Origin of the sequence: Micromonospora sp. NPDC048930, assembly GCF_043197935.1 — a bacterium.
Taxonomy (GTDB): Bacteria; Actinomycetota; Actinomycetes; order Mycobacteriales; family Micromonosporaceae; genus Micromonospora.
Genome location: NZ_JBICUB010000004.1, coordinates 424,375 through 480,567, shown reverse-complemented (window position 1 = coordinate 480,567; position 56,193 = coordinate 424,375). Strand labels below are relative to the sequence as shown.

The following is a 56,193-nucleotide window of genomic DNA, read 5'->3' as shown; positions in this document are numbered from 1 at the left end:
AGCAGTTCGCTGATTCGCCCCGCGCGGTGTTCGCGGGGTCCGTGGTCTACGGATGCCGACTCCCGAGTGGATCCCGCGGGGTCACGGTCCGTGGTGGTCGCCCTGTCGGGTGTGGCCCGCCGTGCCCGGCTCCGGGCGGTCAGGCTTGCTCCCTGCGTTGTGCGTGCGTTGTCCGGTTGTCGCATCGCGTTGCCTCGATGGGTGGAACGTCATGGAGGTCTCCGGGCTCCGGAGACGTCCATGACGTTCCACTGACCGCGCCCGGGCGCTGGCCTGAGCGTGCCGAGTGGGTGGTGTGTCCGGTTTGTGGGTGTGGTTGGCGGCATCCGCAGGCCGGAATGGTGGGCGGCCGGGGGTCGTTGAACACGGGTGAACGGCCGAGGAAGACCGCCCCGCGCGGCGGGGTGCAGGGCCCGGAATGATGCTGGGTCGCCGGTCGTTACACATGGTCCCGGCGCCGCGAAGAGGCCAAGCCCCGCGAGCCGGATCCCCCCAAGACTTTCCCCCTTTTTCGAGCGCCTGACGGTGCTTGCGCACACCGCGAAGCCGACCCCCATCGGCGCGTGTGTGCGCCAACCCCCGAACGGAGCTTTCCCATGAACACGATCTTCCGTAAGAGCGTTCTTGGTGTTGCTGGCCTGGCCTTCACCGGTGGTGTGTTCGCCGGTCCGATCGCCGCTCACGCCGACGCCCGCCCCGTCGAGGGCAAGCCCGTCGCGGTGGCCGTGCAGGCTGACAAGCCGGACGCCAGCAAGCTGATCCCGCATGGTGTGCAGGGCGCGCAGTCGCGGATCGACCTGAACGACGAGCAGGTCGCGAATGTGAAGGCGATCATCGCCGCGACGAAGAAGGCGGGTCTGCCGGAGCGGGCCGCGGTGATCTCGATCGCCACCAGCCTGCAGGAGTCGAAGCTGGAGAACCTGGGCCACCTCGGCGACAAGAACGACCATGACTCGCTGGGCCTGTTCCAGCAGCGGCCGTCCTCGGGTTGGGGTTCGCCGGAGCAGATCACTGACCCGGAGTACGCGACCCTGGCGTTTCTGAAGGGTCTGAAGCAGGTCGACGGGTGGCAGGACATGCCGCTGACCGAGGCCGCCCAGACCGTGCAGGTCTCGGCGTACCCGGACGCTTACGCCCAGTGGGAGCAGCAGGCCGCCGACATCGTCGCCCAGCACTGGAACAGCTGACCCACCCACAGCACACGAAAGCCGCTGGCCGGCACCCCGAGACAGGGGTGCCGGCCAGCGGCGTATCCGCCCGAGTCAACGACGACGAAGGCTCGTCACTCAAGAGTGACGAGCCTTCGCGCGGATATCTGGTGGGCGATACTGGGTTTGAACCAGTGACCTCTTCCGTGTCAAGGAAGCGCGCTCCCACTGCGCCAATCGCCCGAGCGACCGCCGGGTCGGAACACCGGCCACGGTCCCCCGCGAGGGGCGGATCGCGAGCGGACGACGGGATTCGAACCCGCGACCCTCACCTTGGCAAGGTGATGCGCTACCAGCTGCGCTACGTCCGCGTTGTCGCCGGCTCGCGTCGGCGACGGGGAGAACTGTACCCGATGACAAGATCGTCGGTCGAACCGACCCACGGGCTGTCCGCCCGCCCCGGCAACCACCTGCGGTTGGGCCGGTGACCGGCTGGGTACTGACTTCCATCGACAGCACACCACGTCCCCTGAAGGAGGCTGTCGTGGGAATCGGTACCAGCATCTTCCTGATCGCGGTCGGCGCCATCCTCACCTTCGCGCTGAACGCCCACATCGGCGGGGTCAGCCTGGACGTCGTCGGCTGGATCCTGATGGCGGCCGGCGTACTCGGCCTGATCATGACCACGCTGGTCTGGGGCCGCCGCCGCGAGGTGGTCACCACCACCGAACCGACGGAGTACCGGCGGGTCGAGGAGCGACGGGACGTCGCCCCGCCGCTCTGATCCGGCAGTGCCCGGGGCCGACGGAGCTGATCGGTCCCGCCGGTACGGGAACGGGGGTGCCGTCGGGCGCCCCCGTTCCCGTACCGGTCAGCGGCGCATCAGTTCGTTGAGCGCGCCGTAGTCGACGCCGTCGGCCAGCGCGCCGTACGTGCCGGCGCCGAACGCCTCCTCGGCGGCCCGGCGGGCCACCGCGTACGCGGCCTCGGCAACCGCGGAGCCGAGGCTGACCCGGGCCACCCCGAGCTTCGCCAGCTCCGGCACCGACGGGGCGCCCGGTCCGGCCAGGACGTTGAGCGGGGCCGGGATCGCCTCGACCAGGGCGTTCACCGTCTCCGGGTCGACCGTGCCGGGCACGAACACCCCGTCGGCCCCGGCCGCCAGGTACGCCTCGGCCCGCGCCACCGTCTCGCCGATCCCGCCGACGCCCCGCAGGAACGTGTCGACGCGGGCATTGACGTACAGCGGGATGCCGGCCCGGTCCGCGGCGGACCTGACGGCGGCCAGGCGGGCGCACTGCTCCTCGACCGGGCGCAGCGGCGTCTCCCCGCCGTGCCGGGCGTCCTCGACGTTCACACCGACGGCGCCCGCCGCGAGCACCGCGGCGACCGTGGTGGCGACCTCGTCGGCGGTGTCGCCGTACCCGGACTCGATGTCGGCGGTGACCGGCAGCGGCACCGCCGCGGCGACCCGCCGGACCAGGTCGACGGCGGCCTCGCGGCCGAGCGCGTCCCCGTCCGGGGCGCCGAGGCTCCAGGCGACGCCCGCGCTGGTGGTGGCGACGGCGCGGGCGCCGGCGGCGGCGACGATCCGGGCGCTCGCCGCGTCCCAGGCGTTGACCAGGACCAGCGGCTCGCCGGGGACGTGCAGGGAACGGAAGTGCAGGGCTCGGGTGTGGTGATCGTTCACCCGGCCAGTCTGGGACGGCGCGGCCCGCCGCCGTATTGTTTCAGTCCCAGATGAAACGAAGGGGGCGGCGTGGTCGCGATCGGGCTGTCGGCGGGTGCCGTGGCGCGGGTCCGCTTCGCGCTCTCCTGCCTGTGGGAGGTGATCGCCGGGGTGCGGGTGCTGCGCGATCCGGGCCAGCACGCCATCCACCTGCCCTGGGCCAACCGGGTACGACCGCGGCTGGCCGGGGCGGGCCTGCTCGACCCGGACGCCGGGCTGCTCTGGCAGCTCGTCCCGCCCGCGCCGGGGTACCTGGCCGACTTCCTCACCCCGCCGCCGGTCGGCCTGACCCCCGACCTCGGGCAGGAGCTGGCCGCCCTGCGCGCCACCCCGCCCGACACGGTCCGCGCCCACCTGGACCTCTATCCCGGTCCCCGGCCGTCGGCGCTGGCCGCCCTGTACGCCGACCCCGAGGCCGGACTGCGCCGGCTCGCCGGGGAGATCGAGACGTACTGGCGGCTGGCCCTGGCCGGCGACTGGCCACGGATCCGGGCGGTGCTCGACGCGGAGGTGTTCCACCGGGCCCGGCGGCTGGCCGAGGACGGCGCGGCCGGGCTGCTCAACGACCTGCACGAGCGGGTCCGGTGGGAAGGCGACGCGCTGCTGATCAACCAACGGCACTGCGCGGCCCCGGACGTGCCGGACGGCGCCGGGCTGGTCCTGGTGCCCTCGGTCTTCGTCTGGCCGTCGGTGCTGAGCATCGCGGCCGGGGACGTGTCGCAGCTGGCGTACCCGGCCCGGGGCGCCGGGGCGCTGTGGGAGTGCCCGACGACCGCGCCGGACGCTCTGGGTGCGGTGCTCGGCCGGGGCCGGGCGCGGCTGCTGGCCGAACTGGACGCGCCCCGCTCGACCACCGAGCTGGCCCGCCGGACCGGCCTGTCCCCCGCCGGGGTGTCGCAGCACCTCACCACGCTGCGGGCGGCCGGGCTGGTGGTGACCCACCGGCAGGGCCGGTCGCTGCTGAGCAGCCGGACGGCCGTCGCGGAGGCGCTGCTCAGCGCCTCGGCGTGAGCCGCCGACGGGTGGGAGAAACAGAATGGCTCGTCACCGGTGTCCGGTGACGAGCCGTCTGCTCATCGGTACTGGTGGGCGATACTGGGTTTGAACCAGTGACCTCTTCCGTGTCAAGGAAGCGCGCTCCCACTGCGCCAATCGCCCTCGTCTACTGCCGAGGTGGAGACGGGATTTGAACCCGTGTACACGGCTTTGCAGGCCGTTGCCTCGCCTCTCGGCCACTCCACCGAGGTTGCCCCCGACATGCGTGGCGGCATCTCCGAGCGGACGACGGGACTCGAACCCGCGACCCTCACCTTGGCAAGGTGATGCGCTACCAACTGCGCTACGTCCGCGTGCCCCCGGTGTTTCCCGGTGACGGATGAGAACTTTAGCCGAGCCCGGGAAGGGTTGCCAAATCGGGGTGCCTTCCGGGCGCGTCCGGGTGACCCATGACCCGCCTCCCAGAGCTTCCTAGGAGCCTGGGCGGATGGTCCGCGCCCGATCGCGGGCCGGTGGGCTGGGAAAACGCCCGCGACCCGCCGGTCGGGCAACTGTCCGGGATCCGACTGTAGCCCGCCCGACCGACCGCATCGGTAACTCCTCGTGGTCACTCGGATGGGCTACGGTAACGGGCGTGACGAGACGCGCCGCCGAGATCCGCCTGGATGCCCTGCTTCGCACGGCCTGTGACGTGATCGCGGAACGGGGACTCGCCAACACCCGCACGGCCGACGTGGCGGAGGCCGCCGGGGTCAGCCAGGCCCTGGTCTTCTACCACTTCGCCACCAAGGACCGGATGCTCGCGCAGGCCTTCGCGTACGCCGTCGAGCAGGACCTGGCCAAGCTCGACGCGGTGGTCCGCTCCTCGGCCCCGCCGCTGGCGAAGCTGCGCCGGATGCTCCGGCTCTACGCCCCGACCGGCCGGAGCACCTCCTGGTCCATGTGGATCGACGGCTGGGCCGAGTCGCTCCGGACCCCGGAGCTGGAGAAGGTCTCCCGCCGGCTCGACCTGCGCTGGCGGCAGGACCTCGCCGCGGTGATCGCCGACGGGGTGGCCGAGGGGACCTTCGACTGCCCCGACCCGGCGGGCGCGGCGTGGCGGATCAGCGCGGTGATGGACGGCCTCGCGGTGCAGCTCGCGGTGCACGAGCGGGTGATCACCCGGCGGCAGATCGCCGAGTGGATCCGGCTGGTGGCCGCCCGGGAGCTGGGCCTGGAGCCGGCCGCGCTGGACTGATCCGGACCGGAAGGGCGGTTCTCAGCCCGCGTACCCCTCGGTGGTGGCCGCCCGGCGACGGCGCTGGCGCTCCCGCAGCCGGTCCCGGGCCGGCGGGTGGACGTTGGCCAGTTCGAGGTCGCCACCGTAGTGGGCGAGCACCCGGTGGTCCATGACCCGCCGCCACAGCGGCGGCACCAGGGCGGTGACCACCATGCTGGCGTAGCCGGCGGGCAGCTGCGGCGAGGAGTCGAAGCTGCGCAGCGTCTGGTAGCGGCGCAGCGGGTTGGCGTGGTGGTCGCTGTGCCGCTGGAGCTGGAAGAGGAAGACGTTGGTGACGATCCGATCGCTGTTCCAGCTGTGCCGCGGGTCGACCTTCTCGTAGCGGCCGGCGGCGGTGCGCTGCCGGGCCAGCCCGTAGTGCTCCAGGTAGTTGACCACCTCGAGCAGGGAGAAGCCGACCACGGCCTGGAGCGCGAGGAAGACCAGCACGCCGGGGCCGAAGGCGACCGCGAGGACCGCGTAGAGCAGCACGGTCATCGCCCAGGCGTTCAGCACGTCGTTGCGCCAGGTCCACGGGGTACGGCCGCGCAGCCGGAACCGCCCGGTCTCCAGCCGCCACGCCGAGCGCAGGCTGCCCCAGACCGTACGCGGCCAGAAGGCCCAGAAGCTCTCCCCCAGCCGGGAACTGGCCGGGTCCTCCGGGGTGGCGACGCGGGTGTGGTGCCCCCGGTTGTGCTCGACGTAGAAGTGCCCGTACGCGGTCGGCGCGAGCGCGATCTTGGACAGCCAGCGCTCCGCCGTCTCGCGCTTGTGGCCCAGTTCGTGGGCGGTGTTGATGGCGATACCGTCGACCACTCCGACGGTGGCGACCAGACCGGCGGCGGCCACCCAGGACAGGTCGTTCCCGGCCCACACCGCGCAGCAGAGCACCAGGGCCGCGTACTGGGCGGGCAGCCAGAGGTAGGTGAGCCAGCGGTAGTAGCCGTCCGCCTGGAGCGCGGGCACCACCTCCTCCGGCGGGTTCTCCCGGTTGTCCCCGATGAGCAGGTCGACCACCGGGATCACGCCGAAGACCACCACCGGGGTGAGCCACCAGGCCCAGGTGGCGCCGGTGGCGTGCCAGACCGCCCAGGCGATGAAGGGCAGCACGGGGACGAGCAGGGCGAGCGGCCAGAGCGGTTTGCGGGTGTCCCGCCAGGGTGTCGTGTCGGTACGCATCGTCAGCCTCCGATCCGTTGACTCGTGTCCCGACTGTGGCAGCCGTCACCCGGTTTTACAAGAGGAGACCTTTTGTAAAGTGCCTCGAGGCTCGGACAGACCACGGGGCCGGGAGGTCGCCCTCCCGGCCCCGATCGGCGCGGTACCCCCTACCGCCACCGCTTCCGGGCGCCCGGCCGCTCGAAGGCCAGGCGCGGGTCCTCCTCCACCTCGGCCGGGCGCAGCAGGCGCCGCATCCGCAGCAGCAGCCCGGCGCCGAGGAAGAGCAGCAGGCCACCGAGGAGGAAGGCCCCCTGGACCACGCCGAACCCGCCCGCGGCGGAGACCGGCCGGCCCGCCGCGCCGGGCGGCGGCAGCTCGGCCACCGCCTCGTCGGTCGGGGTGGCCTCCGCCGGGTCCCCGGTCGCCGGTTCCTCCGTCGCCGGGTCGGTCGGCTCGGCGGTGCTCCCCGTCGGCTCCGGCGCCGCCCCGGTCGGCGCGACCTCGGCGTCCTCCCCCACCACCTGCCGGGTGGCGGTCTGCCGGGCCAGCAGGCGCAGGCTCTGGTCGTACGCCTCCGCGGCGAAGCTCACCCGGCCCCGGGTGACGTCCTCGGCGAAGGCCACCCGGTACCGGGCGGTGACCGTACGGCCCGGGCAGAGCAGGCCCGGATCCAGCTCGCGGTCGGTCAGCCGGGCCACGTCCCCCTCGGTGCGGATCTCCAGGGGAAAGGAGCCGTCGTCCTCCACCCGGTCCACCTTCACCTGGTCCAGCCGCAGGCCCCGCACCTCCAGCAGCATCGACCAGCGCACCTTCACACAGCCGCCGCCGTCGGACCGGGACACCACCGCGGAGAGCGTCTCCACCCGGTCGCCGGCGGTGAACTCGTCCGGCAGTCCACTCAGCTCGGTGGAGAACGGGGCCGCCGCCCGGGCCGGCACGGCCGCGCCGAGGCCCGCCCCGAACAGGCAGCTCAGCACCACCCCGATCCGCAGCACGTACCGCCACACGCCCACCACCGCCTCGCCCTCCCGCCGGTCGCGTCCACCCGAGACGCTATGAGCGCCACCGGCGGGCCGGTAGACGGGCGTGTTCGCACGCACCGCCAACTGCGGGGGGCGGTATCACCGACCGTGGTGAACCGGTCACGCCCGCCCCGCGACACGCCCGGGATCCGGCCGTACGACAGAATCACCGGGTGTCCGACCTGTCCGCGGCCTTCGTCCGACTGCATGCCCGGCTCGCCCCGGTCGCCTTCGTTCCCGAGGTGCGGCTGCACCAGGCCGACGAGCCGATCGGCCTGTGGGAACTGACCGAGGGCGAGTTCCGCAGCGCCCAGCCGCCGCCGTTCTGGGCGTTCGCCTGGGCCGGCGGGCAGGCGCTGGCCCGCTACGTCACCGACCATCCCGAGCTGGTCGCCGGCCGGCGGGTGCTCGACCTCGCCTCCGGCTCCGGGCTGGTCGCCATCGCCGCCGCCCGCGCCGGCGCGAGCGCCGTCCGCGCTGTCGAGGTGGACGAGCGGGCCGTCGCCGCCGTCGCGCTCAACGCCGAGGCCAACGGGGTACGCGTGGCCGCCGAACTCGGCGACATCCTCGACGGCGACGCCGGGGACGCCGAGGTGGTGCTCGCCGGGGACGTCTTCTACAGCGAGGCGATGGCCCGGCGGATGCTGCGCTTCCTGCTCCGGGCCGCCCGGTCCGGGGCCCGGGTGCTGGTCGGCGACCCCGGTCGGGCGTTCCTGCCCCGCGAGCGCTTCCACGAGCTGGCCGCCTACGACGTGCCGGTGACCGAGGCGCTGGAGAGCGTACGGGTGAAGCGCACCACCGTGTGGGAGCTGGACCCGGCTCCGCCGGGAGCCGCCCGCTAGCGTGTCGAGGTGCTGTTCCGGGGCTGGGGGGAGTCCGTCGACGGGCCGTGGCCGGACGCCGCGACCGTGGTCGACCACGTCGGCGTGCCGCACCTGGTGGTGACCCGGCACGCCCTGGTCCGGCGGCTGCTCACCGATCCGGAGACGTTCCGGCCCGACAACGCCCTCGACGCGGTGACCCCGATCCCGGTGGCCGCCCTGCGGGTCCTGGCCGGGCACCGGTTCCGGCTGCCCCCGACCCTGGCCAACAACTCGTCGGCCAGCCACCCGGAGATCCGGGGGATCGTCGCCGACGCCCTGCACCCGGACCGGGTGGCCGCGCAGCAGCCCTGGCTGACCGATCTGGTCCGGCACCGGGTGGCCCGGCTGGCCGCCGCCCTCGACGCCGGCGAGCCGGTCGACCTGTACGCAGAACTCGCCGCCGACCTGCCGCTGCTGGTGCTGGCCCGGTTGGTCGAGCTGCCGGACGCCCCGGTCGGCGCGGTCAAGGACTTCGCCCGGGCCGCGCTGGAGCTGTTCTGGGCCCCGCTCGACGAGGCACGGCAGCTCGCCCTGGCCGCCGAGGTGGGGCGGTTCCACACCGTGCTGCGCGCCTTCGCCGCGACCGGCGGCGGGCTGGCCGCCCGGCTGCGCGACGCCGGGCACTCGCCCGACGTGGTGGTCGGTGCGCTCTTCTTCCTGCTGGTCGCCGGCCAGGAGACCACCTCGCAGTTCCTCACCCTGCTGCTGCACCGCCTCACCGGCGAACCGGAGGTCCGGGCCGGGCTGGGTCGTGGCGAGGTCGCGGTCGCCGACGTGGTCGAGGAGGGGCTGCGGCTGGAGCCGCCGATCGTCACCTGGCGGCGGGTCGCCGCGGTCGACACCACCCTGGGCGACGTCGCGGTCCCGGCCGGCACCAGCATCGTGGCGTGGCTGGCCCGGGCCGGCCGCGACGCGACGGTGGTCGCCGCGCCGGACGAGTTCCGGCCGGGGCAGCGCGGCTCCCGCCGGCACCTGGCCTTCGGGGCGGGGGCGCACCGGTGCGTGGGGGCGCAACTGGCCCGGATGGAGGCGGCGGTGGTGGTCGCCGAGGCGACGTCGCTGCTCGACGGGGTGACCGTCGTGCGCCCACCCTGGTGCCCGGACAACCTGACCTTCCGGATGCCGGACGCGTTCGTGGTCCGCCGGGCCTGACGGCCACCGGGGCCGGGCGTCTTCCCGAGCCACGCCGCACACCCGCCGACATCCCGAGCGACGCCACGGCAGACAGGTCCCGCGTGCCTTTGGAGCTGATGTCGCAGACGACTCACCGGTGCAGGAGGCGCGGGCCGGTAGTCAGACATCCCCGACAAGTCGGCGGAACGCGAGTCCTCCGGGCCGGCGCGCTGATATCGCATCCGACTCAGCTCGACAGCAAGGCAGAGGTGGGCGGCCAGCGCGCGGGATCCGCGCAGCCCGGCCGGGCCGGCTGATGTCGTATCCGACTCGGCTCCAGAGCACGGTCAGGGTGACCCGCCGGCGGCGGCGGTCCAGAGACGGCCCGGCCGACCTGACCAAAGTCAGGGTGGAGCGTCGCCGATCGACGGCAGTGCGAAGGCCCTCCCGCTGCCTACCGTCGGCGCATGATCACACTTCGTGGGTTGACGAAACGGTTCGGGACGGCGACCGCGGTCGACGACCTGACCGTCGACATCGGACCGGGGCAGGTCACCGGCTTCCTCGGCCCCAACGGCGCGGGCAAGTCCACCACCATGCGGATGGTGCTCGGGCTGGACCGGCCGACCGCCGGCCGGGCCCTGGTCAACGGCCGGTCGTACCGGGAGCTGCGGCACCCGCTGCACGAGGTCGGCGCGCTGCTCGACGCGACCGGCGTGCATCCGACCCGCTCCGGCCGGGCGCACCTGTGGGCGATGGCCCGCAGCAACGGCATCCCGGCCCGCCGGGTGGACGAGGTGCTCGACCTGGTCGGCCTGGACGGGCGGGCCGCCGCCAAGCCGGGCCGCGCGCTGTCGCTGGGCATGGGCCAGCGACTCGGCATCGCCGGCGCGCTGCTCGGCGACCCGCCGGTGCTGCTCCTGGACGAGCCGGTCAACGGCCTCGACCCGGACGGGGTGCGGTGGATCCGCCGGTTCACCCGGAGTCTCGCCGACGAGGGCCGGACCGTGCTGATCTCCAGCCATCTGATGAGCGAGATGCAGCAGACCGCCGACCGGGTGGTGGTGCTCGGCCGGGGCCGGCTGATCGCCGACGCGCCGCTCGCCGAGCTGATCGCCGCCCGGCCGGCCGCCTCCGTCCGGGTCCGCGGCCCCGAGCCGGCCGGCCTGGCCGCGCTGGGCGCGCGGCTGGCCGCCGAGGGGGCCAACGTGGCGCCGGACGGCGACGGGCTGACCGTCCGCGGCGCCCCCGCCGCCCGGGTCGGCGACCTGGCGTACGAGCTGGGGGTGCGGGTGCACGAGCTGACCCCGGTGGCCGCCTCGCTGGAGGAGGCGTTCCTGGAGCTCACCGCCGGCAGCGTGGAGTACGCCGCCGACCCGACCGGACAGGGGACCCGATGACCACCGCCATCCCGGCCCGACCCGCACCCACCACCGGCCCCTTCGTCGGGGCGGTGGCCGCCGAATGGACCAAGCTCTGGTCGGTCCGATCCACCTGGTGGACGGTGCTGGCGGCGGCGCTCACCATGGCCGCCACCGCCGCCCAGCTCGCCATCTACGCGGTCAACGCGAACACCGACGACGACCCTGCGGTCGGCCCGGGGATTCTCGGGGTCGGCGAGATCGTCACCGGCTCGCTGGAACTCACCCAGTACGTCGTGCTCGCCCTCGGCCTGTTCGCGATCAGCAGCGAGTACGCCACCGGCACCATCCGCACCACGCTGCGCTGCACCCCGTCGCGGAGCCGGGTGCTGCTGGCCAAGGCCGTCGTGGTCGGCGCGGTGACGTTCCTGGTCGGGCTGCTGCTCGGCGGGATCGGCGCGGTGGTCGCCCGGCCGGTGCTCGGCGAGTGGGGACGCGCCCCGCTGGGCGGGACGGTGGGCGATGTGCTCGCCTCGGCCACGTACCTGGCCCTGGTGGGAGTGCTGGCGCTGGGCCTGGCGGCGGCGTTGCGCGGCGCGGTGCTCACCCTGACCGTGCTCTTCGCCCTGCTGATGATCGTGCCGCTGTCGTTGCAGGAGCCGGGCATCACCGTGCTCACCCGGATCGCCGACGGGTTCCCCGGCGTGGCCGGCAACCACTTCCTGGCCGGGGAGAGCGACCCGTACCCGGCGGTGGTCGGGCTGCTGCTGCTCGCCGGCTGGGCGGCCGCCGCGCTGGCCGTCGGCCGCTGGGCGCTGGCCCGGCGCGACGCGTGACCGGGGCGGGGCTGGTCAGCCGGTCGGCGGGACCAGCCCCGCCTCGTACGCCAGGATCGCCGCCTGCACCCGGTTGCGCACGTCGAGCCGGGTGAAGATGCTGGTCAGGTAGCTCTTCACGGTGCCCTCGACGAGGTGCAGGCGGCGGGCGATCTCGGCGTTGGACAGTCCCGCCCCGACCAGCGCCAGCACCTCCCGTTCCCGGTCGGTGAGCCCGGCCAGCCGGTCCCGGGCGTACGGGGTCCGGGCCATCCGGCCGCTGCTCAGCTCGATCACCCGGCGCGCCACCCGGGGCGACAGGTACGCCCCGCCGTCGGCGACCGCCCGGATCCCGGCGAGCAGTTCCCGGGGATCGCCCGACTTGAGCAGGAAGCCGCTCGCCCCGTGGCCCAGCGCCCGGGCGATCAGGTCGTCCTCGCCGAACGTGGTGAGCATCACCGTGGCGGTCTCCGGCACCAGGCGACGGATCTCCGCCGCCGCGCTGAGCCCGTCCCACCGGGGCATCCGGATGTCCAGCAGCGCCACCCGGGGCCGGTGGGCGCGGACCAGCTCGACGGCGGCGCGGCCGTCCCCGGCCTCGCCGACCACCTCGATCCCCGGGTCGGCGGCCAGGATGGCCCGTACCCCGGCACGGACCATCGCCTCGTCGTCGGCGAGCACCACCGGCAGGGGGTGCTCGTGGTCGTCGGTCACCGCGTGATCCGCTCCTTGCTGACCAGTCGGCCGTCGGAGAAGCAGAGCCGCCAGGTCGGCTCCGCGAAGGGGAAGTTGCCGTCGGTGTAGTACTCGCAGCCGGCCGGGGCGTCGGCGGTCGGCGGGTCCGCCTGCCGCTCGGGCAGCCCGAGGCCGTCCCGGGGGTCGCCGAGACGCAACCGCTCGTACCCGGTCCGGTCGAGCACCGCGCCCGCGGTGGCCAGCGGGTAGTAGACCAGGGCGAGCACCAGGGCGAGGACGGCCGGGGCACCGAACGCGACCAGCAGGCTGCGCCGCACCCGCCGCCGGGCGTCCCGCAGCCGTCGCGCCGCCTCGGCGGGCCGGTCGCCGGCCGGCGACGCTCCACCCGGCCCGGGGTCCTTGCCCGGCCAGGTCAGCGACACTCCATCCGGCATGGGCCGGTCGGCCTGCTCGACCGCCGCGTCGGCGGCCAGCGGCAGGCGTGCCGAGACCACGAAACCACCGGCCCGGGGTCCGGCGTCGAACACGCCGCCGGCGAGGCGGACCCGCTCGCGCAGGGCGAGCAGCCCGGAACCGTGCGACGCCGGCCCCGGCAGCGGTCCGGCCGGGGCCGGGCCGTTCACCACGCTGACCGCCACCTCGCCGCCGGCCCGGTCGACGGTGACCGTCACCGGGGCGTCGGGGGCGTACCGGGCGGCGTTGGTCAGCGCCTCCCGCACCACCCGGTGCACGGCGTGCGCGGTGAGCGGGGGCAGGTCCGCCTTGTCCGGCCCGGCCCGCAGCTCGACCGCCATCCCGGCGTCCCGGGCCCCGTCGACCAGCTCCGCCACGCTCTCGTCGGCCGGTCGCAGGGAGCCCGGCCGCTCCTCGCGGAGCACGCCGATGATGTCGTGGAGTCGTTCGGTGGCGGTGGCCACGCTGGCCCGCAACTCGCCGGCCGCGGCCCGGTGGGCGGGGGCCAGATCGGCGGCCAGCTCCAACGCGGCGGCACGCAACGCGATCAGGCTCAGGTCGTGGCCGAGCGAGTCGTGCATCTCCTGCGCGATCCCGGCCCGCTCCCGCAACCGGACCCGGTCCACGGCGGCCCGCCGCTCCCGCTCCTCCGCCTCGGCGTGCCGCCGTCCCGCCTCGGCCAGGGCCCGCTGCTGCCGGCGGAGCCGGCCGAGCAGCCACGGGAAGACCCCGGCGAAGAGCAGCACCGAGGCGAGCAGGAACCAGGTCCCCGGCCCGGTGCCGAGCAGGCCGAGGTTGAGCGCGGTCCCGGCGACCGCGATCACGCCGAAGAGCACCGCCACCCGCCCGGCGCCGGCGCTGCGCCGCCCGGCGAGGTAGCTGAACACCGGGATCGCGAAGACGAAGTTGCCGTCCAGCAGCGAACCGAACACCACCGCCACCAGCGCCGCGAGCGGCGCCCGGCGGGCGACCGCCACCGCGAGGGCGAGCAGCGCCAGCGACCCGACCAGCAGCGGCACCGCGTACGGCGGCCAGGGCGGGGTGAGCCCGGCGTACGCCACCGGCGCGGAGACCGCGGCCCACAGCAGCACGTCGCCGAGGTGTCGCCGGCCCGTCGGCGGATCGTCGGATGCCACGGCGGTCACGCTACCGACACCCGTTCGGGCCGGACACCGACGAAAGTCAGGTGCTCAGCTGGCGTCCTCGGCCCAGGCGCGCCAGTCGTCCAGCACGCCGTAGAGGGCCGGGGTGAGCCAGCCGGGAGCGGAGCGGCGGAACACGCCCGGGTCCATCGCGCCGGCCCCCGTCGGCACCGCGCCGAGCAGGTTCGGCACCAGGTCGGACAGGTTGAGCCAGTGCACCAGCTCCGGCTCGGCGGGCCAGGCGCCGATGACCACGCCCGCCGGGATCGCCCGGCGGTCCAGCGCCTCCAGGGTGAGCGCGGTGTGGTTGAGCGTGCCGAGGCCGGCCCGGGCCACCACCACCGCCGGCGCGCCCAGCGCCACCGCCAGGTCGGCCACCGTCCAGGGCTCGCCCGACGGCCGCAGCCCCATCGGTACGAGCAGCCCGCCGGCCCCCTCGACGAGCACCAGGTCGTGCTTGTCGCTCTCCTCGCGGATCGCGTCGACGGCGGTGTAGAGCTCCAGCGGTTCCAGCTCGGCCACCCGGGCCGCGGCCAGCGGGGCGAGCGGGTCCGGGTAGCTGGCCAGGGTCCGGCCGGTGAGCGGGGCGGCCAGCCGGGTCACCGAGTCGACGTCGCCGGGCTCGCCGGTGGCCGTACCGGTCTGGCCCGGCTTGACCACCGCGACCCGCAGCCCGGCGGCCTGCGCCGCCGCCGCGATCGCCGCGGTCACCACCGTCTTGCCCACCTCGGTGTCCGTGCCGGTCACCAGCACCGGCCCGGTCCAGCCGTTGCCGTTGCTCATGGTGCACACCCCGCAATCACGTCGAGGGCCCGCTCGAAGTCCTGCCGGGCCACCCCGGCGCTGATGGTCAGCCGGAGCCGGGAGCGGCTGTCCGGGGTGGACGGCGGCCGGAAGCAGCCCACCGCGACACCCCGGTCCCGGCAGTCGGCCGCCCAGGCGGTCGCCGCCTCCGGGCCGGGGGCGGTGACCGATACCACCGCCGCGTCGGGGGCGGAGACCGCCAGCCCGGCGGCGCCGAGCCGGCGGACCGCGAGGGCGGCCCGCTCGGCCAGTTCCGCGCGCAGCGCGTCGCCGGACCGGGCCAGCCGCACCGCGGCCAGCACACCGGCCGCCACCGCGGGCGGCGGGGCGGTGTCGAAGATGAACGTCCGTCCGGTCTCCACCAGGTGCCGGACGAACTCGGCCGGCCCGGCCACCACGCCGCCGGCCCCGCCGAGCGCCTTGGAGAGGGTGGCCGTGACCACCACGTCCGGCTCGCCGGCCAGCCCGGCGGCGGCCACCCCGCCGGCTCCGGCGGGGCCGGTGACGCCGAGCGCGTGCGCGTCGTCGACCAGCAGCAACGCCCCGTACCGGCGGGCCACGGCGTGCAGCTCGGCGAGGGGGGCGAGGTCGCCGTCGACGGAGAAGACCGACTCGGTGACCACCACCGCGGGCCGGCCGGGCGCGGCGGCGAGCGCGGCGGCCACCGCGTCGACGTCGGCGTGCGGGGTGACCACGGTCTCCGCGCCGGAGATCCGGCAGCCGTCGATCAGCGAGGCGTGGTTGTGGGCGTCGGAGACGAGCAGCGTACGCGGCCGCACCAGGCCCCGGACGGCGGCCAGGTTGGCCAGGTAGCCGGAGGAGAAGACCAGCGCCCGGTCGGTGCCGAGCCAGTCCGCGAGGGCGTCCTCCAGGGCGTGGTGCGCGTCGGTGGAGCCACGCACGAGCCGCGACCCGGTCGCGCCCAGCCCGTACGCCGACAGTGCCCGCGCGGCGGCGGCGGTGACCTCCGGGTGGGTGGCCAGGCCGAGGTAGTCGTTGCCGGCCAGGTCGACCACGGCGTCGCCGGCCGCACGCGGATGCAGCGTGCGGGTGAGCCCCGCCTTCGCCCGCAGCTCGGCGCGGCGGTCCAGGGCCGCCAGCCAGTCCGCCACCGTCACGTACCTCTCCGCCGATCGTCGCCCCGCAGGGCACTTCCGCCGGGCGAAGTTACCACCCGGCGGACGGGCCCCGGCGTGGCGCGGGCCGGCTCGCCGGGGTGGCCGGACCGCTGGTCGGGGCCGGCTCGGGGGGCCGGACGCGGCCGTTCCGGGCCGCCGCGGCGGCCTTGTAGGGTACGAGCCATGCCAGAGATCCTCGACCAGGCCCGGACCCAGGTGCTGGAGAACGGCGTCGGCCTCGACGAGGCCGGTGTCCTCGCCGTGCTGAACCTGCCCGACGAAGACGTCCCCGCCGCCCTGCAGCTCGCCCACGAGGTACGGATGCGCTGGTGCGGCCCGGAGGTCGAGGTCGAGGGCATCGTGTCGCTGAAGACCGGGGGCTGCCCGGAGGACTGCCACTTCTGCTCGCAGTCCGGCCTGTTCACCTCGCCGGTCCGCTCGGTCTGGCTGGACATCCCCGCGCTGGTCGAGGCGGCGAAGCAGACCGCGGCGACCGGGGCGACCGAGTTCTGCATCGTGGCCGCCGTACGCGGCCCGGACGCCCGGCTGATGAAGCAGATGCGCGAGGGCGTGGCCGCCATCAGGGCGGAGGTCGACATCCAGGTCGCCGCGTCGCTGGGCATGCTCACCCAGGAGCAGGTCGACGAGCTGGTCGAGATGGGCGTGCACCGCTACAACCACAACCTGGAGACCTGCCGCTCCTACTTCCCGAACGTGGTCACCACGCACTCCTGGGAGGAGCGCTGGGAGACGCTGAAGATGGTCCGCGAGTCGGGCATGGAGGTCTGCTGCGGCGGCATCCTCGGCCTGGGCGAGACGGTGGAGCAGCGCGCCGAGTTCGCCGCGCAGCTGGCCGAGCTGGACCCGCACGAGGTCCCGCTGAACTTCCTCAACCCGCGCCCGGGCACCCCGCTCGCCGACCGTCCGGTGGTGGAGGGCAGGGACGCGCTGCGGGCCATCGCCGCGTTCCGGCTGGCCATGCCGCGCACCATCCTCCGGTACGCGGGCGGCCGGGAGATCACCCTCGGCGACCTGGGCACCCGGGACGGCCTGCTGGGCGGCATCAACGCGGTCATCGTCGGCAACTACCTGACCACGCTGGGCCGGCCGGCGACCGACGACCTGAAGCTCCTCGACGACCTGAAGATGCCGGTGAAGGCGCTGTCGGCGACCCTGTGAGGCGGAGATGACGGTGACCGAGCTGTGGTGCGACCGCTGCGGTGCGGAAGCTTCCGTGCCACACGAGGCGTGCGCGGCCGCGCGGGCGCTGGAGCCGCCGCGCTACTGCGTCCACTGCCGGCGGCGGATGAAGGTGCAGGTGGTGCCGGCCGGCTGGTCGGCGGTCTGCGTCGAGCACGGCGAGATCCGGGGCTGACCCGTGCTGCGGGGACGGGCGGTGACGCTGCGGCCGGCGACGGACGACGACGTGCCCGGCCTCGCGGCCATCCGGGCCACCCCGGAGGTGCGCCGCTGGTGGCGCGGCGACGACGACCTGGCCGCGGCGGTCCGCGCCGACCTGGCCGACGACGAGCTGACCGTGTACGCCATCGAGCACGAGGGCAAGCTGGTCGGCGCGATCCAGTGGTACGCCGAGACCGACCCGGACTACCGCCACGCCAGCCTGGACATCTTCCTCGACCCAGCGGTACGCGGCGCCGGCCTCGGCGGGGATGCCATCCGCACCCTGGCCCGGCACCTGGTCGAGGAGCACGGCCACCACCGGTTCACCATCGACCCGGCGGCGGCCAACACCGCGGCGATCCGGGCGTACGCGAAGGTGGGCTTCCGCCCGGTGGGCATCATGCGCCGCTACGAGCGCGGCGCGGACGGCCGCTGGCACGACGCCCTGCTGATGGACCTGCTCGCCGACGAACTGCCCGACTGAGTCAGCGGGTACGGATCCAGTAGCGGCGGGTCCGGCCCAGCTCGGTGTCCCGTACGTCCTCCAGCACGCCGCCGTGCCGCTCGATGGTCCGGGCGGAGGGGCGGTTGCCGTCCACGCAGGTGACCAGGACCCGGTCGATGCCCCGCCGGGCCGCCTCGGCGAGCGCCGCGCCGAGCGCGAAGGTCGCCACCCCCCGGCGCCGGGCCGAGGGGCGCACGCCGTAGCCGATGTGGCCGCCGGCGTTGCGCAGGAAGTCGTTGAGCCGCAGCCGCAGCGAGATCGCCCCCAGCACCTCGTCGCCCTCGACGATCCACCAGTAGATCGCGGGGACCAGGCCGCCCGGCAGCGGCCGGGACTCGTCCGCGCCGTCGCGCAGCCGGCGCACCCAGTCCGCGAAGCCCTCCGGCGAGTCCACGTCGTCGCTCGGTTTCAGTCCGCTGCCGTCCTGGTGCACGCCCCGCCCCCAGTCGTCCCGGGCGGCCAGCCACGACCGGTGCAGGCGGGCGGTCGGGGTGATCAGCTCCGGCATGCGGGCAGGGTATCGGCGCGCCCCGTGGCCAGCCACCGAGTTCCGGCGGTCAGCCGTCCCAGATCAGGTGCCCGTCGGGGAGGCGGCGTGCCCCCTCGGCCGGGCGGTGCGGGCTGAGCCGGCCGTCCGGCATGAGGTGCGACACCGTCACCCCGCGCCCGAGCACGGCCACGTCGGCGATCAGCCGCCGGTGGCAGCGCCACCACACGCTCTCGCTGCACATCACCGCCGTGGTCCGCCGTTCCACGTCGGCGAGCAGGTCGTCCAGCGCCACGTCGAACTCCGGTGTCCGGGTGTACGCGGCGTACGCCCGGAAGGCCGCGACCGTCCACCAGGTGTCCGGCTCCGGCTCCCCGGCGCGGACGTGCCGGCGGCCGCCGAGGCGGGGCTCCCAGCGGTAGCCGATCCCCCGCTCCGGCAGCCACTGTTCAAGCGCCTCCCGCCGGACGTCCGGGTTGGTCCGGCTGGCCGGGTAGCGCCGCACGTCCACGACGAGGACGATCCCCGCGCCGGCCAGCAGCTCCGCGAGCCGCTCCCGGTCGGCGGCCCCGTGCCCGACGGTCAGCAACTCCCGCTCCACCGGGCCAGCTTGCCCCGCTGCGCCAGCGTCCGCCCGGTAAACCAAGCCGAAGCTGGTCGACCCCCGAGTCGCCGCCGGCCGGCGGTCAGCCGGGGCGTGACTCACCCCCCAGCGTGTCCGACACCGGTCGGTGCCGGACACGCTGGGGGCGGTCAGCGAACGGGAGTGGTCTGGGCCGAGCCCATTCCCCTAGCGCTGCAGGGTCAGCACACCCGGCCGCCACGGCAGCAGGTTGTAGTCGCCTCCCGCGCTGGGGTTCTTGCCCTGGTACAGGAACTGCAGATTGCAGGCATCGATGGTCTTGGTCTGGTCGGGGTTGGTGCGGACCAGGTCACCGTGGCTGATGTCGTTGGTCCACGTTGCGCCACTGTTGGCTTTGCCCGCGAAGGGGTTGCTCTCGCTGGCGGCCTGCGGGGTCCACGAGCCGCTGAGGCTGTTGGACGTGAACGAACGGAAGTAGCGCCCCTGGCTCCCGATCGCCTCGACGATCATGAGGTACTGGTTCTGGCCCTGGACCTTGTAGACCTCGACCGCCTCGAACAGGTTGTTGGTCGAGTCGGTCATGATCGTCGTGTAGCTCGAGCCGAAGCTGCCCGGGAAGTTCCCGATCGGCATGCTCGATCGGTAGATCTTGCCGTTGTCCCCGGCGAAGAACAGGTACATGTTCTGGTCGTCGCCGATGAGGGTCTGGTCGATCACGCCATACGGGGCGTCGGGGAGGCTGGCGGTGGAGAGCGTCTGTGCCGCGGACCAGCCGTTGGCGTTGGTCGGGTCGCTCGACGTCTTGTAGCTGAACGAGGTCGGTCCCCACTGGTACGCCAGCACCCAGATGTTCTTCGGGGCGAAGTACAGCAGCGTGGGTGCCACGGTGCCCTGGCTCATCCCGGTCTGGCTGGCCGAGGCCATGTCGGACCAGTTCGTGAACAGGCTGAAGTTCATCGAGCCGTACGATCCTCCGCTGGAGACGTTCGACGCGTAGACCAGGTGCTTGCCGTTGTAGACCACGTTGGTGAAGTCCTTGAGCGAGACCCATCCGTTTTGCGGGTTCGCCAGCGCGCCGGTCGACGACCAGCGGTAGGTCGACGGAAGCGCACAGCCACCCGGAGGCGGTGAGGACGGGGGCGGCGAGGTGGCGCCACTGAACTCGGTCCGCCACTGCTGGTTGGCCTGGCCGTGGCAGTCGTACAGCTGGATCTGCTGGCCGTTGCCGGTGCCCCAGACGTCCAGGCACCGGCCGGACTGCACGCCGCTGATGGTGCCGTTGGAGTTGAGGTTCCACTGCTGGTTCGTCTGACCGTTGCAGTCCCAGATGATTACTGCGGTGCCGTTCGCGGTACCCTGCCCGTTCGCGTCGAGGCACTTGCTGCCGTAGACCATCAGCTGCTTGCCGGCGGTGTACGTCCACTGCTGGTTCGTCTGCCCATGGCAGTCCCAGAGCTGTACCCGGGTGCCGTTGGTCTGCGTGGCGTCGGGCACGTCAATGCACCGGCCTGACTGCACCCCGATGATCCGGCCGGTGCCGCTGCCCGGCGTCGGGCTCGAGGTCGGGGTGGCCGCGTTGAGAGCGTTGAGCACCGACGTGTAGGCGGCCTTCTTGTTCCCGCCGCCGTCGAACAACAGCGGGCTCTCGCTGGACCGCCAGGAGTCGCTGTCGCGCACGCCCCACACCGAGATCCCGATGCAGCGCGGCACGTTCATGCACGCCTGGGTGAGCCCCTCGTACTGCCAGGTCGCCGCGTTGGTGACGTCGACCTCGGTCAGGGCCACGTCCACGCCGAGGGCGGCGAAGCTGGACAGTGTGGTCTGAAAGTTGCTCGGCAGCGAACTGCCGCCGGTGAAGTGGGTCTGCAGCCCGACGCAGTCGATCGGCACCCCCCGGGACTTGAAGTCCTGGATCATGCGGTACACGCCCTGCGTCTTGCCGTAGGACCAGTTCTCGATGTTGTAGTCGTTGTAGCAGAGCTTGACCGACGGGTCGGCGGTGCGGGCGGTGCGGAACGCCACCTCGATCCAGTCGTTGCCGGTGGCCTGCAGGTTGGACTGGCGGCGGCTGCCGTCCTCGTTGAACGCCTCGTTGACGACGTCCCAGGCGGCGAGCTTGCCCTTGTAGTGGGCCATCACGCCGTTGATGTGGTCGATCATCGCCTGGCGCAGGCTGCTGCCGCTGAGGCTCTGCATCCAGCCCGGCTGCTGTGCGTGCCAGGCGAGGGTGTGGCCGCGGACCTTCATGCCGCGCTGGGTCGCCCAGTTGTAGATCTGGTCGCCGGCCGAGAAGTTGAACTGGCCCCGCTGGGGCTCGGTCGCGTCCGGCTTCATCTCGTTCTCGGCCGTCACCATGTTGAACTCGCGCCCGGCGATCGTGGTGTACGTCGAGTCGCCGAGCCGGCCTGCGGCGATCGCCGTGCCGAAGTACCGGCCCGACTGCGCGGCCGCCGCACCCAGCGTGCTCGCCGCGGCTTCCGCCGACGGCATCATCACCGCAGCCGCGGCCACTGTCACGACACTGACCGCGCCGGCGAGCAGCGCTCTGGCGATGGCCGTTCGCTGCCGCACGTTTCCGCCACGATGAACGGAGGGGCTCATAGCCACCTTGGCCTCCTTACTGGCCAACACCCAAGCCGTCTGGGCGGGGACGACTGGACGTCTTGGTTGGGGAATTTACCGGCGTCAATGCTCCCATCGGGCATCTGCCCGGACAACAACTTTCGGAAAAGTTTCGGAAACGGATCTGGGGACCGAAGCCGGCGACGCGGCCTGGCCGGTCACCCGGGTACGGTGACCGGCCACGACCGCCGGGCCGGGGTCAGGAGACGGTGCAGGGGACGCCGTTGAGGGTGAAGGTGGTCGGCTTGGGGTTCGTGCCGGTGTGGGTGCCGTTGAAGCCGAAGCTGGTCGACGCCCCCGGCGCGAGCGTCCCGTTGTAGGAGACGTTCGACGCGGTCACCGCCGTACCGGTCTGGGTGAAGTTCGCCGACCAGCCCTGGCCGACCTCCTGGCCGGTGCTGGGGAAGGTGAAGGCGAGCGTCCAGCCGTTGATCGTGCTGGTCCCGGTGTTGGTGACGGTGATGTTCGCGGTGAACCCGGTGTCCCAACTGCTGGTGACGTACCCGACGGCGCAGCCGCCGCCGGTCGGCGGGTCCGCGGTGGTCACGGTGACCGGCGCGGAGGCCGCGGAGACGTTGCCGGCCGCGTCCACCGCGACCACCGTGAAGGTGTACGTGGTCGATGCGGTGAGGCCGGTGACCGTCAGCGTGGTGCCGGTGGTCGACCCGACCAGGACGTTCCCCGACCGATAGACGCGGTAGCCGGTGACGCCGACGTTGTCGGAGGCCGGGCCCCAGGCGAGGGTGAGCCCGGTCGGCCCGACCGCGGAGGCGGTGGGCGTGCCGGGGGCCGTCGGCGGGGTGGTGTCCGGGGCCGGGGCGGCCGGGGTGGTGACGGTGACCGTCGGCGAGGCCGCCGACCGGTTGCCGGCGCCGTCGCGGGCCACCACGGAGAACTGGTACGTCCGCTCGGGCAGCAGCCCGGTGACGGCGAGGGTGTTGGTGGTGGACTTCAGCAGCACCAGGGCATCGCTGCCGACCTGGGCCTGGGTGATGTCGTACCCGGCCAGGCCGCTGCCGCCGGTGTCGGTGGCGGCGGGCCAGGTCAGGGTGAGCCCGGTCGAGGTGACGGCCGAGGCGACCGGGGTGCCGGGCGCGGTCGGCGGGGTGGTGTCCGGGGTGGCCGGACCCGGCTCCTCGCCCCAGACCCGTACGCCGCCCTCGTAGAGCGCGACCTTCCGGTTCGGCCCGGCGGTGGCCTGGTACGACGGGTCGTTGGTCGGGTCCCAGGTGCCGCCCTCCGGGACGCCGACCTTGAACTGCACCTCCATCCGGTGCTGCGACTGGCCGGCCGGCGCGATCGTGTACTCGGTGCAGTCGACCTCGACGTACCAGATGTCGCCCGACAGCTGGTGGGCCGTCGACGGCGACGGGCAGCCCTGGGTGTAGCCGGGGGTGACGGTCACCGGGCCGGTGCCGTCGGGGCGGAAGTAGTACCGGAACTTCGCGGTCTTCAGCGCCCGGGCCGGGAAGCCCGACTTGTTGTAGATGATCGCCTTGAGCCCGGTGGCCCGGGTCTCGGCCTGCATCACCGTGGTCTCCACGGTCAGCTCGTCCAGGTCCGGCTGCTCGGCGGTCGGGAAGCCGGCGAGCGGCGTGCCGCCGTACTCCTTGGTGAGCCGGGCCAGGGCGGAGGTGAAGCCGGCGTTGTAGTCGGTGGCGACCTCGTTCATCACGTAGTCCGACCGGCTGTCGGTGTACGCGTCGTTGGCCGAGGACGGGCCGCCGACCAGCGCGCCGTAGAGCACGTGCCGGGTCTCGGTGGGCACGGTCTGGCTGTCCCACCAGGAGCCGTGCGCGGTGCGGTGGTGCGGGTTGCGCGGGGAGTTGGCGCCGAAGCCGATCAGGTAGCTGGAGTTGCGCGGGTTGTCGCCGAGGGCGTAGTTGATCTGCCGGACGGCGAAGTCGTGGTAGCGGGCCTTGCGGGTGGCGTCGGTGGTCTTGTCGCTGTAGACCAGCGCGGCGAAGGCGGTGTTGGCGGCGTAGCGCAGCGAACCCCAGGAGTCGAGGACCGCCTCCCCGCCGGGCGAGTAGTTGACCCGGGAGCCGTCGACGCCGACGGTCCACCAGTCCAGCCAGCGGTTGGCGTCGTCGACGTACTTCTGCCGGCCGGTCAGGTTGGCCAGCAGCACGTACGTCCCGAACTGCTTGTTGTCCCAGGCGATCGTCCACTTGTAGGAGCGGGTGGTCGACTGCGGCTCGGTGCCCAGCTTGTCGTACTCGCTCTCCGCCTTGGTCAGGTAGGCGGCGTCCCCGGTGGCCCGGTAGAGCCAGACCGCGCCCCAGACCAGCTCGTCCTGGTAGCCGCTCCAGGACTTGTAGAAGTTCGTCGCGTCGGTGATGCACTCGTGGTAGCTCTTCCGCACCGTGTCGGCGAAGGTGTAGAGCTGCTTCGCGTGCCCGAGCAGCTTGTCGGCGTAGGCGGCGTCGGTGGGCCGGAACACCATCGACGAGGCGGCCATCGCGGCCGCCGTCTCCCCCGCCAGGTCCGCGCCGCCACAGCTCGCATCGATCTTGTACGCGGGCCGCGCCATCGGCAGCACCTCGGCCGGCCCCCACCACTTGTGGTCGTCGTCGCCCTTGCCGACCTGCCCGTAGAGGACGTTCGGGGCGGGGTGCGCCTTGACGAAGTAGTCGTTCACCCAGCGCAGGTTGTTGAGCAGGTGGGTGAGCTGCTCCGAGGCGACGTAGCCGTCCCGGTACTCGACGGCGCCCCAGGCCAGCATGGTCGTGCTGAACGCCATCGGGAAGCCGAACTTCACGTGGTCGCCGGCGTCGTACCAGCCACCGGTCAGGTCCAGGCCCACGTCAGCGCCGTCGGTCAGCGCCGAGTCACCCCGCCAGGAGACCCGGCTCCAGGCCGGCTTCCGCCCGGACTGCTGCGCCTCGTAGAAGAAGAGCGACTTCTGCAGCGCCTCTGAGTAGTTGAAAGCGGGCGCGGCCGCAGCGGCAGGGACCGCGCCGTAGTTGAACGTGGGTGCGGCGGCCGCCGGGGTGGCGACGGCGGTGACCAGACCGGCGGCCAGGGCGGCGCCGGCGGCGAGCAGGCGGCGTAGCCGGGTCCGGCCGCGCGGCGGCGGGATCGGGTGGGGCATGGCGGGCTCCTGTGGATCGGTGCCGCACGGCAGCCCCGCCCGAGGGACGGCGTCGGTGGTCGGAGCTGCCGGCGGCGGCAGTGGTGGGGTGGGCCCGTGGAGGCGCGGGAGCGCTCCCATGGATAGCTGCCAATGTAATATCACCGTCGCGGATTTGAGAAGACCGGACCGCCGCCACGAGCGTTCCGGAGCGTCAGAGGATCCTCCAGCGTTACGCGAACACGCCGAGAAAAGGATTAAGTCTCGCTTTGGCTTTCCGCATCAAGCGTCAAGTCGTCCCAGCTCGGCCCGTTCGTCGGATGTCGCCACCGCCGCACGCTCATGGGAGCATGTGCCGTCACCTCTCCCGATCTCGGAGGATCCCTCATGGCACAGCGTCGGCACGTGACGCGTGCGGCTGTCAGCGCAGCTGCCGCCACGGCCTGCCTCGCCTTCGCCACCCCGGCCTGGGCGTCCAGCACCATCCCCCTGCACGAGTCCCAGAAGGGGTCGACCGCGGCGGGTTTCCAGACCCAGGACTGCGACGACGAACGGTTCGACGACCTTGCGGCCAACCAGGACGGCTGGCACTTCGTCCTGCCCGGCAAGGACGGCGGAAACTTCGAGACCCTCACGCTGACCTTCAACGACGGCACCAACGACGTCGAGATCAAGGTCCCGGACGCGACCGACGCGTACCCGGACTACTTCTACTCGACCGGCGGCCAGAGCCCGCGGACGATCCACGCCTACGTCTTCACCCCGGCCGGCTGGACCCTGGTCGACGGCAGCGCCACGATCAGCGGTGAGGACGAGTTCTTCAACCTGAGTCACACCTGCCCGGGCACCCCGAGCAGCCAGTCCCCGTCCCCGTCCCCCTCGCCGTCCTCGTCCGAGTCGCCGACCCCGTCCGCGTCCCCGTCGGCCTCGGTGTCTCCGTCGACCTCGGAGTCGCCGTCGACCTCGGAGTCCCCGACCGGTGGCACCTCGGTCACGCCGAGTTCCTCGGTGGGTGGCGGCACGGAGGGCGGCCTGCCGCTGACCGGTGTGGCCGCGACCAGCATCGCGCTCACCGGCCTCGTCCTGATCGGTGGCGGCGTCGTGCTGATGACGCTGCGCCGCCGTCGCGACAAGATCACCTTCACCAGCTGACCCACGCGCCAGCCTGACCGGCCGCCGGACCCCGTCCGGCGGCCGGTTCGTGTTACGGCGACACGCCGATAATCGGCGAGCACTATTAGCGTTTACTGCCAAGCGCGCCTGCTGACCGACGACCGTCCGATGTCGCCATCGGTACCGGTTCATGCGATCATGTGCCGTCCGCACCATTCAATCCCGGAGGATTCCTCATGGCACAGCGTCGGCACCTGGCGCGCGCGGCCCTCACCGCGGCCGCCGCCACGGCCTGCCTCGCTTTCGGATCTCCCGCCCTGGCCACCGATCCGGCTGGCAACAACGGGACCGTGAAGATCGACAATTTCGACGTCGACAACCACAACGACCCGAACATCGCCAACCGTCCGCACGTCGGCTGCGATTTCCAGGTCAGGTTCTTCAACTTCGACGAGGGTCAGACGGCGAAGATCACGTTCACCATCCACCCGCCGTCCGGGTCCGGCGAAGAGGTGATCCCCTCGGAGACCAAGACGATCAGCACCACCCCGGCTGGCGGGGGGAGCAAGGACGAGGACGCGGTCTTCACGTACCACGTGTCCGACTGGGACCTGACGTCGTACAAGGAGCAGCCGAAGCAGGGCTACCACGTCAAGCTGACCATCACGTCGGCGGGCGTGCCGGGCGGCGTCAAGCACAAGGTCTTCTGGGTCCCGAAGTGCACGACCCCGACGACGCCGAGCACCCCGCCCGGGACGCCGACCACCCCGCCGACCGGGAGCACGCCGCCCGGCGGCTCCGTCTCGCCGAGCGCGGGGGGCGGTAGCGGTGGCGGCAACGGTGACAACGGCGGCAGCCTGCCGATCACCGGTGTGGCCGCGACCAGCATCGCGCTCGGTGGTCTCGTCCTGATCGGCGGCGGCGTCGTGCTGATGACGCTGCGCCGGCGTCGCGACAAGATCACCTTCACCAGCTGACGTACGCGCCAGCTCAACCGGCCGTCGGACTCGCTCCGGCGGCCGGTTCCGCGTATCCGGGCGGGAGCGGCGCGGCGGCTGCCGGGCGGCGCGCGCTCGGGCAGCGACCACGTACGGCCGTGCCCCGGATACGATCTTGACCGTGGAGCCTCTCGACCCGCAGCGCACCGCCGTCGTCCTGATCGACCTCCAGCGTCGCATCGTGGACCTGCCCACCGCCCCGCACACCGGCCCCGAGGTGGTCGAGCGCTGCCTCGCGCTCGCCGACGCGGCCCGCGCCACCGGGGCGACCGTCGTGGTGGTCCGCGCCGACCGGCCCGGCCCCGACCCCCAGCCGCCGGGCAGTGAACTGCTGCCCGAGGTCGGCCCGCGCGACGGCGACGTGCCGGTGGTCAAGCACAGCTGGGGCGCCTTCCACCGGACCGGACTGGACGCCACGCTGCGCGAGCGGGGCGTGGACACGCTCATCATCGGCGGCCTGGTCACCAACTTCGGGGTCGAGCAGACCGCCCGGATCGGCGAGGAGATCGGCTACCGGGTGGTGCTGCCGCACGACGCGATGTCCGGACTGGACGCGTACGCCCACGAGTTCGCGGTGGACTACGTCTTCCGCCGGCTCGGCACCGTCTGCACCACGGCGGAGGCGGTCGCCGCGCTCGGCGGTTGAACCTTCCGGCGGACTGATCCGTACTGACGGGTAACCCGGTCGACGTCGCCCGGAGCTGAATCACATCATCGACTAACTTCGATACCTGCTTCGCGTACTCCCAGGTCAGACCTTGTGGCGGACGGCCGTGACCTGCCGCGAGTGAGGCCAACCGGTGGACCGGGCGTCCTGGCATACGAGCGTACGGTTGCCCGTGCGTTCGGCGGCGCGGGACAGTACGCGACACCAGCGGTGCCATCGACGCCGCCGCTCCCCCGGACAACCCTGAGGAGATCGCGATGGCTCTCAGACTCGCCGACGGCACCTCCTGGTCCGAGACGCTCGCCCGCGCGGTGGCCGCCGCGCCGGAGGCCTTCGGCGCCGCGCCCGACGGCACGGCCACCCTGCACAACCTGGTCCAAGGCGAGTGGCGGGCGGTCGGCACGCCGGCCCCGGTGCGCACCCCGGTCGACAACACCGTCCTGGTCAACCTGGCCCGGCTCGACGCCGACGCGGCCCGCGGCGCCGTGGCGCATGCCGCCACCAGCCACCGGGACTGGGCCCAGACCCCGCTCGCCGAGCGCAAGGCCCGGGTCACCGAGGCCCTCGACGCGCTCGCCGCCCACCGTGACCTGCTGGCCATGCTGCTGCTCTGGGAGATCGGCAAGCCGTGGCGGTTGGCCTGCGCGGACGTCGACCGGGCGCTGGACGGCGTGCGCTGGTACGTCCAGGAGATCGACCGGATGCTCGCCGACGGCCGCGAGCCGTTGCCCGGTCCGGTCAGCAACATCGCCTCCTGGAACTACCCGATGAGCGTGCTGGTCCACGCCGAGCTGGTGCAGCTGCTCGCCGGGAACGCGGTCATCGCCAAGACCCCCTCGCAGGGCGGCGCGGTCTGCCTCACCGTGGCGCACGCGCTGATGCGCCGCGCCGGCCTGCCCGCCACCCTGCTCTCCGGCGGCGGCGAGGAGCTCTCCGAGGTCCTGGTCCGCGCCCCGGAGATCGGCGCGGTGGCGTTCGTCGGCGGCCGCTCCAACGGCGGCAAGGTGGCCGCCGCGCTGCTCGACTCCGACAAGCGGCACTTCATCGAGCAGGAGGGCCTCAACGCCTGGGGCATCTGGAACTTCTCCCAGTGGGACCTGCTCGCCGCGCATCTGAAGAAGGGCTTCGAGTACGGCAAGCAAAGGTGTACCGCGTACCCCCGGTTCGTGGTCCAGCGGGACCTGGTGGACGAGTTCCTCGACATGTACCTGCCGGTGGTGCGCTCGATCCGGTTCGGACACCCGCTCGCCGTCGGCGACGACTGGTCGGCCGGCGACCCGCTGCCGGAGCTGGACTTCGGCCCGCTGATCAGCGCGGCCAAGGCCGAGGAGCTGCGACGCAAGGTCGAGGAGGCGGTGCGCGGCGGCGCGGTGCCGCTGCACCGGGGCAAGCTCGACGGGGCGCCCTTCCTCGACGGCCAGGACACCTCCGCCTACGTGGCGCCGGCGGTGCTGCTCGCCCCACCCGGCCGGTCCCGGCTGATGCACGCCGAGCCGTTCGGGCCGGTCGACACCATCGTCGTGGTGGACACCACCGACGAGCTGCTGGCCCAGATGAACGCCTCCAACGGCGCGCTGGTCGCCTCCCTCGCCTGCGACGACGAGGAGCTGGCCGGCAAGCTCGCGGTCGACCTCCAGGCGTTCAAGGTGGGCATCAACAAGCCCCGCTCCCGGGGCGACCGGGAGGAGCCGTTCGGCGGCCGGGGCGCCTCCTGGAAGGGCGCGTTCGTCGGCGGCGACCTGCTCGTGCAGGCGGTCACGGTGGGCGGCGACGGCCGGCTGTACGGCAACTTCCCCGACTACAGCAGCTACCCGGCCACCTGACGCGGGCGCACCGGCCGGCTCCGGGCGACCCCGGACATGGACAGGGCCCCCGCATCGGGGGCCCTGTCGTTGTCACCGTCCCCCGCACCGGAGGTCGGCCACAGGTGGCACCGGGATCCGCCCGGCGCCGGCACGGGTCGCCCGCCGGTCGTCGTCCCGGGCCGCGCCGTTGCGGCACGGGACGTCGCGCGGCGGCCGGCCCTCGGGTCAGTGCGGCCGATGGGACCGGGCGGCCGCGTCGACCTGTCGGGGCAGGTCGACCCGGCGGGCCACCAGCGGCATCGTCACGGTCAGCACGCTGCCGTCGCGCTCCACCGACGTCGGCCGGGCCAGCCGGCGTACGGCGCGCAGCATCGGGGTGTTCTCCGCCTGCACGTGCAGCAGCAGAGCGGCGTAGCCGGCCCGCTCGGCGTGCCCGAGCAGCCGCCGCAGCAGCGCCGAACCGAGGCCGCGGCGCTGCCAGTCGTCCCGGACCAGCAGCGCCACCTCCGCCTCGTCCCCCTCGCCGAGGAGATTGGCCATCGCCACGACCGGCTCCGGTTCGCCACCGGGGCCGGCGGTGGCGACCAGGGTGACCCCCCGGGCCGGCTCCAACAGCCGGCGCAGCCGGGCCGGCGACGGCACGGCGGCACCGCCGAGGTAGCGCCGCTGCCGACTCCGGGCCGAGCAGTGCTGGTGCAGGTCGAGCACGCCGGACAGGTCGTCGGCGGTGGCCGACCGGACCAGCACCTCCGCCGCGTCCGGCAGCACCAGGGTCACCCGGTCGTCATCCCGGCGGGCGACGGCCGAGGCCAGCTCCACCAGTGCCTGGGCGCGGGCGTACTCGGCCGGGGTGAAGCTCGGCTCCCGGCGGCGCAGCTCGTACGAGCCGCCCGACGGGTCGCCCAGCAGCATGGTCCTGGCGCCCACCCCGCCGAGCGGGCCGGCCGGCCTCGGCCGCCAGGTCACCTCGTCCGCGCCGAGCAGGGCGCGCAACGCCTCGCCGGCCCCTTCCGGTTCCCGGACCAGCCGGGCGGCCAGGCCGAGCACCCGGGTGGGCTGGTCGGCCAGCCCGCGCGCCTCACTGCGCGCGACCCAGCAGTCCCGGCCCCGGCCCCGCTCGACGGCCGCCCGCAGGTCGGCCTCGCCGAGCTGGTCGGGCGCGTCGACGAGGAAGTCGTCGACGGCCCCCGCCTCGGTGGTGTGCACCTGCACGGTGAGGATGTTGACCCCGCGCAACGCGAGGCTCGCGGTGAGAACCGACAGGTAGCCCGGCCGGTCGTCCACGGTGGCTCGGATCCGCCACAGCGCCATGGTTCGCTCCCTTCCTCACCCTCGACCCTGCCGGGCGGCTGTTGCAGACCCGTTGCCCCCGGGTGAAACGGCGGGACAGGTCAGGTGATGGTGGTCACCGGAGGGGCGCCGACCAGGTCCAGCCGGTCGCCCAGGATCACCGCGCTGGCCCGCACCAGCTGGGCCAGCCGGTCCACCTCGGTGGTGTGGAACGCCGCGGCGGCCAGGGGATCGGTGTGGTCCCGCGCCACCACCAGCACCAGACCGGCCCGGCCGAACGGCGCGACCGCGTAGTGGTGCCCCTCGGGGCTGGTCATCGCCCGGGCCCGCAGCGGCGTCACCTCCGGCAGCCGGGGCGGGACCGGCGCCCGCCAGCTCGCGTGCCCGACCGTCGCCTCGCTCCCGCCACCGCGGGAGGCCCAGTCCAGGGGTACGACCGCGGCCACCGCCCAGTCCGCGGCGAGCAGCCCGGGGACCGCGTCGACCAGGGTGGCCACCCCGTCCGTCGGGTTCGCCGCCACCTGGGCGAGCAGCTCGGCGTCCTGGCCGCCGGTGGTCGGCGCGCCGATCGCCCGCCACACCCCGTCCACCCGTACGCCGGGGATGGCGGCCAGCCCGGCCAGCAGGCGTTCCACCCGCGCCGCGCCCGGCCACACCACGGTGAAGTCGTCCACCGCCCGGCCGCCGAGCCGCTCCAGCACGACCACCTGGACGATGTCGGCGCCGGAGACGCCGAGTGTGCGGGCCACCTGGCCGAGCGTGCCGGGTCGGTCCGGCAGGGTCACCCGAACTCTCAGCAGCATGTCTGGTCCCTCCGCTCGGCGGGCCGGCCGTGGCGGCCGGCAGGCTGGGGCCCAGCCTGCCGGTTGACCATTTCGCCCCTGTTGCAGTGCCATGTCCGCCGGGAAAATCCGACCTTGACAAGAAGGCCGAGCTGAAATCAACTAACCGGATGACCGATCCGGCCGGCGACGCGGCAGAGGCCCCGACCGGTCCGGCCCCGCGCGGCCTCGACCTCGACCGGCTCGGCGCGTACCTGGCCGCGCACCGGCCTGAGCTGGCCGGGCCGCTGTCGGCGCGGCTGATCGCCGGGGGCAAGTCCAACCTGACGTACCTGCTGCGCGCCGGCGACCGTGAGGTGGTGCTGCGCCGGCCGCCGCTCGGGCACGTGCTGGCCACCGCGCACGACATGGCCCGGGAGCATCGGGTGATCTCCGCGCTCGCCCCCACCGACGTGCCGGTCCCCGCCGCGCTGCTGCTCTGCGCCGACGAGGAAGTGATCGGCGCGCCGTTCTACCTGATGGAGAAGGTCGACGGCGAGGTCTACCGGAGCCGCACGCAGACCGATGCGCTCACCGCCGGGCAGCGCCGCGCGCTGGCCATGGCGATGATGGACACCCTCGCCGCGCTGCACCGGGTCGACCCGGCCGAGGTCGGGCTGGCCGACTTCGGCCGCCCGGAGGGCTACCTGGCCCGGCAGGTCCGCCGCTGGGCCGGCCAGTTGGACCGCTCCCGCAGCCGCCCGCTACCCGGCATCGACGAGCTGCGCGACGTGCTGGCCGGCAGCGTGCCGGAGGGGGCCAACGCCGGGCGGATCGTGCACGGAGACTACCGGCTGGACAATCTCCTCGCCGCGGTCGACCCGGTCACCGTCCGGGCGGTGCTCGACTGGGAGATGGCCACCCTCGGCGACCCCCTCGCCGACCTGGGGCTGCTGCTGACGTACTGGAGCGTGCTCGGGGACAGTGACCTCGCCGAGGGCAGCCCGGTGGCCGACGGGCTGGGTCCCCGGGCCGGCTTCCCGAGCGGTGCCGAGCTGATCGACCGGTACGCCGGCCGCAGCGACGTCGACGTCGGGCCGCTGCACTGGCATGTCGCGCTGGGCTGCTTCAAGCTCGCGGTGATCTGCGAGGGCATCCACTACCGGCACACCCTCGGGCAGACCCTCGGCGGAGGCTTCGACCGGATCGGCGACCTGGTCGCCCCCCTGGTCGACCACGGCCTCCACGCCGCCCGCAACAGGTAACCCCACCCACCCGACCCCCGGCCCCCCGGGGGTGGGGGTCAGGCGGAGGTGCGGTGGATGAGTTTGGTGTCGAGGAGGACGTGGGGGGACGGGACCTCCTCGCCGCGGATGCGGGAGACCAGCAGGCGGGCCATCTGGCGGCCCATCTCCTCGACCGGCTGGAAGACCGTGGTGAGCGGCGGCTCGGCCTGCCGGGCGATCGGGGCGTCGTCGAAGCCGACCACCGCCACGTCCTCGGGCACCCGGCGGCCCGCCTCGCGCAGCGTACGCAGGGCGCCGAAGGCCATCAGGTCGGAGGCGACGAAGACGGCGTCCAGGTCGGGGCAGATCTCCAGCAGCCGGCGCATGCAGGCGCTGCCGCTGCCCTCGCTGAAGTCCCCGTACGCGATCAGGTCCGGGTTGACGCTGCCACCCGCGGCCCGGACGGCCTCCTGGTAGCCGGACAACCGGGCCAGGCCGGCGCCCATGTCCTGTGGGCCGGCGATGGTGGCGACCCGGCGCCGGCCGCGGGCGAAGAGGTGCTCCACCGCCTGCCGCGCGCCCCCGACGTTGTCCACGTCGACGAACCAGGCCGGCTGGGCGTCCGGGTCCAGCATCCGGGCCGGCCGACCGCCGAGCACGGTGGGCAGGCCGCGCTCCTCGAGCAGGGTGGGCAGCGGGTCGGCGTCGTGCAGCGAGAGCAGCAGGACGCCGTCGACGTGCTGGTTGGTCAGGTGGTGCTCGACCCGTTCCCGCTCGATCTGGGACTGCGCCATGGCCAGCCAGAGCTGCATCGGGGTCTCCAGCAGTGCGGAGCTGACGCCCCGGACGATGCCGGCGAAGAACGGCTCGGTGAAGACCCGCTCCCCCGACTCGGAGACCACCAGCGCCACCGAGTCGGTCCGCTGGGTGACCAGCGCCCGGGCGGCCCGGTTGGGCACGTACCCCAGCTCGGCGATCGCCGCCTGGACGGCGGCCCGCGCCTCGGGGCTGACCTGCGGCGAGCCGTTGACCACGCGGGAGACCGTGCCGCGCCCCACGCCGGCGCGGGCGGCGACCGCGTCGAGGGTCGGGCGCCCGAGCGAACGCGTGCGCTGCGTTGTCATCGTCTGCTCCTCCGACGTCGGGCGGACCCGGCACCTGTTCGAGGCGTCGGCGCCGGGCCGCCCGTTACTGGCTGGCCCAGCCTATTGTGCGGCCAGGCCGTTGCGTCGGATCACCTCGGCATACCACCGCGCGCTGGACTTGGGAATCCGCGCCTGGCTGTCGTAGTCGACGTAGACCATCCCGAAGCGCTTCGTGTAGCCCCAGGCCCACTCGAAGTTGTCCATCAGTGACCAGGCGAAGTAGCCCTTCAACGGCACCCCGGCGCCGATCGCGGCGTGCGCGGCGCGCAGGTGCGCGTCGAAGTACGCCAGCCGGTCCGGGTCGTCGACCCGGCCGTCGACCACCGCGTCGACGAAGGCGGAGCCGTTCTCGGTGACGTACAGCGGCAGGTCGGTGTACTCCCGGTGGACCCGCTCCAGCGTCTCGACCAGCCCTGGGGCGTCGATCTCCCAGTCCATGTCGGTCACCGGGACACCCCGGGTGACGAACCGGACGTCCTCGCTGCCCGGCCAGCACGAGGGCGCCCGCCAGTACGCCTCCGCCGCGGCGCTCTCGACCGGCGCGGCCACCACGTACCGGCTGTAGTAGTTGACGCCGACCATGTCGAGCGGGGTCGAGATGACCGCCAGGTCGCCGTCCCGGACGTGCCCGAAGTCGGTGACCTTGCGCAGGTCGGCCTGCAGGTCCGCCGGGTACGCCCCGCGCAGCACCGGGTCGAGGAAGAACCGGTTGGCCAGGCCGTCGATCCGCCGGGCGGCGTCGGCGTCCCTCGGCGAGTCGCCGGCCGGGGTGACCGGGTAGAGGTTCACCGTGATGCCGAGCTGCGCCTCCGGCCGGGACGCCCGCAGCGCCTGCACGGCCAGCCCGTGCCCGAGCATCAGGTGGTGCCCGGCCCGGACCGCGTCCGCCCCGTTCGAGCGGCCCGGCGCGTGCACGCCGGAGCCGTAGCCGAGGAACGCCGAGCACCACGGCTCGTTCAGGGTGGTGAAGTAGCGCACCCGGTCGCCGAGGGCGTCCCCGACGAGCCGGGCGTAGTCGGCGAACCGGGCGGCGGTGTCCCGGGCCGGCCAGCCGCCGGCGTCCTCCAGCGGCTGCGGCAGGTCCCAGTGGTAGAGCGTGAGCCAGGGCTCGATGCCGTGCGCCAGCAGCTCGTCGACCAGCCGCCGGTAGAAGTCCAGCCCCTCCTGGTTGGCCGGCCCGGTGCCGCCCGGCTGCACCCGGGGCCAGGAGACCGAGAAGCGGTACGACTTCAGCCCCAGCTCGGCCATCAGCCGCACGTCCTCGGGCATCCGGTGGTAGTGGTCGCAGGCCACGTCACCGGTGTGCCCGGCCACTGTCCCGCCGTCCGTGTGGCTGAAGGTGTCCCAGATCGACGGGGCACGGCCGCCCTCGGCCGCCGCGCCCTCGATCTGGTACGCGGCGGTGGCCGCGCCCCAGAGGAAGCCGGGCGGGAAGGTCAGTTCCGGACCCTGGTCGAGGACGCCGACGGCGGGCGGGCTGGCTGGGTTGCTCATCGGACCACCTTTGTTCGCGACTGCGGGGCTCGCAAACCCGGCTCACTCCTCACGCTCACGATTTGACGGCGCCTTCCATGATTCCGCCGATGATCTGGCGGCCGAACAGGACGAACACGATGAACAGGGGCAGGGTCGCGATCAACGTCCCGGCGAAGATCTGCGAGTTGTCGGCGAAGTAGGCGGTGTTGAGGCTGCGCAGGGAGATCTGGACGGTCGGGTTGGCCGGGTCGGCCAGCACCACGAAGGGCCAGAAGAACTGGTTCCACTGTTCCATGAAGGTGAGCAGGCCGAGCACCGCGGCGGCGGGACGCAGGGCGGGCGCCACCACGTGCCAGTACACCTTCCAGGTCGAGCAGCCGTCCACCCGGGCGGCCTCGATCAGCTCGTTCGGGACGGCCTGCTCGGCGTACTGGCGCATCATGAAGATCCCGAAGCCGCCGATGAGGAACGGCACGGTCACCGACGGCATGGTGTTCAGCCAGTCGAGCTTCGCCATCAGGATGTAGAGCGGCAGTACGCCGAGCTGGATGGGCACCATCATCGAGGCCAGGATGATCAGCAGCAGCGCGTTCTTCCCGCGGAACCGGAGCTTGGCGAAGGCGAAGCCGGCCAGCGAGCCGAAGAAGACCGTGGCCACGGTGATCGTCCCGGAGACCAGGAACGAGTTCAGCAGGCCCTTGACGATGTTGGCGTCGCCGTTCTCGAGCACCCGCTGGATGTTGTCGCCGAGCTTGCCGCCGGGCAGGAACGGCGGCGGCCACGAGTTGGCCGCGTCGTTGGTCCGCGAGGCGATCACGATCATCCAGTAGAACGGGAAGAGCGACAGGATCACCCCGAGGACCAGCCCGAACCAGGTGAGCGGGCTGGCCTTCCAAAGCCGCTCGGCCTGGTGGCCAGGCCGGACCGGGGCGCCCGCACGGGCGGGCGGGCGGAGCGTGGTGGTCGTCATCTCGTCACCTCACTTGTCGGAGCTGATCCGACGGGCCAGCAGGTAGTTCACCGTCGACATCAGCGCGATGAGCACGAAGAGCACGAGCGCGACCGCGCCGGCGTAGCCCCACCGGAAGCGCTGGTTCATCACGTCGAGCAGGTACATCGTGATGGTCTGGAACTGGCCCTCCGAGCCGCCGGAGAGGCCGCCGGAGCCGCTGGTGAACAGCAGCGGCTCGGTGAACAGCTGCAGCCCGCCGATGGTGGAGATGATCAGCGTGAAGATGATCGTGGGGCGGAGCTGCGGGATGGTGATGGACCAGAACTGCCGGCGGCGGGAGGCGCCGTCCAGCGCCGCCGCCTCGTACATGTCCTTGCTGATGGACTGCATGGCGGCCAGGTAGATCAGGGCGTTGTAGCCGACCCAGCGCCAGTCGACCATGGTCGAGATGGCGAACCAGGAGGCGAACCGGTTGGCCCGCCAGTCGATCGGGTCCATGCCGATGCTGTCGAGCACCCAGTTGACCAGGCCGAAGTCCTTGGCGTAGATCATCGAGAAGATCAGCGCGACGACCGCGGTCGAGGTGATGATCGGCATGGCGATGGCCATCCGGAAGAAGGTCTGGGCGCGCAGCTTCCGGTTGAGCGCGTTGGCCAGCACCAGGGCCAGCAGCAGCTGGGGCACGGTGGAGAGCACGAACATGCCGAACGTGTTGACGACCGCGTTCCAGAACTGCGGGTCGTCGGTGATCAGTTCGACGAAGTTGTCCAGGCCGACGAAGGAGATCGTCGCGTTCAGCGGCGACCGGTCGGTCAGCGCGATCCAGACGGTGTACGCGATCGGGTACGCGCTGAACACCGCGAAGATCAGGAAGAACGGCAGGACGTAGAGGTAGGGCGAGTACTTCAGGTCCAGCCGGGTGAACGAGGTGCGGCGGCGGTGCGCGGGGCGCCCGGCGCGGCGGCCGGCGGGCGGCGCCGCGGCGTGCAGGTCGAGGCTCATGCCGCCCCCTCGCTTCGCTCGGCGCCGGCATGAGGCACCACGGCGCGGTACTGATGATTCGCTCGCTGACGCTCACTCATGGGAGGTCCTTCTCCTCGGCCGGCGTGACCCGCCGACACGGGCGACGCCGGAGGTGGGCACCGCGGGTGGCGCCGACTGCCGGAGTCGACGCCACCCGCGGACGGCCGGGCCGGGTCACTTACCGGCGGCCGCACCGTTCTTCAGCGCCGCCTGCCACTGCTCGTCGGCGGACTTGCCCTGCTCCACCGCGCGGAGGGTGTTCTCCACGGCGGTCCGGACCGCGTTGTTCTTCGGGCCGAGGTAGACCGGCTTCAGCTCGCTGGCGCCCGCGGCGAAGATCTTGCCGACCGGGGCCTCGCTGAAGTAGTCGTTGGTCGAGTCGGCCACGGCCGGGTCCGCGAGGGCCTGCGGCGACGACGGCAGGTTGCCGACCTTCTTGAACGCCTCGATCTGCCCCTTGGCGCTGGTCAGGAACTTGGCCAGCTCCGCGGCCTCCTTCTGGTGCTTGCTCGACTTCGGCACGCCGAGGAAGGAGCCACCCCAGTTGCCGCCGTTGCCGGGGGCCTTGGCGATGTCCCACTTGCCGGCCGCCGAGTCACCGGCCTGGCCCTTGATGACACCGGTCATCCACGCCGGGCAGGCGATGGTGGCGAAGGTGCCGTTCTTGAAACCGGCGTTCCACTCGTTGGAGAACGACTGGAGGTTGTTCGACAGGCCCGCGGCGATCATCCGGGTGGTGAGGTCGTACGCCGACTTGACGTCCGGGTTCTGGTCGATGGCCAGCTTGTTGCTCTTGTCGTAGTAGGTGTAGCCGGTGCCCTGGCCCGCGATCTGCATGAGCACCACGTTGTAGAAGTTGGTCGCCGAGTCGACGAACTTGTGCTTCTTGTCGGCGGCGGCGAACTTCTGGCCGGTGGCGATGAACTGGTCCCAGGTCGGCCAGAGCGCGCCCACCTGCTCGCGGTCGGTGGGCAGGCCGGCGGCCTTGAACAGGTCGCTGCGGTAGCACAGCGCCATCGAGCCGACGTCGGTGCCGAGGCCGAGCACCTTGCCGTCCGGGGTGGTGCCCTGCTCCCACTTCCACGGCAGGAAGTTGCCCTTGAGGTCGTTGGCCCCGTGGTCGGCGAGGTTCACGAACTTGTCGGCCTGGGCGTAGAACTGGACGATGGTGCCCTCCTCCAGGGCCACCACGTCGCCCGCACCCGAGCCGGCGGTGATCTGCTGGGTCAGCCGGGTGTTGTAGTCACCGAGGCCGAGGCCCTTGCCGCGCTCCTGGATCTTGACGTTCGGGTGCTCCGCTTCGTACTGCTTGTAGAGCTCGTCGTAACCGAAGCCCTGGTCGCCGAAGACGTCGACGACCAGGGTGATCGGGCCGTCGCTCTGGCCGCTGTCCGACGAGTCGTCGCCGCAGGCGGTGGCGGTGGCGAGCACCGCGACGGACGCCAGCGCGATGGCCGCGAACCGCCGACGGCGGAATGGGACGCTCATCCGAGACCCCTCTTTCGGTGGTGAGGCGATATCTGTGTGGTGGGGGGTGCTGTCGCGCGGGCCCGCCGTCGCCGACCGGAGCGGTCACCGACGACGACCCGCGAGCGGGCAGGAATGAGACCCAGGCCACTCGCGGGAGCGCTCCCATGAGATTGCCGGCACGTGTCAGAGGTGTCAATAGACCTATGGGAGCGTTCCCAGATCGTTACCGCGTCGACCCCGACCCGGTGTCGGGGGCGGGATCAGCGGCGGAACGGGATCAGCAGAAGCGGCGCAGCAGCGTGGTGGCCCGGGTGGCGTCGAAGGCGGCCGGGTCGAAGCCCGCGCCCGCCCACTCGCGCATCGCCCCGCGTTCCGGGTGCTCGGGGTCGGCCAGCGCGGCCAGCAGGACCGCGTGCCCGGTCGGACCGCCGACCCCCTCGGGTGGGCAGGCCCGCTCCCCCTCCAGGCAGACCGGGTAGCGCTCGTCCGGCTCGGCGGCGCAGACGTCCTCCACCAGCACGTCGTGCTCCCACCAGTCGCCGAAGTCGTACAGGTACTGGAACCGGCTGCCCTTGCCGACCACCGCGTCCAACCGGACGTCCAGCTCGTCGCGGACCGCCAGCTCGCCGTCCGGGTCCGGCTCGCCGTACTGGCGTCCGTCGATCTCGAACGAGTGCAGGTGACAGTCCCGCCAGCCCATCGCGTGCTGCACCACCCGGTGCACGCGGTCCAGGGTGTAGCCGCCGGGGACCAGCACCCGCCGCCACACCGGCGGCCGGACCCCGACGAGGGACACCTTGAGCTGGAAGATCTGACGCGGCATGCTGTCCCATCCTCCCTCGGCATAGGCTGCCAGCATGATCTGCCGAGCGTGCCGGGAGCGGCGGCACGACGACTGTCCAGGCCGGAAGTGGTGCGACTGCCAGCACCGTACCCCCGAACCCACCCCTCCGGTCACCGGTCCGGCCGGCGAATGACCCCCGGGACGTCGATTTCGCGGGTCTGGCCGGCGCCCGCGACCGGTCCGCTGACCGACCCCGAGCTGGCCGCGCTCTACGGCCGGGCCACCCGGCCCCACCTGCGGGTGAACTTCGTGGCCAGCGCCGACGGCGCGGTCACCCTGGACGGCTACTCGGCGGGGCTCTCCGGCGAGCCGGACAAGCGCGTCTTCGGCCTGCTCCGGATGCTCTGCGACGGCCTGGTGGTGGCCGCCGGCACGCTGCGCCACGAGGGGTACCGGGCGGTCCGGCTGAGCGAGGACCGCCGGGCCTGGCGGCGCGAGCACGGCCTGGCCGAGTACCCGACCCTGGTGGTCGTCTCCGGCTCGCTGGAGCTGGACCCGGCGCAGGCGTGCTTCGCCGACGCGCCGGTCCGGCCGCTGGTGCTCACCCGGGCCGGGGTCGAACCGCCCCCCGGGCTGACCGAGGTGGCCGACCTGGTCCGCTGCGGCGAGCAGCGGGTCGACCTCGCCGCCGGTCTCGCCGACCTGCGCCGCCGCGGCCTGGCCCAGCTGCTCTGCGAGGGCGGCCCGCACCTCTTCGGCGCGCTGACCGCCGCCGACCTGGTGGACGAGCTCTGCCTGACCGTGGCGCCGCTGCTCGCCGGGGCCGGCCCGGGCCGGATCACCGCCGGGGACGGCAGCCCGGCCCGCCCGCTGCCGCTGCGCCACGTGCTGGCCGCCGAGGACGGCGTGCTGATGCTCCGCTACGCCCGCGACCCGGGCGAGGCCCCGTCCGCCGGCGCCGCCCCGGCCGCCTGAGCCAGCACCACCGGCCGGGACGCCGGGCCGGCCCGCACGGCGGCGGACCCGGCGCGTACGCGACGGCGGCGGCCGGGCCGGGCACGGCCGTCGCGGACGGCCCCGCCGCTCAACCGGGCGGCGCGCCTGCCGGCCGCGGCTGCGGCGGCAGCGAGTCCGGCAGCCCGAAGTCCGCGAGGTACGCGTCGCCCACGAACGAGGTGATCTCGGCGATCCGGTGGCCCCGCAGGGTCAGCACGTCGATCGACCACGGCAGGTACCGACCGGTGCCCTCCCGGCACAGATAGCCGGCCACCGCGAGCTGGCCGTTCGCGGCGACCGGCAGGTGCCGCCAGCTGCCGCAGGGGCCGAGCGGCGCGGCGCGGGCGAAGTCCATGACGGCCCCGAGACCCCGGTACCAGTGCGGCATCGGCGGCATGGACCAGGTGACGTCCTCGGTGAGCAGGGCGACCAGGGCCTCGGCGTCGCCGTCCTCCAGTGCGGTGGCGTACCGGACGACGATCTCCCGCAGCCGGGCGTCGTCGAGCGTGCGCAGGGCCCGCTGCTGGGTGGTGGCGGGGAGTCGCGCGGCGAGCACCCGGCGGGCCCGTGCGAGAGCGGAGTTCACCGACGTGGTCGAGGTGCTCATCATGGCCGCGATCTCGGCGGCGGAGTAGCCGAGGACGTCGAAGAGCAGCAGCGCGGCCCGCTGGTTGCCCGCCAGGTGCTGCAGCGCGGCCACGAAGGCCAACTCGACCGCCTCGCGCTGCTCGTACCGGGCGTCCGGGGCGGCCGGCACGGTGGCGAGGCCGGCGTCCGGGTACGGGCCGAGCCAGGCGACGCCCTCGGCCGCCCGGTTGCCCGGGACGGCGCGGTCGCTCGCCGGGCCCAGATCGACCGGCAGCGCCCGTCGACCCCGGCTGGCGACGGCGTCCAGGCAGACCCGGGTCGCCACGGTGTAGAGCCAGGAGCGCAGGGAACCGCGTCCGGCGAAGCCCGGCAGCCCGCGCCAGGCCCGCAGCAGGGTGTCCTGGAGGGCGTCGTCCGCGTCGTGGACCGAGCCGAGCATCCGGTAGCAGTGGGCGTGCAGCTCCCGGCGCAACGGCGCGACGAGCGCGGTGAAGGCGGCCTCGTCGACCGCGCCCGTCCCGACCGGCTCCGGCGACCGGGCGGTGCTCGCGGAAATGGCGGTCACGAGCGACGATTCTGCCGCATCCGCGCGGTCTGGAAGGTGTACGGCTCACCTGCCACGAACCCGGAGGATCCGATGAGCAGCACGTCCACCGCCCACGTCACGGCCGACACACTGGAGATCCCCGACGGGCGGCTCTACTACGAGGTACGCGGGCAGGGCCCCCTGGTGGCCCTGGTCGCCGCCCCGATGGACGCCGACGCCTTCGCGCCGCTGGCCGACCTGCTGGCCGCGGAGCACACCGTGCTGACGACCGACCCGCGCGGCATCCGCCGCAGCGTCCTGCACGACCCGCACCAGGACTCGACCCCGGAACTGCGGGCCGACGACCTGTCCCGGCTCCTGGCCCACCTGGACGCCGGCCCGGCCGCGGTGCTGGGCTCCAGTGGCGGCGCGGTGACCGTCCTCGCCCTCGCCCAGGCCCACCCGGAGCGGGTGCACACGGTCGTCGCCCACGAGCCGCCGCTGCTCGGGCTGCTGGCGGACCGGGCGGAACTGTCCGCCCGCGAGGACGACATGATCGCCACCTACCTGGCCGGGGACCGGCTCGGCGCCGGGCGCAAGTTCCTCGCGAACGCGAACATCCACCTGCCGGAGGAGGCGGTGCTGGGCATGTTCGGCGGCGAGCCCGAGCCGCAGGCGGCCGCCGACGAGCACTTCCAGTACGTGCACATGATCCGGGGCACCACCCGGTTCCGGCCCGACGTCGCCGCGCTGCGCGACGGCGCGACCCGGGTGGTCGTCGGCCTCGGCGAGACCTCCACCGGCCAGGTCTGCGACCGCACCTCGCGGGCGCTCGCCGCGGCGCTGGGTGGGGCCCCGCTGATGTTCCCCGGCGGGCACCTCGGGTTCGTGGAGGACCCGGGTGCCTTCGCCGCCCGCCTGCGCGAGGTGCTGGCCGACGGCTGAGCGAGGGCCGGACACCGATCAGCGGGCCGGCACGACGGCGGGCGCGGGATGCCGTGCGGCATGCCCGCGCCCGCGGTCGTCAAGGCGCTGCCGTCCGGCGCCGGCGGCGGAGGAGTCCGCCGACGCCGGGTCGGGCGATCAGTTGACCGAGACGGCCGACCAGGCGGCGGCCACGGTGTTGTACTCCACGCTGCCGGCGCCGTACAGGTCGGCGGCGGCGGACAGGGTGGCGGTGCGGGCGCCGGCGTAGTCGGTCCGCGAGGTCATGTAGGTGGTGAGCGCGCGGTACCAGATGGCGCCGGCCTTGGCGTTGCCGATGCCGGTCACGGTGCTGCCGTTGCAGGTCGGGCTGTTGCCGTACGACGAGGAGCCACTGCCGACGGCGAGCAGGTAGAAGAAGTGGTTCGCCACGCCGGAGGAGTAGTGCACGTCCAGGCTGCCGACCCGGCGGGACCAGCAGTCGGCGGAGCTGCCGTCCTTGGAGGGCTTGTCCATGTAGCGCAGCGGGACGCCGTTGGTGCGCAGTTCCTCGCCGATCAGGTAGTCACCCGGGTCGTTGCTGTTGGCGGCGTAGAACTCGACCAGGGTGCCGAAGATGTCGCTGGTGGCCTCGTTGAGGCCGCCGGACTCGCCGCTGTAGCGCAGGCCCGCGGTGTTGCTGGTGACGCCGTGGCTCATCTCGTGCCCGGCGACGTCCAGCGAGGTGAGCGGGGTCCAGCCCTGGGAGGCGTCGCCGTCACCGTAGGTCATGCAGAAGCAGGAGTCGCTCCAGAACGCGTTGACGTAGTTGGTGCTGTAGTGCACCCGGCTGTACGCGGCGACCCCGTCGTTGCGGATGCCGTTACGGCCGAACGTGCTCTTGTAGTAGTCCCAGGTCTCGGCCGCGCCGTACGCGGCGTCCGCGGCGGTGGTCTGCCGGTTGGCCAGGGTGCCGTCGCCGAAGACGTTCGAGGCGTTGGTGACCAGGGTGCCGGTGCCGCTGGTGCCGCCGTTCAGGTCGTAGGTCTTGTGACCGCCCCGGGCGCCGTCGTTGAGCTGGTAGGTGCCACCGGAGAGGGTGGTGCCGACCGCGACCGAGCCCGAGTGGAAGGTGTTGCCCGTGCCGTCGCGCTGCACGCCCTCCCACGAGTCGCGGACCGTGCCGGTGGTGGCGTCGACCAGCACGTGCAGCTCGCTCGGGGTGCCGTCGGCGTAGGCGCCGCCGACCACGACCTCGTAGGCGAGGGCGGTGCCGGTGGCGTCGGCGTCGTACACGAGCTGGCTGCCGTCGACCCGGCGGGTGGCGGCGGTCGAGGTGGCGAGCGCGGCGCGGTCGGCGGCGGCGGCGCTGACCCGGGCCTTGGCGCCCCGGGTCGGGGCGGCGGCGAGGCTCTGGCTGGCGCCCTTCCAGGTGTTGCCCTTGCCCAGGTGGACGACGGTGTCGCCGCCGAGGACGGGCAGGCCGTCCTGGTAACGGTTGAGCCGGACGTGCTCGGTGCCGTCGGCGTCGGTCGACACGTTCTTCAGGGTGAACGTCTGGCCGTCGGCGACGAGCGCGCTGCCCGAGTGGGCCTTGAGCTGGGCCACCGCGCGGGTGAACGCGTCACCGGACACGGGGGCGGCGGAGGCGGTGGTCGGCAGGCTGCCGGCGGCGGCCAGCAGCGCGGCCGTGGCCAGGCCGCCCAGGAGGGTGGTACGACGCATGGAGCTCCTACCTTCACTAGAACTGCCGGTCGGGGGGGTGCCGACCGGCGGGACCCGCCGGCGATGGGCGGCGGGCCGGACACGTCCCCGCAGGTGGCAGGGCGTGACGACGCGCACGGGATCGATGGAGGAAAGATCCTCGATGCGTTGTTGCACATTCTTGCGTCACCCGCCCCTTGTCTGTCACGTCTTGCGGCCAAGATTTTTTGACGAATTTTCGCGTCGCGTTCACCACTCCTCGGCATCGTCCCGACCGGCCACCTCCCCCGCACCCGCGCCGTAACCTGGGGCGATGGGGTCCACGGCGAGGGATGGGGTCGGGTCGGCCGGGCCCGGCCGACCGCTGCTCGCCGCCGGCCTGCTGGCCGGGGCCGGGCTGGTGGACGTCGTGACGGCGTGGGCGCAGACGTTCCCCAACCGGTTCGTGGTGGAGACCGGTCAGGGGATGTACGCGGTCGACATCACCGCTTGGGCCTGGCTGCACGTGGCGGTCGGCGTCGCGGTGACGCTGGCCGGGCTGCTGGTGGTCACCGGGCGACGCGGGACGGTGCCGCTCGCCCTCGGCTGCGCCGTGCTCGCGATCACCGCCGATCTGCTGCTCTTCCCGTACGCGCCGATCCGGGCCGTCCTCGTGGTCGGGCTCGACGGCGCGGCGATCCGGCTGCTGCTCCGGCACCGCCGCGCGGTGCGCTGGTTCAGCGCGGCTCGCAGACCCGGCCCGTCTGCGCCGGGTCGGCCTCCCGAGTCGCCGACCACAGCGGGTTGACCGTCAGCAGCAGGGGCGGCGCCTGCCAGGCGGCACCCAGCCGCTGGAGCAGCCGGTACTCCCGGCGGGGCTGTTCCACCGGCTCGCCGGCCAGGAAGGCGACCACCCGGTCCTCGACCGTCCGCTGCCCGAGCAGCCCGCCGTGGAACGCCGGCGCCTCGAAGACGGGGATGCGGCTGTACTCACCCGGGGGTGCCTCGGCGGCGCTGATGGTGGGCAGGAAGGCGATCATCCGGACGCCGCCCACCGGGCAGAGGATGCGGTTGCGGTAGAAGGGCGCGTTGGCCAGCACCGAGCGGACGAACTCCTCGTCGGGTTCGTCCTTCACCGATCGGGGCAGGTTCGCCAGCCAGAGCAGGATGCGCAACTCCCAGCCGGCCGCGACCCCCCAACCCTCGTGCCCCGGCGGCGGGTAGTAGGTCCGGCCGGCCTGGACCAGCGGGCTGAACATCACCACGGCGGTCACCGGGCCGGGGGGCAGCCGCTCCAGGTACGTGCGGGCGACCATCGAGCCCTCGCTCTGGCCGATCAGGGCGATCGGCCGACCGGTGCGTTTGTGCAGCGCACTTACCTGGTCGGCGAGCAGCGCGGCGCTCCGGTCGAGCGCCTGGTGGGTCGCGTCCGGCGAGTACGGCAGGGGCCGGCCCTGCGCGTCCAGCCCACGGTAGGAGAACCTTTCGACCCGCGGGTCGGCGGGCGGATCGCCGTCCCAGCGCGAGTCGTGCCCGCTGAGGACGATCACCGCGTACGGCACCCGGTCCGGCAGCCGCTCGGCGAGGACCGGCGGTCGCCACATTCCCTTGCCGCCGGCGGCGATGCCGATCAGGGTCTGGGCGAACACCGCGCCCGCGATGGTGAGCGCGATCGCGATCGGGGCGACCGGGACCTGGGGCAGGCGGCGCCGGCCCGGCCGCGCCGCGACGGCCACGGCCCGTTGCCAGAGCAGCCCGTTCGCCAGGCCGGCCACCCCGGCCACGCCCACGGTCCACCCATCGGGGGTGCTCGAGATCAGGGCGCCGGCCATGGTGAGCACCACGAAGTTCAGCGACGACCAGCCGAACAGCTCGATCTTCGGCAACCCCCGCCACCACTTGGCGACCACGCCGGCCCGGGCCAGGAAGGGGGCGAGCACCACCATCGGGGCGAGCGAGGCGAACAGGTACCAGGAGAGCGCCACCGCGGAGAAGGCGACGGAGAGCGCGGCCCACGGGGAGATGACCACCGTGGCCAGCGCCGCGACCTCCAGGTTGCGCCGGACCAGCCACCCCCAGGCGGGACGCGGCGTGCCGGCCGGCCAGGCCAGCGCGGTCAGCCCGGCGGAGAGCACGCCCCGGACCGCCGTGACGACGAGCAGCCCGACCACGAAGGCGAACCAGGAGTCGTGGTAGACCAGCAGCCAGCGCAGGTCGTGGTACGAGTCGTAGGGCCAGACGGCGGTGACCTGCGGGGCGAGTCCGCGGGCGGCGTGGAAGTCGACGGCGACCAGCAGCGCCTCCTCGACCATCGGCGGCAGCGCAGCGAGGACGAGCAGTCCGAACCACCGCCGTCGTGTCGATCCCACATCCACTCCCGCCCTCCCTCTGAAGGATCTCGCGGATCCCCCCGACACGGGGCGGAAACGGCGCGGACGTCGTACGCGCCGTGGTCACCCGAGAACCCTCGGCAAGGTCGCCGGTTCCGTCCCGTGGCGTCCGCCGCGTCGCGTGGCAACCTGTCGCATCCCTCGGGCAGGATGCAGGTCGTGCCCCGCGACCGAGACGACCAGCCGACCGGAGACCGCCGATGACCGACGACCTGATCGACGGCCCCGGCGACGGGGTCGGCCGGGTGCTCGGCACCGCCGACGCCACCCCGCTCACCTTCTGGACCGCCGTCTCCCCCGGCAGCTACCTGCAGCTCGACGACGTGGTGGTGACCCGCCGCGAACTGCCCGACCGGGAGCCGGTGACCATCGCCGGCGTGGTCACCCAGGTGCGCGCCCGGCACGAGGGGGCGCAGTTCGACTCCGATGTCTTCGCCATCGCCGACGGCACGCTCCCGGCCCAGGTGCAGGAGGCCGCCGAGGTCACCACCACCCGGGTCGACCCCGAGTTCTACGTGCCGCCCACCCCCGGCGCGGTGGTGCACCGGGCCGAGGGCGACGCCCGGGCCCGGGCGCTGCACTTCGACCGGATGGAGCGGCGCATCCCGATGGGCATGGGCCGCGACGGCGTCCCGGTCTACCTCAACGCCGACTTCCTCGACGGCACCCGGGGCGCGCACGTCTCCATCTCCGGCATCTCCGGCGTCGCCACCAAGACCAGCTTCGCCACGTTCCTGCTCTACTCGGTCTTCCGGTCCGGGGTGCTCGGCGGCGACGCGGTCAACGCCAAGGCGCTCATCTTCAACGTCAAGGGCGAGGACCTGCTCTTCCTCGACCACCCCAACACCCGGCTGGACGACGACACCCGGGCCGGCTACGCGAAGCTCGGCCTGGCGGCCGGGGCCTTCCCCGACGTGCGGGTCTACGCGCCGCCCCGGGTCGGCGACTCCTCCGGCACGCCCGACGTGAGCAGCCGGCTGACCGGGGTGGACAGCTTCTACTGGACGTTGAGCGAGTTCTGCGCCGACCGTCTGCTGCCCTACGTCTTCGCCGACGCCGACGACGAGCGGCAGCAGTACACGATGGTGGTGCACTCGGTCGCCGCCCACCTGGCCCGGTACGCCCAGCCCGCCGACGGCGGGGTGAGCATCGACGGGGTCCGGTTGGGGTCCTACGCCGACCTGGTCGACCACGTCGTCGAGCAGCTCAACGACGACGAGACCCGGGGCGACTGGGCGGGCAGCGCGGTGGGCCTGGGCACGGTCAACGCGTTCGCCCGCCGGCTGATCGGCAGCAAGAAGGACCTGGGGCGGCTCATCCGCGGCGACCTGGCGGTCCGCCGGCCGCACTCGATCAACACCGCGGAGAGCGCCCAGGTCACCGTGGTCGACCTGCACAACCTGCCGGACCGGGCGCAGCGCTTCGTGGTCGGCGTGACGCTCAAGAGCGAGTTCGAGCGCAAGGAGAAGGCCGGCACCGCCAAGCCGCTGCTCTTCGTGGTGCTCGACGAGCTCAACAAGTACGCCCCGCGCGAGGGCTCCTCCCCGATCAAGGAGGTGCTGCTCGACATCGCCGAGCGGGGTCGCTCGCTCGGGGTGATCCTGGTCGGCGCGCAGCAGACGGCCAGCGAGGTGGAGCGCCGGATCGTCACCAACTCGGCGATCCGGGTGGTCGGCCGGCTCGATCCGGCCGAGGCGTCCCGCCCGGAATACGGTTTCCTCCCGCCCGCCCAGCGGCAGCGGGCGCTGCTGGCCAAGCCCGGCACCATGTTCGTCAACCAGCCGGACATCCCGGTGCCGCTCTGCCTGGAGTTCCCCTTCCCGGCCTGGGCCACCCGGGTCTCCGAGGCCGGCCGGGCGCCGTCGGAGACGCTCCGCTCGATCACCCAGGCGGCCGACCCGTTCGCGGTGGTGGGCTCCGGCGGCTCCGACGACGACATCCCGTTCTAGGGGCTGGTGAGCATGAAGATCCTGCACACCTCCGACTGGCACGTCGGCAAGGTCCTCAAGGGGCAGTCCCGCGCCGAGGAGCACAAGCACGTCCTCGCCCAGGTGATCGAGATCGCCCGGACCGAGCGGCCCGACCTGGTGATCGTGGCCGGCGACCTCTACGACACCGCCGCGCCGACCCCGGAGGCGACCCGCCTGGTCACCCGGGCGCTGACCGCGCTGCGGCGGACCGGGGCGGACGTGGTGGCGATCGGCGGCAACCACGACAACGGGCCGGCGCTGGACGCGCTGCGCCCGTGGGCCGAGGCGGCCGGCATCACGCTGCGCGGCGGCGTCCGGGACAACCCGGCCGAGCACGTCATCGACGGGGTCACCGCCGGCGGCGAGCGCTGGCGGTTGGCCGCGCTGCCGTTCCTCTCCCAGCGGTACGCGGTGCGCGCCGTGGAGATGTACGAGCTGACCGCCGCCGAGGCCAACCAGACGTACGCCGACCACCTCGGGCGGGTCCTCGCCCGGCTCGCCGAGGGCTTCACCGAGCCGGACTGGGTGCACCTGGTCACCGCCCACCTCACCGTGGTCGGGGCGAGCACCGGCGGCGGCGAGCGGGACGCGCACACCGTCCTCGGCTACGCGGTCCCGGCCACGGTCTTCCCCGGCACCGCGCACTACGTGGCGCTGGGCCACCTGCACCGCTCCCAGCGGGTCATCGGCCCGTGCCCGATCCGCTACAGCGGCAGCCCCCTCGCCGTCGACTTCGGCGAGCAGGAGAACGTCGGCTCGGTCACGATCGTCGAGGTCACCGCGACGACGGCGGCCCAGATCCGGGAGGTGCCGGTGCCGGGCGCGGTGCCGCTGCGTACGGTCCGGGGCACCCTGGCGCAGCTCGCCGAGCTGGACGCCCCCGAGGGCTGGCTGCGGGTCTACGTCCGCGAGCAGCCCCGGGCCGGGCTGCGCGAGGAGGTGCAGGAGCTGCTGCCCCGGGCGCTGGAGATCCGGATCGACCCCGAGCTGGTGCCGGCGCCCGGCAGCGGCACCCGCACCGCGCAGCGGGCCGGCCGGTCGCCGCGCGAGCTCTTCGCCGACTACCTGGGCAGCCGGGGGCACGCCGACGAGGGCGTCCAGGAGCTCTTCGACGAGCTGCTCGAGGAGGTCGACCGCTGATGCGACCGATGCGGCTGGACATGGCGGGCTTCACCGTCTTCCGCGAGGAGACCACCGTCGACTTCACCGACGCGGACTTCTTCGCCCTGGTCGGGCCGACCGGCTCCGGCAAGTCGACGGTGCTCGACGCGATCTGCTTCGCCCTCTACGGCACGGTGCCCCGCTGGGGCGGCGCCCGCGGGCTGGCCAACGCGCTCGCTCCCTCGGCCACCGAGGCCCGGGTGCGGCTGGTCTTCGAGTCCGCCGGCGACCGGTACGTGGCGACCCGGGTGGTCCGCCGGGACGGTCGGGGCACGGTGAAGACGGCCAACGCCGGGTTGCAGCTGATGCCGCCCGGCTTCGACGTCACCAAGCTCGACACCGGGCTCAGCCCGGAGGACCTCGGCGAGGTGGTGGCCGGCACCCCCGCCGAGATGGAGCAGGCGGTGCTGGACGCGGTCGGCCTGCCGTACGAGCAGTTCACCAGCTGCGTGCTGCTGCCGCAGGGGCAGTTCGCCGACTTCCTGCACGCCAAGCCGGCCACCCGGCAGCAGATCCTGGTCAACCTGCTCGGCCTCGGCATCTACGAGGAGGTGCAGAAGAAGGCCACCGAGCGCGCCGGGCAGGCCGAGGCGAAGCTGGAGGCGGTCGACCGGATGCTCGGCGGGCTCGCCGACATCGACGACGCGGCCCTCGGCGGGGCGCGGGAGCGGGTCGACCGGATGCGCGAGCTGGCCGGGGCGGTCGCGGCGGCCGTACCGGAGCTGGACCGGGCCCGGGCGGCGGCGCGGGAGCAGGCGGCGGCGCTCGCGGCGCTCGACGCGGAGCTGGCCGTGCTGGCCGGGGTCCGGCCGCCGGACGGGATCGCCGAGCTGGCCCGGGCGGTGGCCACCGCGCGGGTGGCGGCCGACGAGGCCGCGACGGCGGTCGGGCTGGCCGAGGAGGGGGAGGAGAAGCTGCGCGGGGAGCTGGCCGCGGCCGGCGACGAGAGCGCGCTGCGGCTGCTACTCAAGGCGCACGCCGACCGGGAGCGGCTGACCGGCGAGGTGGCGGCGGTAGGCGCGGCGGTGACCGCGGCACAGGCCGAGCACGACGCGGCGGCCGACGCGCTGGTGGCGGCCCGGGCGGCCGCCGAACGCGCCGAGGCGCAGCTGGAGGCCGCGTTCCGGGCGCACGAGGAGGCCAAGGCCACCGACCAGGCGGTCGCGCTGCGGGCGCACCTGGTCTCCGGCGCCGCGTGCCCGGTCTGCGAGCAGGTGGTCTCCCGGGTGCCGGCGGTGCCCGAGGGATCGGCGGTGGCCCGGGCGATCGAGGCGGGCAAGGCGGCCCGGGCGGCCAGCGAGGCCGCGAAGCGGGTGGTGCAGGAGCGCGACACCGCCGCCCGGGAGCTGGACCGGGTGCTGCTGCGCGCCCGCACCGAGCACGACCAGCTCCAGGCCCGGCTGACCGAACTGGACGAGCAGCTCGCCGACGCCGCCGCGCTGGAGACGCTGCGGGAGAGCCTGGCCGAGCACGCCCGGCTGCGCCGCGCCCTGGAGGAGGCAGCCGGCGCGGTCCGGGCCGGCCGGGACGCCGCCCGCCGGGCCCGGGGCGCGCTCGACGGCGCGGAGGAGCGGCTGCGTCGCGCCTGGCGGGACTTCGACACCACCCGGGACGGGCTGGCCCGGTTCGGGCCGCCGGCCGCCGACCGCGACGACGTGGCCGCCGCCTGGGCCGCGCTCGCCGGCTGGGCCGGCGAACAGGCCGACCGGCGGCGGGCCGACCGGGACGGGCTGGTCGCCGCGGTGGGCGCGGCGGAGGCCGCGGCCGGCGAGGTCGGGGAGCGGATCGCGGGGCTCTTCACCGCCGCCGGGCTGGACGCGGCCGACGACCCGCTGCGGGACGCGGCGGTGGCGGTCGAGCGGGCCGAGGCGGAGCTGCGCCGGCTGGAGGAACGCCGCGAGCAGGCCGCCGAGCTGCACGAACAGCGTGCCGGCCACGAACGGGAGGCCCGGGTCGCCCGCGCCCTCGCCGGGCACCTGCGGGCCAACAACTTCGAGCGCTGGCTGCTGGCCGAGGCGCTGGACCTGCTGGTCGACGGCGCGTCGCGGATCCTGCGCGAGCTGTCCAACGGCCAGTACGACCTGGTCCACGACAAGGGCGAGTTCTTCGTGGTCGACCACCACGACGCCGGGCTGCGCCGGGGCGTGCGCACCCTCTCCGGCGGGGAGACCTTCCAGGCCTCGCTGGCGCTGGCCCTGGCGCTGTCGGAGCAACTCGCCGGGATGTCCACCACCGCGGCCAGCCTGGAGTCGATCGTCCTCGACGAGGGCTTCGGCACCCTCGACGCGGCCACCCTGGACACCGTCGCCGCCACCCTGGAGAGCCTGGCGGCCCGGGGCGACCGGATGGTCGGCGTGGTCACCCACGTACCGGCCCTCGCCGAGCGGATCCCGGTCCGCTTCGAGGTCCGCAAGGACGCCCGCACCGCCCGGGTGGAACGGAGCGGCCTGTGAGAGGTACGACGTGACGCGGTTCTTCGTCGACGCGTGGGACCCGGCGTACGGCGCGTCGTTCGAGGCCGCCGGCGGGGGCGGCCCGGCCGCGCCGAGCAGCGCCCAGGTGGACGCCGACGTCGAGCTGCCGGCCACCGACTGGCGGGCCATCGGGGTCCGGCGGGACCTGGTCGCCCCGGACGTGGTGCTGCTGGTCGACGGGGTACGCCGGATCGACGCCAGCGTCTGGACGGCCGAGGACGACGGCGGCTCGTACCCGGGCATCGCCGCCTCGTACGCCGCCGGGGTGGTCCGCTGCGACCTGGAACGCGGCGCGGCGGAGCTGGCCGGGGCGGAGGTGGGCCGGGGGCTCTTCACCGCCAGCCCGTCCGCGCAGGACGTGGTGGCCGGGCGGATCCGCTACCCGGTGCACCGGGTCGGCGGCACCGGCGAGCTGAGCAAGCTGCCGGCCGCGGTGCAGGGCCCGCTGACCGCGCTGGAGGTCGCGGTCTCCGACGCGGTGCGCACCGACGGCGACCTGCTGGTGGTGGACGGGCCGCTGCGCAGCCGCCGCAACCTGCCCCGCACGCTGGGCTACATCAAGACCCAGCACAGCCAGTACCTCGACGCCCGGCTCACCGCGGTGGTCACCGGCCTGGCCCCGGGCCAGCGCTGCCCGGTGTTCCGGCTGGGCACCGCGTGGGGCGGCTACTCCTGGTATCTGCGGCTGCCGGTCGCCGGCGGCGCTCCCTGGGCGGGCATCGTCCGGATGGAGTGCTCGGCCGAGCTGACCGAGACCGAGGCGATCGAGCTGGCCGACCTCTCCCTGGTCACCCTCCCCCGGTTCGCCTCCAGCCCGTACAAGGACCCGCGGGCCCCGCAGAACCTGATCCCGATCGCCGGCCTGGAGCGCCGGCTGCGCGGGCTGCTCGGCGACGCCCGCCTGCTGCACCGGGTGCTGACCGCGGCGGCCCGGGGGATCCGGCGCTGATGGGCCGCCGGCGCGGCACCGACCGGGTGGTCGAGCAGGTCGACACCGGGCAGGCCGAGCTGGTGCCGGACCCGGACCGGCCGGGCTCCTGGACCCTGCTGCTCGACGGCGCCCCGCAGTCGCACGTGGACCTGGCCGACCCGACACACCTGGAGTTCGAGTACGTGCGCCGGCTGGCCGCCGCGATCGACCTGGTCGCCCCGGCCGGCACGCCGCTGCGCGTGCTGCACCTGGGCGGCGGCGCGCTGACCCTGCCCCGGTACGTCACCGCCACCCGCCCCGGCTCCACCCAGCGGGTGTCCGAGGTGGACGGCGCGCTGGTGGAGCTGGTCCGCCGGGTGCTGCCCTGGCCGAGCGACCCGCGGCTGCGGGTCCGGGTGGCGGACGCCCGGGCCACCCTGACGTCCAGCCGGGACGCCAGCTACGACCTGGTGGTCGCCGACGTCTTCGCCGGCGCCCGTACCCCGGCCCACCTGACCTCAGTGGAGTACGCGGCCGAGGTGGCCCGGGTGCTCCGTCCCGACGGGTGCTACCTGGCGAACATCGCCGACGGCCCGCCGCTGCGGCACGCCCGCGCGCAGGTGGCCACGGTGCGCGCGGTGCTGCCCCGGGCCTGTTTGGTGGGCGACGCGGCGGTGCTGCGCGGCCGGCGCTACGGCAACCTGGTGCTGGTCGCGTCCCGGATCGAGCCGCCGGTGCCGGAGTTGGCCCGGCGCGCCGCCGGGGACTGGTTCCCCGGCCGGGTGCTGTCCGGCCCGGAGCTGGACCGGTTCGCCGGCGGCGCCCCGGTGGTCCACGACGCGGACGCCACCGACTCCACCCCGCCACCGCCCGGGATTTTTTCCGTACGTCGTTGATCCGCTCGGCGGACCGCTCCGTATCACCGGGCGGCCATGCCCGTGGGGGGCCGGCTGATGTCCTGGACACCCGGAGGTCTGCATGCATGCGGTGGCGGCCGGCTGGCACGGCGAGGTGGCGAGGCCCGAGTGGATGTTCGCCCGGGCGCAGCCCCAGCCGCGCGCGTCGAGGTCGGGCCGCGGGGTCGACGCACGATCCACGGATCGCCAGAATGACCCGGTGACGCCGCGACCGGCGCCCGGGCGCCACCAGGCGGCGTCCACTGAGGCCAGTCACTCCGACCAGCTGATCCGGCTGCTCTACGCCGAGCACGCCGGGCCGCTGCTGATGTTCGTGATGCGGCTGACCGGCGGCGACCGGCAGCGCGCCGAGGACATCGTGCAGGAGACCCTGCTGCGGGCCTGGCGCAACGCGCACCGGCTGGGCACCCAGGGCCAGGGCTCGCTGCGCCCGTGGCTGGTCACGGTGGCCCGCCGCATCGTCATCGACGAGCACCGCAGTGAACAGGCGCGTCCGGCGGAGACGTACGACCGGGACCTGACCGCGTTCGCCGAGGCGGACAGCACCGACCGGGTGCTGCGCACGATGACCGTGGCCGACGCGCTGCGTACGCTGAGCCAGTCCCACCGGGAGATCCTGGTGGCCACGTACTTCCGGGGGCGTACCGTGCCCGAGGCGGCCGAGGAGCTGGGCCTTCCGCTCGGCACCGCCAAGTCGCGGGTCTACTACGCGCTGCGCGCGCTGCGCACGGCTCTGCAGGAAAGGGGGGTGACGGAATGAGCCGGGCAGATCACATGGACGTCGCAGCGTACGCGCTCGGCGTGCTGGACCCGCAGGACGTGGAACGGTTCGAGGAGCACCTCGCCACCTGCTGGGCGTGCGCCGCGGAGCTGGAGACGATGGTGCCGGTGGTCGGCCTGCTCTCCGGCATCGACGGCGAGACGATGATGGCGCTGGAGCAGACCCACACGGATCCCGCGCTGCTGGACCGGACGCTGATGGCGGTCCGGCGGGACCGGCGGCGGACCCGGATGCGGCAGATCTTCGCCACCGCGGCGGCCGTGGTGGCCTTCGGCGCGCTGAGCGGTGTCGGCTTCGCCACCGTCTTCGACGACGGCCAGCGGGTGCCCCAGGCCGAGCCGACCCAGAGCGTCCCCACCGCCGCGCCGACCGCCGAACCCACAGCGTCCGGGCCGGGCATCGGCTTTATCGAACCCGACGGCGAACAGCACGACGCGACCGACCCGGCCACCGGGGTGAAGACGACCATGTGGGTGGCCAACAAGGAGTACGGCACACAGATCAGCGTGTGGCTCACCAAGCTGCCGGGCCCGCGGACCTGCCGGCTGGTGGTGTTCCGGAAGAACAGCACCAGCGAGGTGGTCTCCACCTGGTCGGTGCCGGGCGGCGGCTACGGGACGAGCACGAATCCGCAGGCGCTGCAACTGAGCGCGTCCACCGCCGCCACCGTCGACGACATCGCGAAGATCCAGGTGCAGTCGATCGACGTGCACGGGGTCGCCACGCCGCTGGTGACGGTGGCCGACCTCTGATCCGCCGCGACGCCGGCGCCGGGCAGCGACACGCCCGGCGCCGTTCCGTCGTGTCCGGGCACGGGTTGCCCGACGTGCTCCCGTACGCAGCGCGGGCCGGAACGGTTCAAACCGTCCACTGTGAAATTGAGCACCCTTTCCTCTTCAACCTTGACAGCGCAGCAGCCGTACTACCCCGTGAACTGCCGAGATTGAGGAGGGCACGTGGCACACCTGAAGCGGACGACCGTCATCGTCGCGAGCGCGATGGTCGCACTAACGGCCTGCGCACCCGCGGGCTACAACGGGGCGAACTCGAGCGCGGCCGAGCCGGTCGCCGTCGCCGCGGCCGAACCCACCGCCGAGCCGGAGGCCTCCGCGACCGCGGACGCCCCCAGCACCGACCAGGGCGCTCCCCCGGCCGACGTGCAGCTCACCGACCAGCTGGTCGGCAAGAAGGTCCCCCGGATGGGCAACGTCGTCACCGACCAGGACGGCTGGGTCCTCTACCGCTTCGACAAGGACTCGGCCGACCCGCCGCAGTCCAACTGCGTGGACAAGTGCGCCCAGGTCTGGCCGCCCGCGCTGACCGACGGCAACCCGCAGTTGCAGGGCGTCTCCGACGACAAGGTCGGCACGGTCACCCGCCAGGACGGCACCCGGCAGCTCACCATCGGGGGCTGGCCGGTCTATCGCTACATCGGCGACAAGAAGCCCGGCCAGTGGAAGGGCCAGGGGGTCGGCGGCACCTGGTGGGTGATCGACCAGAACGGCAGGAAGAACCTGACCTGCGTGCCCACCGGCACCCCGAAGGCGGTCGCCCCGCCGGCCACCGGCGACTCGGGCGGGTCCGACGGCGGCGGCTACTCGTACTGAGCCCCGCCGCACAGGGACACGGTGGCCGGTCGCAGCCGGGGAGGGCGCGGCCGGCCACCGTCGTGAACCCGGACGCCGGCGTCTCCGGCAGCGTCCCGCGTCCGGCGCGGCGCCGGCCCCCCCGGGCCGGCGCCGGGGTTATGTTGCCGACCCGCCCCGCCGCGGGACCGCCATGGCCGTTGCGGGGGGAGGGGGCCGGGTGGGAGAGTGGGGGGGTGTCCACCCCC

49 protein-coding genes and 5 tRNA genes are annotated in these 56,193 nt (G+C 73.7%); 27 read left to right on the top strand and 27 right to left on the bottom strand.

What is annotated here, in order from left to right:
• Positions 1–596 precede the first annotated feature (596 nt).
• Positions 597–1,187, top strand: a complete 591-nt coding sequence (locus tag ACGFI9_RS14370; RefSeq protein WP_393178409.1) for a hypothetical protein — start codon at positions 597–599, stop codon at positions 1,185–1,187.
• A 129-nt stretch (positions 1,188–1,316) separates the two neighbouring features.
• Here the strand turns inward: ACGFI9_RS14370 and ACGFI9_RS14365 are convergent.
• Positions 1,317–1,391: transfer RNA gene (locus tag ACGFI9_RS14365), tRNA-Val, on the bottom strand.
• A gap of 55 nt (positions 1,392–1,446) precedes the next feature.
• Positions 1,447–1,519, bottom strand: a tRNA-Gly gene (locus ACGFI9_RS14360).
• Positions 1,520–1,692: 173 nt separating this feature from the next.
• Between ACGFI9_RS14360 and ACGFI9_RS14355 the strand changes: the two genes are divergently transcribed.
• Positions 1,693–1,932: a DUF6458 family protein gene (locus ACGFI9_RS14355; RefSeq protein ID WP_393178408.1), complete on the top strand. Its 240-nt coding sequence runs from the start codon at positions 1,693–1,695 to the stop codon at positions 1,930–1,932.
• A gap of 87 nt (positions 1,933–2,019) precedes the next feature.
• Here ACGFI9_RS14355 and ACGFI9_RS14350 read toward each other — a convergent pair whose 3' ends face one another.
• Complete coding sequence (locus ACGFI9_RS14350) at positions 2,020–2,838, bottom strand: isocitrate lyase/phosphoenolpyruvate mutase family protein (RefSeq protein ID WP_393178407.1); 819 nt, start codon at positions 2,836–2,838, stop codon at positions 2,020–2,022.
• Positions 2,839–2,907: 69 nt separating this feature from the next.
• Between ACGFI9_RS14350 and ACGFI9_RS14345 the strand changes: the two genes are divergently transcribed.
• Positions 2,908–3,888, top strand: a complete 981-nt coding sequence (locus tag ACGFI9_RS14345; RefSeq protein ID WP_393178406.1) for a helix-turn-helix domain-containing protein — start codon at positions 2,908–2,910, stop codon at positions 3,886–3,888.
• Positions 3,889–3,960: 72 nt separating this feature from the next.
• Here the strand turns inward: ACGFI9_RS14345 and ACGFI9_RS14340 are convergent.
• The 3 genes from ACGFI9_RS14340 to ACGFI9_RS14330 form a co-directional block, all read right to left on the bottom strand.
• Positions 3,961–4,035 (bottom strand) — tRNA-Val (locus ACGFI9_RS14340).
• 13 nt (positions 4,036–4,048) lie between these two features.
• Positions 4,049–4,119 (bottom strand) — tRNA-Cys (locus ACGFI9_RS14335).
• A 34-nt stretch (positions 4,120–4,153) separates the two neighbouring features.
• Positions 4,154–4,226, bottom strand: a tRNA-Gly gene (locus ACGFI9_RS14330).
• 281 nt (positions 4,227–4,507) lie between these two features.
• Here ACGFI9_RS14330 and ACGFI9_RS14325 point away from each other — a divergent pair.
• Positions 4,508–5,110 (top strand): TetR/AcrR family transcriptional regulator, encoded by a 603-nt coding sequence (locus ACGFI9_RS14325; protein WP_393178405.1) that lies wholly within the window; start codon positions 4,508–4,510, stop codon positions 5,108–5,110.
• Between the two features lie 21 nt (positions 5,111–5,131).
• On the opposite strand, the gene ACGFI9_RS14320 is transcribed toward ACGFI9_RS14325, so the two are convergent.
• Both ACGFI9_RS14320 and ACGFI9_RS14315 read right to left on the bottom strand, forming a co-directional pair.
• The gene (locus ACGFI9_RS14320; RefSeq protein WP_393178404.1) at positions 5,132–6,310 is read right to left on the bottom strand and encodes an alkane 1-monooxygenase; all 1,179 of its coding nucleotides are present in this window, start codon (positions 6,308–6,310) and stop codon (positions 5,132–5,134) included.
• 149 nt (positions 6,311–6,459) lie between these two features.
• A complete protein-coding gene (locus ACGFI9_RS14315) occupies positions 6,460–7,392 on the bottom strand; it encodes a hypothetical protein (RefSeq protein ID WP_393178403.1) in 933 nt (310 codons plus the stop codon).
• A gap of 95 nt (positions 7,393–7,487) precedes the next feature.
• Here ACGFI9_RS14315 and ACGFI9_RS14310 point away from each other — a divergent pair, with 95 nt between their 5' ends.
• The 4 genes from ACGFI9_RS14310 (at position 7,488) to ACGFI9_RS14295 (ending at position 11,487) form a co-directional block, all read left to right on the top strand.
• On the top strand, positions 7,488–8,156 hold the full coding sequence (locus tag ACGFI9_RS14310; RefSeq protein ID WP_393178402.1) for a class I SAM-dependent methyltransferase: 669 nt from the start codon (positions 7,488–7,490) through the stop codon (positions 8,154–8,156).
• A gap of 9 nt (positions 8,157–8,165) precedes the next feature.
• Complete coding sequence (locus ACGFI9_RS14305) at positions 8,166–9,329, top strand: cytochrome P450 (RefSeq protein ID WP_393178401.1); 1,164 nt, start codon at positions 8,166–8,168, stop codon at positions 9,327–9,329.
• Positions 9,330–9,757: 428 nt separating this feature from the next.
• A complete protein-coding gene (locus ACGFI9_RS14300; RefSeq protein ID WP_393178400.1) occupies positions 9,758–10,690 on the top strand; it encodes an ABC transporter ATP-binding protein in 933 nt (310 codons plus the stop codon).
• Entirely contained in the window at positions 10,687–11,487 is an 801-nt protein-coding gene (locus ACGFI9_RS14295) for an ABC transporter permease (protein WP_393178399.1), read from the top strand. The genes ACGFI9_RS14300 and ACGFI9_RS14295 overlap by 4 nt, the downstream gene beginning before the upstream one ends.
• Before the next feature lie 15 nt (positions 11,488–11,502).
• Here the strand turns inward: ACGFI9_RS14295 and ACGFI9_RS14290 are convergent, their stop codons facing one another.
• From ACGFI9_RS14290 to ACGFI9_RS14275, 4 genes are read right to left on the bottom strand one after another with little or no spacing between them, the layout of a single operon-like run.
• On the bottom strand, positions 11,503–12,126 hold the full coding sequence (locus tag ACGFI9_RS14290) for a response regulator (protein WP_393178480.1): 624 nt from the start codon (positions 12,124–12,126) through the stop codon (positions 11,503–11,505).
• Positions 12,127–12,176: 50 nt separating this feature from the next.
• Entirely contained in the window at positions 12,177–13,751 is a 1,575-nt protein-coding gene (locus ACGFI9_RS14285) for a sensor histidine kinase (RefSeq protein ID WP_393178398.1), read from the bottom strand.
• Positions 13,752–13,805: 54 nt separating this feature from the next.
• Positions 13,806–14,540 (bottom strand): dethiobiotin synthase, encoded by a 735-nt coding sequence (gene bioD, locus ACGFI9_RS14280; protein WP_393178397.1) that lies wholly within the window; start codon positions 14,538–14,540, stop codon positions 13,806–13,808.
• Positions 14,537–15,673: an 8-amino-7-oxononanoate synthase gene (locus ACGFI9_RS14275; RefSeq protein ID WP_393178479.1), complete on the bottom strand. Its 1,137-nt coding sequence runs from the start codon at positions 15,671–15,673 to the stop codon at positions 14,537–14,539. The genes bioD and ACGFI9_RS14275 overlap by 4 nt, the downstream gene beginning before the upstream one ends.
• 189 nt (positions 15,674–15,862) lie before the next feature.
• On the opposite strand from ACGFI9_RS14275, the gene bioB reads away from it, so the two are divergent.
• Genes bioB through ACGFI9_RS14260 form a run of 3 tightly spaced genes read left to right on the top strand, consistent with a single transcriptional unit; the run spans position 15,863 to position 17,564 of the window.
• A complete protein-coding gene (bioB, locus tag ACGFI9_RS14270; RefSeq protein ID WP_393178396.1) occupies positions 15,863–16,858 on the top strand; it encodes a biotin synthase BioB in 996 nt (331 codons plus the stop codon).
• A gap of 7 nt (positions 16,859–16,865) precedes the next feature.
• On the top strand, positions 16,866–17,054 hold the full coding sequence (locus tag ACGFI9_RS14265; RefSeq protein WP_393178395.1) for a hypothetical protein: 189 nt from the start codon (positions 16,866–16,868) through the stop codon (positions 17,052–17,054).
• A 3-nt stretch (positions 17,055–17,057) separates the two neighbouring features.
• Positions 17,058–17,564: a GNAT family N-acetyltransferase gene (locus ACGFI9_RS14260; RefSeq protein ID WP_393178394.1), complete on the top strand. Its 507-nt coding sequence runs from the start codon at positions 17,058–17,060 to the stop codon at positions 17,562–17,564.
• Between the two features lies 1 nt (position 17,565).
• Here ACGFI9_RS14260 and ACGFI9_RS14255 read toward each other — a convergent pair whose 3' ends face one another.
• The 4 genes from ACGFI9_RS14255 to ACGFI9_RS14240 all read right to left on the bottom strand — a co-directional run bounded on the left by ACGFI9_RS14255 (position 17,566) and on the right by ACGFI9_RS14240 (position 24,371).
• Positions 17,566–18,093: a GNAT family N-acetyltransferase gene (locus ACGFI9_RS14255; RefSeq protein WP_393178393.1), complete on the bottom strand. Its 528-nt coding sequence runs from the start codon at positions 18,091–18,093 to the stop codon at positions 17,566–17,568.
• Positions 18,094–18,142: 49 nt separating this feature from the next.
• Positions 18,143–18,673 (bottom strand): DUF488 family protein, encoded by a 531-nt coding sequence (locus ACGFI9_RS14250; protein ID WP_393178392.1) that lies wholly within the window; start codon positions 18,671–18,673, stop codon positions 18,143–18,145.
• 189 nt (positions 18,674–18,862) lie between these two features.
• Positions 18,863–21,262, bottom strand: a complete 2,400-nt coding sequence (locus ACGFI9_RS14245) for a non-reducing end alpha-L-arabinofuranosidase family hydrolase (RefSeq protein ID WP_393178391.1) — start codon at positions 21,260–21,262, stop codon at positions 18,863–18,865.
• 214 nt (positions 21,263–21,476) lie between these two features.
• Positions 21,477–24,371, bottom strand: a complete 2,895-nt coding sequence (locus ACGFI9_RS14240) for a glycoside hydrolase family 9 protein (protein WP_393178390.1) — start codon at positions 24,369–24,371, stop codon at positions 21,477–21,479.
• Between the two features lie 384 nt (positions 24,372–24,755).
• Here ACGFI9_RS14240 and ACGFI9_RS14235 point away from each other — a divergent pair, with 384 nt between their 5' ends.
• From ACGFI9_RS14235 to ACGFI9_RS14220, 4 genes are all read left to right on the top strand, one after another.
• Positions 24,756–25,502, top strand: a complete 747-nt coding sequence (locus ACGFI9_RS14235; protein WP_393178389.1) for an LPXTG cell wall anchor domain-containing protein — start codon at positions 24,756–24,758, stop codon at positions 25,500–25,502.
• Positions 25,503–25,699: 197 nt separating this feature from the next.
• A complete protein-coding gene (locus ACGFI9_RS14230; protein WP_393178388.1) occupies positions 25,700–26,440 on the top strand; it encodes an LPXTG cell wall anchor domain-containing protein in 741 nt (246 codons plus the stop codon).
• Between the two features lie 142 nt (positions 26,441–26,582).
• Positions 26,583–27,107, top strand: a complete 525-nt coding sequence (locus ACGFI9_RS14225) for an isochorismatase family protein (RefSeq protein ID WP_393178387.1) — start codon at positions 26,583–26,585, stop codon at positions 27,105–27,107.
• A gap of 278 nt (positions 27,108–27,385) precedes the next feature.
• On the top strand, positions 27,386–28,951 hold the full coding sequence (locus ACGFI9_RS14220; RefSeq protein ID WP_393178386.1) for an aldehyde dehydrogenase family protein: 1,566 nt from the start codon (positions 27,386–27,388) through the stop codon (positions 28,949–28,951).
• A gap of 207 nt (positions 28,952–29,158) precedes the next feature.
• Here the strand turns inward: ACGFI9_RS14220 and ACGFI9_RS14215 are convergent, their stop codons facing one another.
• Both ACGFI9_RS14215 and ACGFI9_RS14210 read right to left on the bottom strand, forming a co-directional pair.
• Positions 29,159–30,244, bottom strand: coding sequence for a GNAT family N-acetyltransferase (locus ACGFI9_RS14215; RefSeq protein ID WP_393178385.1), 1,086 nt, complete (start codon positions 30,242–30,244; stop codon positions 29,159–29,161).
• An 80-nt stretch (positions 30,245–30,324) separates the two neighbouring features.
• Complete coding sequence (locus ACGFI9_RS14210; protein ID WP_393178384.1) at positions 30,325–31,026, bottom strand: amino acid-binding protein; 702 nt, start codon at positions 31,024–31,026, stop codon at positions 30,325–30,327.
• Between the two features lie 149 nt (positions 31,027–31,175).
• Here ACGFI9_RS14210 and ACGFI9_RS14205 point away from each other — a divergent pair, with 149 nt between their 5' ends.
• On the top strand, positions 31,176–32,249 hold the full coding sequence (locus ACGFI9_RS14205) for a phosphotransferase family protein (RefSeq protein WP_393178383.1): 1,074 nt from the start codon (positions 31,176–31,178) through the stop codon (positions 32,247–32,249).
• A 38-nt stretch (positions 32,250–32,287) separates the two neighbouring features.
• On the opposite strand, the gene ACGFI9_RS14200 is transcribed toward ACGFI9_RS14205, so the two are convergent.
• The 6 genes from ACGFI9_RS14200 to ACGFI9_RS14175 all read right to left on the bottom strand — a co-directional run bounded on the left by ACGFI9_RS14200 (position 32,288) and on the right by ACGFI9_RS14175 (position 39,099).
• Positions 32,288–33,334 carry a LacI family DNA-binding transcriptional regulator gene (locus ACGFI9_RS14200; protein ID WP_393178382.1) on the bottom strand — a complete coding sequence of 349 codons (1,047 nt, stop codon included), beginning with the start codon at positions 33,332–33,334 and terminating at the stop codon, positions 32,288–32,290.
• An 81-nt stretch (positions 33,335–33,415) separates the two neighbouring features.
• On the bottom strand, positions 33,416–34,849 hold the full coding sequence (locus ACGFI9_RS14195) for a GH1 family beta-glucosidase (RefSeq protein WP_393178381.1): 1,434 nt from the start codon (positions 34,847–34,849) through the stop codon (positions 33,416–33,418).
• A 55-nt stretch (positions 34,850–34,904) separates the two neighbouring features.
• Complete coding sequence (locus ACGFI9_RS14190) at positions 34,905–35,801, bottom strand: carbohydrate ABC transporter permease (protein WP_393178380.1); 897 nt, start codon at positions 35,799–35,801, stop codon at positions 34,905–34,907.
• 9 nt (positions 35,802–35,810) lie between these two features.
• Positions 35,811–36,785: a carbohydrate ABC transporter permease gene (locus ACGFI9_RS14185; protein ID WP_393178379.1), complete on the bottom strand. Its 975-nt coding sequence runs from the start codon at positions 36,783–36,785 to the stop codon at positions 35,811–35,813.
• A gap of 195 nt (positions 36,786–36,980) precedes the next feature.
• On the bottom strand, positions 36,981–38,294 hold the full coding sequence (locus ACGFI9_RS14180; RefSeq protein WP_393178378.1) for an ABC transporter substrate-binding protein: 1,314 nt from the start codon (positions 38,292–38,294) through the stop codon (positions 36,981–36,983).
• 259 nt (positions 38,295–38,553) lie between these two features.
• A complete protein-coding gene (locus tag ACGFI9_RS14175) occupies positions 38,554–39,099 on the bottom strand; it encodes a plasmid pRiA4b ORF-3 family protein (RefSeq protein WP_393178377.1) in 546 nt (181 codons plus the stop codon).
• Positions 39,100–39,249: 150 nt separating this feature from the next.
• Here ACGFI9_RS14175 and ACGFI9_RS14170 point away from each other — a divergent pair, with 150 nt between their 5' ends.
• The gene (locus tag ACGFI9_RS14170) at positions 39,250–40,035 is read left to right on the top strand and encodes a pyrimidine reductase family protein (RefSeq protein WP_393178376.1); all 786 of its coding nucleotides are present in this window, start codon (positions 39,250–39,252) and stop codon (positions 40,033–40,035) included.
• A 109-nt stretch (positions 40,036–40,144) separates the two neighbouring features.
• Here ACGFI9_RS14170 and ACGFI9_RS14165 read toward each other — a convergent pair whose 3' ends face one another.
• On the bottom strand, positions 40,145–41,200 hold the full coding sequence (locus ACGFI9_RS14165; RefSeq protein ID WP_393178478.1) for a sigma-70 family RNA polymerase sigma factor: 1,056 nt from the start codon (positions 41,198–41,200) through the stop codon (positions 40,145–40,147).
• 81 nt (positions 41,201–41,281) lie between these two features.
• Here ACGFI9_RS14165 and ACGFI9_RS14160 point away from each other — a divergent pair, with 81 nt between their 5' ends.
• The gene (locus tag ACGFI9_RS14160) at positions 41,282–42,115 is read left to right on the top strand and encodes an alpha/beta fold hydrolase (protein WP_393178375.1); all 834 of its coding nucleotides are present in this window, start codon (positions 41,282–41,284) and stop codon (positions 42,113–42,115) included.
• Positions 42,116–42,253: 138 nt separating this feature from the next.
• Here the strand turns inward: ACGFI9_RS14160 and ACGFI9_RS14155 are convergent, their stop codons facing one another.
• Entirely contained in the window at positions 42,254–43,798 is a 1,545-nt protein-coding gene (locus tag ACGFI9_RS14155; RefSeq protein ID WP_393178374.1) for a M4 family metallopeptidase, read from the bottom strand.
• A 292-nt stretch (positions 43,799–44,090) separates the two neighbouring features.
• On the opposite strand from ACGFI9_RS14155, the gene ACGFI9_RS14150 reads away from it, so the two are divergent.
• Positions 44,091–44,564: a hypothetical protein gene (locus ACGFI9_RS14150; RefSeq protein WP_393178373.1), complete on the top strand. Its 474-nt coding sequence runs from the start codon at positions 44,091–44,093 to the stop codon at positions 44,562–44,564.
• Here the strand turns inward: ACGFI9_RS14150 and ACGFI9_RS14145 are convergent.
• Complete coding sequence (locus ACGFI9_RS14145) at positions 44,494–46,068, bottom strand: hypothetical protein (protein WP_393178477.1); 1,575 nt, start codon at positions 46,066–46,068, stop codon at positions 44,494–44,496. The genes ACGFI9_RS14150 and ACGFI9_RS14145 overlap by 71 nt on opposite strands.
• Before the next feature lie 278 nt (positions 46,069–46,346).
• On the opposite strand from ACGFI9_RS14145, the gene ACGFI9_RS14140 reads away from it, so the two are divergent.
• The 8 genes from ACGFI9_RS14140 to ACGFI9_RS14105 all read left to right on the top strand — a co-directional run bounded on the left by ACGFI9_RS14140 (position 46,347) and on the right by ACGFI9_RS14105 (position 55,966).
• The gene (locus ACGFI9_RS14140; RefSeq protein WP_393178372.1) at positions 46,347–48,095 is read left to right on the top strand and encodes an ATP-binding protein; all 1,749 of its coding nucleotides are present in this window, start codon (positions 46,347–46,349) and stop codon (positions 48,093–48,095) included.
• A 12-nt stretch (positions 48,096–48,107) separates the two neighbouring features.
• Positions 48,108–49,256, top strand: coding sequence for an exonuclease SbcCD subunit D (locus ACGFI9_RS14135; protein WP_393178371.1), 1,149 nt, complete (start codon positions 48,108–48,110; stop codon positions 49,254–49,256).
• Positions 49,256–51,730 (top strand): AAA family ATPase, encoded by a 2,475-nt coding sequence (locus tag ACGFI9_RS14130; protein ID WP_393178370.1) that lies wholly within the window; start codon positions 49,256–49,258, stop codon positions 51,728–51,730. The genes ACGFI9_RS14135 and ACGFI9_RS14130 overlap by 1 nt, the downstream gene beginning before the upstream one ends.
• 10 nt (positions 51,731–51,740) lie before the next feature.
• Positions 51,741–52,700, top strand: coding sequence for a hypothetical protein (locus ACGFI9_RS14125; RefSeq protein WP_393178369.1), 960 nt, complete (start codon positions 51,741–51,743; stop codon positions 52,698–52,700).
• The gene (locus ACGFI9_RS14120; protein WP_393178368.1) at positions 52,700–53,557 is read left to right on the top strand and encodes a spermidine synthase; all 858 of its coding nucleotides are present in this window, start codon (positions 52,700–52,702) and stop codon (positions 53,555–53,557) included. Before ACGFI9_RS14125 ends, ACGFI9_RS14120 begins: the two co-directional genes overlap by 1 nt.
• An 82-nt stretch (positions 53,558–53,639) precedes the next feature.
• Positions 53,640–54,338 carry a sigma-70 family RNA polymerase sigma factor gene (locus ACGFI9_RS14115; RefSeq protein ID WP_393178367.1) on the top strand — a complete coding sequence of 233 codons (699 nt, stop codon included), beginning with the start codon at positions 53,640–53,642 and terminating at the stop codon, positions 54,336–54,338.
• Positions 54,339–54,352: 14 nt separating this feature from the next.
• Positions 54,353–55,111 carry an anti-sigma factor family protein gene (locus tag ACGFI9_RS14110; RefSeq protein ID WP_393178366.1) on the top strand — a complete coding sequence of 253 codons (759 nt, stop codon included), beginning with the start codon at positions 54,353–54,355 and terminating at the stop codon, positions 55,109–55,111.
• A 204-nt stretch (positions 55,112–55,315) separates the two neighbouring features.
• Positions 55,316–55,966: a hypothetical protein gene (locus ACGFI9_RS14105; RefSeq protein ID WP_393178365.1), complete on the top strand. Its 651-nt coding sequence runs from the start codon at positions 55,316–55,318 to the stop codon at positions 55,964–55,966.
• The last annotated feature ends 227 nt before the right edge of the window (positions 55,967–56,193 follow it).

Excerpts from the sequence above, each read along its gene's own strand:
- ACGFI9_RS14370 (WP_393178409.1), top strand. The coding sequence starts at position 597 with ATGAACACGATCTTCCGTAAGAGCGTTCTTGGTGTTGCTGGCCTGGCC.
- ACGFI9_RS14320 (WP_393178404.1), bottom strand. The coding sequence starts at position 6,310 with ATGCGTACCGACACGACACCCTGGCGGGACACCCGCAAACCGCTCTGG.
- ACGFI9_RS14300 (WP_393178400.1), top strand. The coding sequence starts at position 9,758 with ATGATCACACTTCGTGGGTTGACGAAACGGTTCGGGACGGCGACCGCG.
- ACGFI9_RS14295 (WP_393178399.1), top strand. The coding sequence starts at position 10,687 with ATGACCACCGCCATCCCGGCCCGACCCGCACCCACCACCGGCCCCTTC.
- ACGFI9_RS14290 (WP_393178480.1), bottom strand. The coding sequence starts at position 12,126 with ATGGTCCGTGCCGGGGTACGGGCCATCCTGGCCGCCGACCCGGGGATC.
- bioD (WP_393178397.1), bottom strand. The coding sequence starts at position 14,540 with ATGAGCAACGGCAACGGCTGGACCGGGCCGGTGCTGGTGACCGGCACG.
- bioB (WP_393178396.1), top strand. The coding sequence starts at position 15,863 with ATGCCAGAGATCCTCGACCAGGCCCGGACCCAGGTGCTGGAGAACGGC.
- ACGFI9_RS14265 (WP_393178395.1), top strand. The coding sequence starts at position 16,866 with ATGACGGTGACCGAGCTGTGGTGCGACCGCTGCGGTGCGGAAGCTTCC.
- ACGFI9_RS14255 (WP_393178393.1), bottom strand. The coding sequence starts at position 18,093 with ATGCCGGAGCTGATCACCCCGACCGCCCGCCTGCACCGGTCGTGGCTG.
- ACGFI9_RS14240 (WP_393178390.1), bottom strand. The coding sequence starts at position 24,371 with ATGCCCCACCCGATCCCGCCGCCGCGCGGCCGGACCCGGCTACGCCGC.
- ACGFI9_RS14230 (WP_393178388.1), top strand. The coding sequence starts at position 25,700 with ATGGCACAGCGTCGGCACCTGGCGCGCGCGGCCCTCACCGCGGCCGCC.
- ACGFI9_RS14220 (WP_393178386.1), top strand. The coding sequence starts at position 27,386 with ATGGCTCTCAGACTCGCCGACGGCACCTCCTGGTCCGAGACGCTCGCC.
- ACGFI9_RS14215 (WP_393178385.1), bottom strand. The coding sequence starts at position 30,244 with ATGGCGCTGTGGCGGATCCGAGCCACCGTGGACGACCGGCCGGGCTAC.
- ACGFI9_RS14210 (WP_393178384.1), bottom strand. The coding sequence starts at position 31,026 with ATGCTGCTGAGAGTTCGGGTGACCCTGCCGGACCGACCCGGCACGCTC.
- ACGFI9_RS14205 (WP_393178383.1), top strand. The coding sequence starts at position 31,176 with ATGACCGATCCGGCCGGCGACGCGGCAGAGGCCCCGACCGGTCCGGCC.
- ACGFI9_RS14200 (WP_393178382.1), bottom strand. The coding sequence starts at position 33,334 with ATGACAACGCAGCGCACGCGTTCGCTCGGGCGCCCGACCCTCGACGCG.
- ACGFI9_RS14195 (WP_393178381.1), bottom strand. The coding sequence starts at position 34,849 with ATGAGCAACCCAGCCAGCCCGCCCGCCGTCGGCGTCCTCGACCAGGGT.
- ACGFI9_RS14190 (WP_393178380.1), bottom strand. The coding sequence starts at position 35,801 with ATGACGACCACCACGCTCCGCCCGCCCGCCCGTGCGGGCGCCCCGGTC.
- ACGFI9_RS14185 (WP_393178379.1), bottom strand. The coding sequence starts at position 36,785 with ATGAGCCTCGACCTGCACGCCGCGGCGCCGCCCGCCGGCCGCCGCGCC.
- ACGFI9_RS14180 (WP_393178378.1), bottom strand. The coding sequence starts at position 38,294 with ATGAGCGTCCCATTCCGCCGTCGGCGGTTCGCGGCCATCGCGCTGGCG.
- ACGFI9_RS14175 (WP_393178377.1), bottom strand. The coding sequence starts at position 39,099 with ATGCCGCGTCAGATCTTCCAGCTCAAGGTGTCCCTCGTCGGGGTCCGG.
- ACGFI9_RS14170 (WP_393178376.1), top strand. The coding sequence starts at position 39,250 with ATGACCCCCGGGACGTCGATTTCGCGGGTCTGGCCGGCGCCCGCGACC.
- ACGFI9_RS14160 (WP_393178375.1), top strand. The coding sequence starts at position 41,282 with ATGAGCAGCACGTCCACCGCCCACGTCACGGCCGACACACTGGAGATC.
- ACGFI9_RS14155 (WP_393178374.1), bottom strand. The coding sequence starts at position 43,798 with ATGCGTCGTACCACCCTCCTGGGCGGCCTGGCCACGGCCGCGCTGCTG.
- ACGFI9_RS14150 (WP_393178373.1), top strand. The coding sequence starts at position 44,091 with ATGGGGTCCACGGCGAGGGATGGGGTCGGGTCGGCCGGGCCCGGCCGA.
- ACGFI9_RS14145 (WP_393178477.1), bottom strand. The coding sequence starts at position 46,068 with ATGGTCGAGGAGGCGCTGCTGGTCGCCGTCGACTTCCACGCCGCCCGC.
- ACGFI9_RS14140 (WP_393178372.1), top strand. The coding sequence starts at position 46,347 with ATGACCGACGACCTGATCGACGGCCCCGGCGACGGGGTCGGCCGGGTG.
- ACGFI9_RS14135 (WP_393178371.1), top strand. The coding sequence starts at position 48,108 with ATGAAGATCCTGCACACCTCCGACTGGCACGTCGGCAAGGTCCTCAAG.
- ACGFI9_RS14130 (WP_393178370.1), top strand. The coding sequence starts at position 49,256 with ATGCGACCGATGCGGCTGGACATGGCGGGCTTCACCGTCTTCCGCGAG.
- ACGFI9_RS14120 (WP_393178368.1), top strand. The coding sequence starts at position 52,700 with ATGGGCCGCCGGCGCGGCACCGACCGGGTGGTCGAGCAGGTCGACACC.
- ACGFI9_RS14115 (WP_393178367.1), top strand. The coding sequence starts at position 53,640 with ATGCATGCGGTGGCGGCCGGCTGGCACGGCGAGGTGGCGAGGCCCGAG.
- ACGFI9_RS14110 (WP_393178366.1), top strand. The coding sequence starts at position 54,353 with ATGGACGTCGCAGCGTACGCGCTCGGCGTGCTGGACCCGCAGGACGTG.